Origin of the sequence: Anaerostipes hominis (ex Lee et al. 2021), assembly GCF_002270485.1 — a bacterium.
GTDB lineage: Bacteria > Bacillota > Clostridia > Lachnospirales > Lachnospiraceae > Anaerostipes > Anaerostipes hominis.
Genome location: NZ_NQOG01000002.1, coordinates 230,685 through 287,845, shown reverse-complemented (window position 1 = coordinate 287,845; position 57,161 = coordinate 230,685). Strand labels below are relative to the sequence as shown.

Genomic DNA, 57,161 nt, shown 5'->3' with positions numbered 1-57,161 from the left:
ATAGGTAACGACAAGCATGCCGGGAACTCTGTAGGATGCAACCAGCGCTAGCCCACTAGTTGTATTGTCAGTATCTGCCGTTTCTCCATCTTCGCTTGGAGTGTAACGCGAATCTGCTGCATCCCAATACCAACCATCAATTCTAAAGTTTTGATTGTCTGCCAAATATTCTTTGTCCATATCCTTGGCGTTCGGCAATGTTATTATAGAGTCTTTCTTTAAATAAACATCTGCTGCATAACCGCCTGCGGTATTGTTGCAGATAATATTGCCTTTGCTGTCGGTGGATACCGTACTTGCACTGCTGACATACAGTCCGCCGCCACTACCGGTGTATGCTTTATTGCCGCTGACTTCGCTGTTTTCAAAAGTGATCGTACTTTTCGAAGCTAATATGCCTCCGCCATTGTGAGCCTCATTGCTATTGATCGTGCTGTCAGACAACCTTACATCTTTACTGTATGAGGCATAAACTCCGCCGCCACGCGACGCAATATTATTTTGAATGTTGGACTTTGATATAGTTATTTTTCCAGGATACTTCGTACTATAATTGATAGCATAGGCATATATTCCACCGCCATAAAGCGCGTAGTTCCCTTCAATCACTGCGTTTTTAATCGTCGTTGTGCCGTAATAACTATAAATACCTCCGCCGGAACCATATGTTGTTCCTATCACTGAATCACAGGTATTGTTTCGGATTGCTCCGCCTTCAATGTTTACGGCACCCAAACAACTATAGATACCACCGCCACAATGGACCGCTTTGTTCCCCTCAATCAAACCGTCATACATATTAAAAGTCGCGGTTGTTTTTAATACTGCGACGCCACCGCCGCCATACATATTTGATCCTGTATAAGGTGTTATTGCCTCATTGCCAGTAATGGACCCACCATACATATTGAAGGTAGCTTTAAGTCCATTAGCATCATCAACTCCAACTACACTGACTCCGCCACCCGTGCCGCGTTGATTCTTGCATTCTGTGATCACACCACCATACATATTGAAAGTACTATCACCATATTCAGCAAAGCTAGCGCTTTCAACATTAACTCCTCCTCCCATGGTGCTCTTCTGTGCGTTGTCGTTTCCTTTTATAGTAACGTGGTCGTACATATTGACAGTTCCGCCGAAAATCTCGATCACAGCTTCTCTGCGATTTGTTCCAGTCGCGTCAAGTGTTAATTTATTGGCACTTTCATTGCCAAGATTTAATGTGCCGCCGTTTGTCTGCAATGACCCATATTTATTTTTAAAATAAATGGTATGTCCATTACCAAGTAATGTTACCTCACGACCTTTTTTGAGGCTGACCGAATATGACTCGCCTTCTACAGTAATGTCCTCCTTCAATGAAATGGTATAAGTGCCTTCAGTATTCTCAATCTTTTTGAATGCCTCTTTCAATTCAACCGAATCGCCAACTTCAAAGGATGTACCGGAATCATTCCCCTGCGCAAAAACCACCGTGGGAAGCATTGTCGTCAGCAGTATTGTGAACGCCAGCAAAAATGTCAGCAGTTTTATTCGTTTCATTTCTGTTTTCACCTTTTTTCAAAATAATTATTTATTCGATAAAAGGCACATCCCTCCCGTAAAACTCTGGGCAGAATATGTCTTTACATTCTAAATAATTTAATTTTGGGTATGCCAAAAATAGAGGTTACCTTTGTCTGTCTGAGCGTAGCAATTCATGAGCATGGCTGTTCCCCTTTTTTTTGGTATTTTCAAGATAGCTCTTCTATATTCCTTATTATATTGGAATATCAAGTGAAACACAAGATATTTCAGCCGTCCACATCAGAAAAAGTGTGAATTCTCTACTACTGAATGATTTTCCAATTCCTATCCTTATATAGCACCAATTCAAACTGTGTGATACCTGCGTTGCCTTTGTCTGATTGTCTATGAATTTCACGGCAACCTTGACTTTCATATTGTCCTCATGACTGATATGGTATAAAACCGGGAAGCCAGTATACCAGCCAGATATACCGGGATGCGGTTTGCAAATATGAAATAGAGCAGAGTATGAATAGAGCAGGAGGGAGATGTCACGACAATGCCCGCTGTGAGAGCATGTGGGCCAGAATGAAAACCGAGCTGCTGTATGGCCGTTATGGTACAGAAAAAATGAGTACCGGGGAACTCAAGCCAGTCATCTGGAGATATTTCATCAGCTACTGGAATAATCGGAGGATTTGTTCCGCTAATGGAGGACTCCCTCCTATGATCAAACGACAGCAATACTATAATGCCCGGAAAGAAGCTGCATAAGATATAAAATCCTTGTGAAAAATGTGTCAACTAAACTTAACAAAGTCATGTCTAGTCCAAAGAATTTATCAGGGTATTTCACTCCCAATAATCTACATTGATTATATCCTCCATGTTTCTTTCCTCTACAAGAAAAGTTTACTCTCAACCTTTGTCTTATATATCCATCTAATTCATTGACCTTGTATATGACACGCCCATGAAATTCATATCCTTTTTGCTTTAAGACTACTTCTATTCCTTAACAGGCTTTATTTATATAAAAACATTTATCGCCTATATTACTAAGTCTTACAGCAGGTAATCTTTTTATATTTATTTATTATATCTTTTCTTATAGTTTCTAATATGCATATAAATTGTATTCTTAGAAATACCCATAATACTTTCGACTTTCAAGATAGAATCTTTTAAATTAAATATGCCTTTATCATATAATCTTTCCACAATTGCTTTATTGCGGTTAGAAGGTAAAATTGAAGCATTAGCTATAACACTTCTAGTTTCTTCATCAATAGCGTTTTTAATTAAATCATCTGTATCATTAAAATAGCTTTCATTAACACTTAATCCATTCATAAAACTAGCAGCTGATGGCATAAACGAAGATAAAACATCGAAAAAGGAAGTATTTAAATACATATTTATGCATATTAAACCAATAATTCTATTTTCTTCTCCTCTTATTGCAATGGTAGCTGATTTTAATGGCTCTCCATTTTTATTTTTACTATTATATACAATGTAGTCAGCTTCACCTTTTTTGATGTTGTCATACATTTGTAGAGCTAGATCAGTAATTGGAGCTCCAACTTTTCTTCCTGTGTGTTCGCCATTAATAATATGAATAACTGATGATTCTAGATTACCAAGAGAATGAAGAACTATTTCATAAGAGTTACTTAAATAAGCCGATAGTCCATTGACAAAGTATTTATAAGACTCTAGGATTTGTTTGTCAATTTTAGTCAAATTAATATTTTCCATTACATTTCTTCTTTCATTAAAATTATTTACACTAAAATATTAACATACTTCATCACATAATTAAATAGTTTGATACTCAATTAGCGCCTTTTTGATACGTTCAAGCGCATCAACTACTCTTTGATTATCTTTATAAACACCCAATACAATTCTAAGATGTCCTTCGCCTCCCGCACCATAGTTCACACCATCATTACAAGATACTGCAGCCTCTTTGACAAGATAAGAAACAATATCACTAGATTTACCAATTCTAGAAACATCTACCCATAACAAGAAACCGGATTCAGGTAATAAACAACTTACATTAGGAATAGAGTTAATTATTTCAAAAGCCTTATGTCTTCTATAGTCAAAGGCTTCTTTAAATACATTCATAAATTCTGGATGTTTGATTGCTTCTATTAAGGCCTTTTGTGCTGATGTAGAAGTTGCACCAATAACTCCAACAGCATTAGCGAACATTGTATCCATGATGACATCACTACATACAACATAACCAACTCTAAGACCGCTTAATCCCATTCCTTTAGAAAAAGAGAATACTGTTACCGTTCTTTCAAACATTCCATCCATTGAAGATGGAGTAATCATTTCATTCTCATATGTAAAATCTTCAAATGCTTGGTCACACACAAGAATTAAATCATTTTTAATACATACTTCTCTAATCGCTTCTAAAGATTGTTTATTATAAACAACGGTTGTAGGGTTGTTTGGATGAGTTAAAATGATCATTTTAGTTTTAGAAGTAACTAGTTTTTCTAAATCTTCTTTAACTATTTGATAAGCATTTTCTACTTTAACTTCCATTGGTACAACCTTACCGCCCATAATATCAACAGTAAGATAATTGTTCGGATAAGATGGTGAAGGAATAATTACTTCATCACCATCGTTTATAAAAGGAAGTATACTGAAAAATAGACCGCTATCAGATCCTGGTGTAATTAAAATATTACGATTTGGATCTACTTTAAGGTTGTTTTGTATTAGTATTTTTTCTGCAATCAAATTCTTTAATTCTTGATTACCAATCGGAGCAGTATAGTGAGGCGCTGATTCATCTTTAACAGCTTGAATCCAAGCTTCTTCAATAAATTTTGGCATTGAGCAATCTGGCATAAACGGATCTGCCCATCCCATAAGAGCAATTCCTTGTTTTTCCATTTCTTGATAAGAACTACCTACATCAGCTTTTTCAACGTTTGAGAATAATCCACCACTAGCCGCTTTAAATGCGTGTATCATTTTTTCTTTCATTTTTTTTACCATTCCTTTCGCTTCGCTCAAGGCACAAACAGGTTAATGAAAAAAGTTGTGCCCCTCCATTTTCCGTTATATAATCTTCCTATGGAATAGCAATACACTACAGAGCCCGGACTCTTATCATTGGTAATAAACCATGTTTATTTAGTCGCAGGATGACAGTCAATGCTGCTATTCCTTTTTTAGTTAAGGTGGTGATACTTATGATGAAGCTAAAATACTCCATCTGCTATGGGCTTGATGTCCACAAAAATGTTATCGTTGCAACCATCGTAACCACCGGCAAGAACGGAATTTCCGAGTATAATCAAAAATCTTTTTCCACCATTAACTCGGATATCCAAAGGTTTCACAACTGGCTTATCGAGAATAATTGCTAATATGGACGTATCAAAAAGTGTTGTGGTCACAAGAAAGCCATTATCGCCATTGCACGTATGATGATGGTCTGTATTTTCCACATGGTTTCCGAAAAGAAGCCTTTTACCCCGACTGACTATGAGGAATTGATGAATCCTCAAAATCTACTTTATTTTTCACTCTTATCTCCATATACTAATTAGAGAGTAATATATTACTCTCTAACATTAATTCTATTTTATATTTTTTGAGTTTTATTTAGCAGGTTTCCAGCACACAATAGTTAAAGCTGCTGCCACAACGAATGCTACACAGAAACATACCATTACAAGACCCATGTTCATAAAGGCATTTGAACCACCCATAAACATACCAAAACTAAGGAATGATGGACCACCCATTGCATAAGCTTTTAGTCCTAGAAGTCCAGCAACTCCACCACCAACAGCTCCACCGATGCAACCAAAGAAGAATGGTTTACCACTTGGAACAGTTACACCATATAACACTGGTTCTGTAATACCCGTACAAGCAGCGATACATGCAGAAAATGCATTAGCTTTTTGTTTCTTATCTTTAGATTTAAACCAAATACCAAATGCCGCACCAGCTTGACCAATATTTGCGCTACCAGATGTTGGAGATACTAAGTTGAAACCTTGATTTGAAATCATTTGCGTTAATACTGGAACCATACCATGATGAATACCAAGTATAACCATCATAGAATAAATGCCTCCATAAACAAGTCCGGCAATAGGACCTCCATTAGCAAATAACCAGTTAACACCAGCTGCGATTTGTTCACCAATCCAATATGATGCAGGTCCAATTGTCCATAAAGTTACAACAGTTGACACCAAAATTGTAATAGCAGGAACTAAAATAATCTTTAAAGGACCTTTAATAAATTTATCACTGTATTTTTCTACATATGAAGCCAAGATAATTGCGAAGACAATAGGTAATACGCTCCCGCCATAATTAATAACTTTAAAAGGAATACCTAAAATGCTTGAAGTAGATTGACCATTCGTAATCATAGTTGACCAAGCCGGTGCCATCATAGCTGCACAAATTGTAAGTGCAACATATTGATTCATCTTAAATACTTTAGCAGTAGATGAAGCAAGCAAAAATGGTAAGAATGTAAATACTGCCATAGCAATAGTTACGAAATTTGCAAATGTAGGATCTTTCATTGATGCTCCACAAGCCATGAAAATCATTACAAGAGCACTTAAGAAACCACAACCAGCTAAAGATGGTACGATTGGGTTAAATATTTGTGCTACTGTATCAAAAAATTTTGTCATAATAGAACCTTTTGAGTTCTTTAAATCATCTTTTAGCACTTTTTCTTCGTCTAAGTTTTCATCAGCAGGCGCTTCTTCACTTACTCCTGTTAATTCAATAAATTCACGATAAACACTTGATACTTCAGGTCCAATTACGATTTGGGTTTGAGTAGCACCTTCAACCAAACCTAAAACTCCGTCTAATGCTTTAATTTCTTCTTTATCTACTTTTGTCTTGTCTTTTAGGGTGACTCTAAGACGTGTAGCACAATGGGTAGCGTTTACAATGTTGGGTTTACCACCAAGACCATCAACGATCTTGGCAACAGAAATCTTTGCCATACTTTCTATCCTCCTTATATTATTGTATTGCGATAACTTCTATCTCTATAAGAGCGTTCTTAGGAAGGCTCTTTACAGCCACACATGATCTTGCAGGTTTTGAGACAAAGTATTTTGCATACACTTCATTAAACGCTGCAAAATATTCCATATCACTGATGAAACAAGTGGTCTTTACAACGTTGTTAGCATCCATTCCTGCTTCTTTTAATATTGCATCAATATTTTTAATTACTTGATTTGCTTGTGTAGTGATATCACTTTCTACTAAAGAATTAGTTTCAGGGTTTATTGGCATTACTCCAGATAAATATAAAGTATCTTTTACTTTCACTGCTTGAGAATAAGGTCCAATAGCCTTAGGTGCATTTTCACTAAAAATGTATTCCACGTTAATCACCTCCAAATTAATAAAATCTTTTTTACTAATTCATCATAATGCTAAAATATATTTTTGTCAATACATTTTAGTAAATTATTTTTTATCTAATAAAATTTTCAATAAAATATACTTTACTTTTAATTTTTTTTTGATATAATGAAAGCATAACTTCTCGGAATCTCGCCGAATGAGATTCCAACCGAAAATTTACAACTAAATATCATGCAGGGAAAGAAATTTACGAAAAATAGACATAAACATTAGACATAGTAGGTACTATGCTTTGCTGTCCCTTGGCGGTATGTTAAACAACCTTGGATTGTCATCCGTAAAGATGTGTACAGTCCGGCCGTATTTCGCTGGTGAACAGGGACGTTCGCAGAAGCAGACGCGTTTCCGGTTTGCTTTCGGACACCGGTACTTTGCCCGGTGTTTGGCAGCCTCATACCCTTCTTTGTGCATACGTAAGCCCAGCTTACAGACAGGAACACCGTCATCGTCAATGGTGAAATGCCCGGTATGCCCGGGGTTCAAATCAATGAAAGGCTTGATGTTTTCCCGTCTGCAGTATTCATAAACAGCGTAAGCGTCATGTGCAGAATCCAGGAGGAGCTTCTCAATACGGAATTCCGGAAGGTATGCTTTCATGGTGAAAAAGGAATGGAGAAAGGAAAGCAAGTCATGGCGGGAAGCCCGTTCCAAAAGTGGGAATACTGGAAGATCACTATGGGAATCGGAAGTTACATACATGTAGAGGTGGGAACCGAAGAAATAGTACTCCCGGTGGGAATCCCATCCCCAGTTGCAGTCCGGCTGGGAATAATGACGCTTGCAGCCGCAGGAGGGACAGCCGTTTTCCCTGCATTTACAGGTCCGCTTTTTCCGCTGCTGAGCGGCAGTACGGACTGGAGTACCGTCACCGGGAGTAGGAATCGGTCTGGGAAAGATCCAGATACCAGAACTGCACGATATAATTCCAGGTGCTTTTAGGAATAGCAAAGGGATCGTGGTAAAATTTGAGGAACTCGGATACGAAAGTATCCTGAAAAGTGGGTGATTTTTTTGAAATAGGATCTGAAAGCCTTATAAAATCAGGGCTGAAGATTCCGAGAAGTTATCAAATATAAAAGGAGGAAACAGCGAATGAATACAAAATTTCCAAAAAATTTTTTATGGGGTGGCGCCACTGCTGCTAATCAAGTTGAAGGAGCTTGGGATTTAAATGGCAAAGGTCCAAACCTTGCTGATGCAATGGTTGCTGGTAGTCACAAAGTTGAAAGAAAAATTACACTTGATATTAATGAGGACAAATACTATTATCCAAGCCATGTTGCTATTGATCATTATCATTACTATAAAGAAGATATTAAATTAATGGCAGAGATGGGTTACAAAGTTTATCGTATGTCAATTGGTTGGGCAAGAATATTCCCAAATGGCGATGAAGAAAAACCAAATCAAGAAGGTTTAAAGTTTTATAAAGAAATATTTAAAGAATTAAAGAAATATAATATTGAACCTTTAGTTACAATTTATCATAATGAAATGCCTTTAAATTTAGTTAAAATTGGTGGTTGGTCTAATCGAAAAGTGATAGATTATTATGTTAATTTTGCAAAATTTGTTTTAAATGAATACAAGGATGATGTTACATATTGGATTCCATTTAATGAAATTAATGACTTAACAACTGGTGTTGGAAACTGGAATCATGGTGGTATATTAAACGAGGGTACGGAAACTTTCCAAAATCAAAAAGATGATCCTAACAAACGTTTTGCAGCATTGCACAATCAATTTGTGGCAAGTGCTAAAGCAGTAATTATTGGTAGAGAAATAAACAAGAATTTTAAGTTCGGTACTATGATTTGTCATATTACTGTTTATCCACTTACACCACATCCTGATGATGTATTGCTAACACAACAAGAAGATCAATTAAGAAATTGTTTCAGTGGAGATGTTCAAATCAAAGGCTACTATCCTTATTTTATGAAAAATTATTTTGAAAAGAATAATATTAAATTTGAATGCACTGATGAAGATATTAAATTAATTAAAGAGGGTGTTTGTGATTTCTATACATTTAGTTACTATATGACAAATTGCATCACTATAAACAAAGAGGTTACCCAAGTATCTGGTAATATAATGGGTGGTGCTAAGAATCCTTACTTAAAAGCAACAGAATGGAATTGGCAAATTGATCCAGTAGGACTTAGATATACTTTAAATCATGTTTATGATCGTTATGGTGTTCCTATTATGATTACAGAAAATGGAATTGGTGCTAAAGATGTTTTTGAAAACGGAGAAATTCACGACGATTACCGCATTGACTATTATCGTGAACATATTAAACAAATGGCTTTAGCAATTGAAGATGGCGTTGATCTTGTTGGTTATACACCTTGGACTGCAATTGATGTTGTTAGTTGTTCAACTGGTGAAATGGCTAAACGTTATGGCTTTATTTATGTAGATGTAGATGATAAAGGCAAAGGAACACTCAAGCGCTATAAGAAAGATTCTTTCTATTGGTATAAAGATGTAATTTCATCTAATGGAGAAAAACTATAATGGGACTTTTTGATAAATTTAAGAAAAAAGAATTTGGTATAAATGATGTTATAACTCCATGTTCTGGCGAAATGATTCCAGCAAAGAGTATTAATGACCCAATTTTCAGTCAAGAGATGCTTGGAAAAACAATAGGTATCATCCCAACAGACGGAAATATTTATGCTCCAGTAAGTGGCAAACTTGAAGTTATGTATCCAACTGGTCATGCTTTTGGCATTAGTAGAGAAGATGGAACTAGCCTTTTAGTTCATATTGGAATTGACACAGTCAATTTAAAAGGGCAGGGCTTCAAAGTATTTCATAAACAAGGCGATGATGTAAAAATCGGTGATAAAATTGTTAGTGTTGACTTAAATCTTGTTAAAGAAAAAGGCTATGATACTACTACAATGCTTATTATTACGGAGATTGGCACAAACCAAATAAGTTATATAGATTATCAACAAGTAAATAAATTAAGCGTAATTAACAATTAGTATAAGCGAACACCTCGATTCTTTAAATCTGTAAGTACTGATAACCAAAATTTAGCTGTCTCATTTTCTCCAACCCATATACCTAGAACTTCTTTATAGCCCTCTTCAGTTACTCCTAAAACAATATAGGCTGCTTTTTTTACAACCATGTTTTCTGTTTTTACATATTAAGCTGTTTTTTAGTCACATTGCCTGTCATTTGAAAACAAAGTGCAAATGCCGGTATTAATCCAAGTAAGAATATTATCCTTTCTTTTCTATCGACTCTTCCGTTCATACCTCTTATCACCTGGCCTTTTCTTAAAAGTTTAAAAGGGAATTATCCACTCAAGATAATTCCCTCCGAATTTTTAGAATTAATAAGCCCAAAAATACTATTTACAATAGAGACCGTGTCCAAATTATTATAGCAGATTCTTCTTTTTCAAAATCAGCACCGCGATCACACAAACAGCAACAGAAAACGCACTTATGATAAAAAACCCCATCGTACTTCCCGAAAACGGCATTCCTACGGGATTCACGTTCATTCCATAGAGTCCTGAGATCATCGTCGGAAGCTCCAGCACGATGGTGATGGCTGCAAGAAACTTCATGACCTGGTTTAGATTGTTATCGATAATGGAACCAAACAGCGACATGGTGCTTCTTAATATATTGTGATAAATATAGGTCATCTCCATCGCCTGCTTATTCTCAATGATAACGTCTTCCAGCAGCTCCTGGTCTTCTTCGTAGTGTTTAAGTCCTATATGTTTTCTGAGTTTCTCCAGCACCACCTCATTTGACTTCAGGGAAGTGGTAAAATACACAAGACATTTCTCTAAATCGTAGAGTTGGATTAAGTCCTTATTCCTGGATGTCTCATGCAGAATCTCTTCCACCTGGTTGGCTCTTTTGTCGATCATTCGCAGATAAACCAGAAACAGAGCCGCATTGTTATAAAGGATCTGATATACAAATCTCGTCTTCATATATGTATAAAAATTCGGCACCAGCCCGTCCGTAAACTGCTTTAAAATATTGGTCTCTTCCAGACAGACCGTGAACACGACCTTTTCCGTAATGAAGATGCCGAGAGGAATCGTCTCATAAAGCCGCTTGCCCTCTTCTGCACGTACCACCGGAATGTTGGCCAGTATCATCGTATAATTCTCTTCGTGTTCCAGACGCGAACGTTCTTCCTCATCCAGAGGCGCCCTCAGATCGTCCAGATCGATCTGGTATTTTTCTGCCACCATCTGAAGTTCTGTCCCGTTCGGATCCGTCATCATGACCCAGGATTCGCGTTCGATCTCTGTAATCTCTCTTAATTCTTTTGATCCCTCATAAGTTTTAAATATCCTGATCATGATTCCCCTCCTTTTGACAATACTATTATTATAGCAATTGAAAAAGGAAACGGCAACCATTATTCAAACGGATACTTCATTCCCCACTGTGTTCTCACACTGCTCAGGATCTTCATGACGTCTCTTGAAATCTCCAGATTGTTATCGGAAAACGTACCGCTGACGGTTCCTTCCATGGCTTCCACCTCATATACCAGAGCATCTTCTGTGCTGCCCGCCTCAATGGTTTCTGTAACGCCTGTCTCTGTATTTGTGATGGTTGCCTTTGAAGCCCGCGGATATTCATATACCTCGATATATCCCTTGTCTCCGGTGACAACGCCCCTCTTCGGCTGTTTTGCGCGGATGGTAAGGCAGATCACCGCCATCTGATCAGACTCATTTTTCAAAATGATACCGGACTGTTCATCCACACCGGTCTCTAAGTACTGTACTGTGGTAAGTATCGTATTCGGAGCCTCATCCATAAAAGTTCTTGCAAATGTCGTGGCATACCCTCCGATATCGAGAAGTGCTCCTCCTGCTGCTTCCAGTGCAAAAAATCTGTTTGTGGAATCATATCCTTTGTTGCTTCCGAAGTTTACCTGCACCATCTTTACGGTTCCGATGGCTCCTTTGTCAATTCTGTTCTTCAGCTCTTTAAACAGCGGCATATGGCTGATGGTCATGGCTTCCCTTACTGTCAGATTCTTTTCTTCCGCCAGGGAAACGATCTCTTCCAGCTGATGGTCATTGACCGTGATAGCTTTCTCACATAAAATGTGTTTCCCCGCCGCAATCGCTTTTTTCATATTCCCATAGTGCTGGCTGTGGGGAGTTGCGATATAGATCACATCAATGTTTTTATCCTCAAGCATTTCTTCATATAATCCGTAGACATTTTCAACGCCGTATCTTTCCGCAAACGCTTCTGTCTTTGTCTGTGTCCGGCTGCTGACCCCATAAACCTTTCTTCCCATTTTTTCAAATGCCTGCGCCATTTCGTTGGCAATAACTCCGCACCCTAAAATACCCCATTTTAAATCGCTCATCTGATTCTCCTTTCCGAAATAAAATCATATTTCTTATCTAGATTTTATCATGAAACTTTATTTTGTCAAGCATTGCGTTGCTTTTTCCAATTTTTCATATTACAATGAGGATACCAGAAATGAGAAAGGAGCACGACACTATGGGTAAAATATTGAAAAAATTTGTGAAAGTTGTGACTGCCATCATCTCCATCGGCGGAATTTTATATATCGCCAGAGACCAGATCAAAGCAATCATAGACAAGCTGAAAGAATTAAAGGATCAGGAAAAGGATGAAGATCTCGATGACTGGGATCCAGATGCATTTGACGATGACGATGTTTTCCCGGATTCAGCGGAAGACTGCCGTGATTACTTCTCCATCCACATCACGGACGAAGAAGAAACATCTGAGGAAGAGACTCATTCCCAAGATAACATTTCTAAAGAGGATAAGACTTCTGACACACCAGAAGAAGATGATAAATAAAAAAACTCCTATGCTGATTTTTGGCATAGGAGTTTTTTTATTTACAAGTCCAGCTGCATGATGTAGTCATCCATGATAAATCCATTTCCGATATCGGTTTTTACGGAATCAATCGCTGCAAAGCCTTTTGCTTTGTAAATATCCAGGCTGTTTCGATTATATTTATTGCATGTCAGATAAATAGCTTTTTTGTCCAGTTTCTCTGCAAACTCTATGGCCTTTCTCAATAAAATGCTGGAAAGCCCTTTTCCACGGCTCTTCTCGTGCAGATACAACTTACTCAGAAACAGACGGTTCCCATCCGGCTTCACGCCGCAGAACCCGACTAATTGTCCTTCGTCATATCCGAGAAAATAGGTATAGTGTTCTTCTGCGATCGCTTTTTTTAATGCCTCATAGCTCTGAAACTTTTCTACCATATAGTCGATCTGCTCTTTTGAGATGATCGATACAAAATATTCGTGCCAGATCTCAGAGGCCAATTCCGCCAATGACCGCACCTGTTCTTCCGTCTCACATACTTTAATTTCCATATTGTCACCCGTCCTGTTCTTATTTTATCTTTACTTTCTTTGACTTGGAATAGCCTCCAAAATACTTTTTGCCGTTGATGATCTTATAAGCCCTTACCTTTGCATAGTAAGTCTTCTTTCTCTTGAGTTTCTTGCTCGTATAGGAAACTTTTTTGCCGCTTGTATACTGCTTCACTCTCTTGTACTTGCCTTTTTTTCCGGTTCTTATGTAAATTCTGTAGCCGCTGGCCCCGGAGATCTTTTTATATTTGATCTTCAGCCGCCGTCCGCTTCTTTTTACCGTGACTTTCGGTTTCGCCGGCCTTGTCCCTGATTTTAACGGCGCAGAGTATGCCCCGTAATATCTGTCACCGAACACATTACTGTATGCCCTCACTTTATAATAGTAGGTCTTTCCGGATTTCAGCTTCTTATTTGTATATGAAGTTGATTCTGATGAAAGCTGTTTCAGATATTTGTAACCGGAGTTTTTCTTTGTGGAGCGGTAAATTCTGTAGCCGGACACACCGTTTAATTTATTCCATGAAACTTTGATGGAAGTTGTCTTCCTGGAAGATGTCTTTGTCTTGATCGTCCCGAGAGGTTTCAGGGACACATAATAAGAAAGGGGTATCGTTGAGATCTGTCCCCCTTCGATGCAGCCGCCATGAGAATCAAGAGCCACACCCGGCACCCGGTTTCCATTGGCATCATATGCATCATTATATACGACCAGGAGCTCTGACAGCATTAATGCTATGCGCTTATTTTTAATATCATAACTGCCTGTTACGGCAATATCAGCAAAGTCACTTTTTAATTTACTTTTGGCAACTAAATTCAAGGTATTGGTTCCTCCAACCTTATTGGCTGAACTTGAACCGTAATATTCATATTTGCCGTTAGAAAACGTGAAATAGCCGCTTGGATCAAGAGTAAATTTGAGTACAGGTGCTGTTCCTGCATTTTTGTATGTCACTTTTAATGTTTTTTTGCTCTGGCAATAATCAATGGTCCCTATATTCTTCACTGTCCCGATTCCAAAAAAATAATCATAGCTTCCGCTCCACTGAGACACTGAAATATTGTGTTCATCTCTATACCCGGCTGTATCATATGAAAATGGAATTCTTTTGACAACATCATTTCCTTCTTTTAATAAAACCGCAGTCCTGTTAAGACACGGTGCTATATTTTTATTCGCAAAATTTATGGTAATGCTGACTGTTTTGTTCCTGCTCAGCTCTTTTGAAGAAAGTATGAGCTTTACATCACCGTTATAATTTGTGCTGCTGTCTTCCTCTAATACAGCGCTGAGATTTGTGTAATCTTTCTCTCCTGAATTGTGCAGGACCATCACTTTATCTGACGGCATCACAATGGTCTGATCCAGATTTCTTTCTGCCGATGAAAGTGCATAGCAATCTTCTGCATTAGACCCTTCCCCTGCTTCATATTTTCCGCCGCTGTAACTTTTCACGATAATATTCTCATCCAGATTTGGATATGCCTCTGCAGCCTTTGCCATGCTGATCTGCGAAATGATCAGACACAACGACAATAACATTACAACTGCTTTTTTTATCTTCATCTTTCGCCCTCCTTTCCTTTTATCATACCTTATTGTGCGAAGCACGTCTACCCGCAGGGTATGAAACATGGGATGCCTTGTGGGTATACCATGTTTAAGCAAAAAAGCCACGGTCTCCCATGGCTTTTCATTATCTTCCTGCTTCGATTTTTTCCACCATCTGTTTCAGTTCATCTACACTGAATGTATAGTGTGTATTACAGAAATGACAGTTTACTTCTATATCTTTTCCATCTTTGATCATATCATTAATCTCGTCTTTTCCCACACTGATGACCGCTTTCTCCACCCGCTCTTTGGAACAGTTGCATGAAAACTTCGTCGGCACAGTCTCATAGAACTTGACCCCGAACTCACCCAGCAATTCATTCATCATATCTTCCGGAGTTTTCCCCTCATCCAGATGAGAAGTAACAGACTGAAAATCTGCAATCTTTTTCTCCAGTGAAGAAATCACTTCCTCAGAAGCATACGGCATCATCTGAATAATAAAACCCCCGGCATGGCGGACGGTATTATCCTTATTCATCAAAACACCAAGCGCCACAGAAGTCGGTATCTGTTCACTTGCGGCAAAGTAGTAGGTCAGATCCTCTGCAATCTCCCCGGATACAAGATGGGTCTGTCCCGAATACGGTTCTTTCATGCCGATATCCTTAATGACCGTCAGCACCCCTAAGTCCAGGGCCTTTCCGACATCCAGCTTGCCTTCTTTGCTCGGCGGCAGCATTACGTCCGGATGTACCACATATCCTTTTACATCCGCTTTTGAATCGGCAGTCACCGTAAGACCTCCGATCGGACCGCTGCACTTTATCTGGAGCGTGATCATATCCTGTTCATTCTTGCACATGCTCCCCATCATGGCACCTGCGGTCAGAAGCCGGCCCAGGGCAGCCGTGGCCACCGGGCTTGTATTATGCCTCTGTCTGGCCTCCTCCACAACATCTTTCGTATAGGCAGCAAAAAAACGAACCTGCTCGTCTGCCGCCGTACCTCTTACAATATAATCTTTCATTTGTCCACCTCATGATTTATCGTTGAAATAAAATACAGCCGTTCACTCTCTGTCTCCGGCTCTTTTAAAGTATCTGCATCCATAACCTCCCGGACCTCAAATCCGGCCAGACGCAGTGCCTCTTTTATCTCTTCTGTTCCATATGCCTTCTGAAAATGCATTTCCTCAAACTTATGATAAAGCCCGGATTCACTGCGGATAAAGAGTGTCAGGTCATATTCATTGATGCCGTCTTTTGGATCATAGAAATTCTGCCAGATAAAACTGCACTCCTCCCGGTCTTCCGCAAACGTATTTTCAGCAAGCAGTGTTTCATATTTATAAAGCGTGTTCATGTCAAACAGAAAGACCCCGTTTTCTTTAAGGTTCTCCCGCACACGCACAAATACCTGTATCAGATCTTCCGGCTCTAATATATAATTCAGGCTGTCACAGGTCGATATGACCGCATCCGCAGGATGCAGAAGAGCTAGTTCTCTCATATCCTGACAGATATAGAGGATTTCAGAATCCCCGGAACCGGCAGCAATCTCAAGCATCTCCGGAGAAATGTCCAGCCCGGTCATCCGGTAGCCAAAGCCTTTCAGCAGATTCGTCATCCTGCCGGTGCCGCAGCCCAGGTCCAAGACCTCTGCTCCGTCCTTAACTTTGTATTTTCTCAGATACTGTCTTATATTTTCTCCCCACTGTCTGTAAGGGGTCTGATCCATAAATTCATCATAAACCTGTGCAAAACTCTGGTAACTAGTAAACTCGTCCATTTTGTCCTACTCCTTAAAGAAGCGGCGCCAGGACACGGAGCACACTCTGCATCAGCCGCTTCACCATATTGCCCTGACAGTGATCTTTTGTGATCAGCTCACACTGCTTAAACGTCTTCAGCATATCGATCTTGACTTCCGTCACCGCCAGGCAGTGATACATAAAGACTCCGTTTTCAAAATGCAGGTAAAGGCTCCGGTAATCCATGTTGATCGTTCCTACGGTAGCAATGACGTCATCACTGACAAAACATTTTGCATGGATGAATCCGGGAGTATACTGATACACTTTTACCCCTGCCTCCACCAGCTGGGCATAGTATGACTGTGTCAGCAAAAAGACGGTCGGTTTATCCGGTATTCCCGGTGTGACAATCCGCACATCGACTCCTCTTTTGGAAGCCAGGCAGAGCGCTGTCATCATTTCATTATCAATGATCAGATACGGCGTATAGATATATACGTAATCTGTGGCCGCATTGATGATGTTGAGGTACACATTCTCCCCGACTGTCTCCGTATCCAGAGGATTATCCGCGTAGGGCTGGATAAAACCGTCGTCAACAAACCGTCCCTTATGGTGGCCGTGGGGTACGAACATGCCGTAGCCCTCATCGGTCTTCCGGATCGCATTCCAGACCTGGAGAAACATCACGGTAAAGTTCCACACCGCATCTCCGATGACTTTCAATCCCGCGTCTTTCCAATAACCGAAACGTTCCTTCCGGTTGATATACTCATCTGCCAGATTGAGGCCTCCGGTATATGCCGTATGCCCGTCAATGACCACTACTTTGCGATGGTCCCTGTTGTTCCATGCGGTGGACACCAGAGGAATAATCGGATTAAATGCCACGCAGGAAATGCCGCAGCGTTCCAGTTCTTTATAATACTTATACGGGAGCAGGTCCACACAGCCTACGTCGTCATACATAAACCGGACTTCCACACCGTCGTCCACCCGTTCTTTGAGGATCTCTAAGATCGTATTCCACATATATCCTTCTTCCACAATGAAGAATTCCATGAAAATATAATACTTTGCCTTTTTCAGGTCTTCGATCATCTCTTCAAACATGGACTCGCCGGACGGGTAATACTTTGCCGACGAATTCTGATAGATCGGATAGCCTCCTGACATATCGATATATTTTGCCTGTGCCGCCGCCTGAGGACTCCTCTGTCTCAAGTTATTCATGACGCTCTCGCTCTGAGACAGCAAAAAATCTGTCTCGCCAAGGGAACGCTCCAGTTCCAGCCTCAGCTTTCTGGCCATTTTTTTATTGCCCAGAGTAAGATATAAAAGACCGCCGAATACCGGGAAGATCAGGATGGGAATGGTCCACGCCAGCTTATAGGCCGGGTTCTCTTCTTTATTTACAATATATATCACCACTGCAACGCTGACCAGCTGAAGTCCCCATTCAATAAACTTAGATCGCTCTCCGATCACCTGGGCCATCCAGATCAGCCATGCTATCTGCAGCACAATGATAACGCCTACAATCACAAGGCGTCTCAGAAGGACCTTCAGCATCTTCGATATGCCCTTCTTCATTACTTTTAAAATTCTCATAATTCCTCCTGCTGCCAAATAGATTCCTGACAAGGACTTTCCTAAGAAATGAAAAGAAGACCAGAAAATTCTGGTCTTACTATTCTATAATGATTTAAGGAATTGTGTCAAGAAGGCTTCTGTCCTTTTTAAATCCAGCCGAAATGCTCACATGCCTTTTTGATTCCGTCATTCACATTGGTGTCTGTCACGTAGTCTGCCTTATCTTTCAGGTCCTGGCAGCCGTTCCCCATGGCGATGGAAAACCACTCAGGGCTGAACATATCCAGATCGTTATAATCATCTCCAAATACAACCACATCTTCAAGAGGCCCATTTAAGTGCTCCATCATTTTTATGATCCCCTCTCTTTTATTGTCCGGCTGGAACATCAGGTACTCCGGTTCAAACCGCAGATGTCCGATGAGATCTTTTGTCGTCAGACGGTCTTCCTCTTCTTTCGGAATTGCTACATATATTTTATAGAAATCTTCGACCTTATGTATATCCAGGGTGTCATCAATAATATAGCGGGTCGGCTCTTTTCTCTTGCCCACCTGTCTTAAAAACAAATCGTCGGTCATATAGACATCTTTTGTATCGTCTACGGCAATACACCATCCATATCCGAGTTTCTCTGTCTCCTCAATGATTTTAATGCATCCTTCTCTGTCCAGAGGAATATTCTCCACGAACTGATTGTCAATGACAAACCCGTTTCCTCCATTGCAGACCATATTCTTAAAACCGTTGGCCTTTATAAACAGATCCGCTTTATAGTGGGCTCTTCCTGTTGCGATCGCCACAAAATGTCCGTTTTCCTCCAGCTTTTCAAGTGCCTCCAGCGCACTTGGAACTACCTGGTTGGTAGAGCGGTCCGTCAGTGTTCCGTCGATGTCAAAAAAGCAGTATTTCTTTTTCATAAGTACCCTCCATCTTGATATATTTCTCTTTCAAGTATGCCCCAGCACTCATGGCTTGTCAACGATTTTAGGCGACTTCATGAAACCCGACATCATACATCCTCCGGCGGCTCCTGTCTTTAAAACATCCTTTATATTATATGGAGTGATTCCTCCGATGGCATAGACAGGGATAGACACGGATCGTACAGTTTCTCTTAAAAACTCAAGCCCCCTTGGCGGAACGCCCTTTTTGCAGTCCGTCTGAAAAATATGTCCGGCAATCACAAACTCTGCACCCATCCGTTCTGCCTCCACTGCCTCTTCCGGGGCATGAATAGAGGTACTTACACGAAGGTGCTTTTCAATCTTCCCTGCATTTTCCCGAAATACAGGGTACGGCAGATGGATCTTGTCTGCTCCCAGCCTGCGGGCCGCACTAAAATAACTGTGGAGAGTCAGGGAAGCCCCAGCTTTCCTGCATATTTCCATACACCGGGCTGCCAGTACCCCGTACTCTTCTTCTGGAAGATCTTTTTCCCGCAGAATGATCGTCTTTAACCCTTGTCCCGCAAGGGTCTGCACCGTCTTTAAAAAATCACCGCCGCACAGTTTCCGGTCCGTGACAGCGATCCACTCCTGATTCATGTCAACCTCCGTTTCTAGACTCTCACGTAGTCAGTATAGATTCCCTGCATGCCTCTGCGGTCAAGCATGTTTACGACTTCATCCACACTTCTCGGATCTGAGATCACAAACTGGGCGTCTCCCTTTTCCTCTTCTTCATGGCCTCCGACCCCTGTGCTGACTCCCGCGGAAATTTTCGTCGCTGCCATGCCGACCACATGATCGCGGAATCCGGCCCGTTCCCTCGTGGAAATCGTAATTCCCGCAAACGGCATGAAAATGCGGTGTGCCAGCATCACCTGCAGAAGCTGCTTTTCATGGACGTCTTTTGCATCGTTGGTTTCATTGTTCTTATATGGTCTGAGCCGAGGCACAGAAAAAGAAACTTCCGCCTGGGGATATTTTTTCTGAAGAAGGGACGCATGAATTCCGGAAGCAAATGCGTCTTTTCTGAAATCATCAAGCCCCAACAGGGCTCCGCATCCCACTCCCCTCATACCGCCTTTTAACGCTCTTTCCTGGGCATTCAGACGATAGGAAAATACTTTTTTCGGACCGCTTAAGTGAACCTCATCATAGGTCTTTGTATTATATGTCTCCTGGTAGACACTGACAAAATCCGCACCTTTTTGGTGGATATATTCGTATTCATCCACATCCATTGGATAGACTTCAATGCCGATGGTGGAAAAATATTTCTTTGCCAGCTCTACTGCCTTCCCGATATATTCTACGCTTGACGCTTTTTTAGATTCACCTGTGAGAATCAGGATTTCCTTCAGTCCTGTCCCTGCGATAGCTTTGTATTCCTGTTCAATCTCTTCCATGGTGAGCTTTGCCCGGTGGATCTTATTGGTACAGTTAAAGCCGCAGTACACACAGTGATTGACACAGTAATTGGCAATATAAAGCGGTGTAAACAGACAGACCGTATTCCCGAAATGCTTCATTGTTTCCTTTTTTGCTCTTTTGGCCATTGGCTCCAGAAAATCCATGGCAGCCGGTGAGAGCAGAGCCTTGTAGTCCTCAGCACTCACCGTTTCTTTTGAAAGAGCTGTGATGACATCGTCTTTTGTGTAAACATTGTAGTCATATTCATCATATTCCTTTAACACTTCATCTAATATCTCCATCGCCCTAGTCCTCCAAAAATCCTGTCAGCGGAGATGAGGCATCTCCTCCATGGTCCAGGACCCGTCCCAGTCCGGCAAGGTATGCCTTTCTTCCTGCGTCAACTGCCATTTTAAAAGCCTTTGCCATGGATACCACATCTCCTGCCGTAGCTACAGCCGTATTTGCCAGTACGGCATCGGCTCCCATCTCCATTGCTGCACAGGCCTCGGACGGCTTCCCGATTCCGGCATCCACAATGACCGGAAGATCGGTATCATCAATCAGCATTTGGATAAAATCTTTCGTAAGGAGTCCTTTGTTGCTTCCGATGGGCGCTGCCAGAGGCATGACCGCGGCGGCGCCTGCACTTTCCAGGTCCCTTGCCGTATTCAAATCGGGGCTCACATAGGGAAGAACAGTGAAACCCTCTCTTGAAAGAATCTCCGTGGCTTTGATTGTCTCTGCGTTGTCGGGCATCAGATACTTTGTATCCCGTATCACTTCGATCTTGATAAAATCACCGCATCCCACTTCTCTTGCAAGCCTTGCAATGCGCACAGCCTCCTGGGCATTTCTTGCCCCGGAGGTGTTTGGAAGCAGTGTCACCGTATCCGGTATGTACTCTAAAATATTGCTGGAACCTGCCTCCTTTACCCGCCTGAGCGCCATAGTAACAATCTGGGCTTCGGCCGCATTTACAGCCTCCGCCGTCTTTTCCAGGCTGAACTTTCCGGTTCCAAGCAGAAACCTTGATGTAAATTCCTTTGTTCCGATTTTTAATGTATCACTCATCTTTATACCTCTTCTTCTCCTAAAATCAGCCGTATCGCCATGTTCGCCTCGTGTCCCGCACAGATTGATACTCTGGCCGCAGTCAGTGATTCCTCTGTTGATATCCCATGTGTCCCGTCTCCGCACACATAAAGCCGTTTCATTTTCTTTGCCGTTTTTATCAGATTTGAACTGTAAGATCCGGCCATCCCGCTGCCGGAAATAACGGTATTGTCAGGCAGCTGAGACAATACGCCGTTGACCAGCTCGGCTTTCGCCTTTGGCGAGTCAAATGCCTCGCAGATAATCGGATATGGCCGAAACAGCTCTGCCGCATTTTCCTGCGTCACCCTTCCGTCAAAAAACCCCAGTTCAATCCACGGGTTGACCTGGCGGATCAGTTCACTCATGGCTTCTGTTTTTTTCATGCCAATCTGGGAAATGGTGTATGCCTGCCGGTTTAGGTTGGATGGATCTACCCGGTCAAAATCTGCCAGAAACAGCTTCCTGATCCCCGTTCTTGCAAGCATCAGGGCTATATTAGAGCCAAGACCCCCAAGACCCGCAACGGCCACGGTTCCTTCCCTGAGCCTTTCCCTCACTTTCGGCGTCTGGCGTCTGTCCAGTTCCTGTTCAAATCGTTCTCTCGTCAGCATCTCATCCACCGCCTACGAAACTGACGATCTCCAGTGTATCCGCCTCTGTCAGCATGATAGTTTCATACTCAGCCTTTGGGACGATCTTTCCGTTTCTCTCCACCGCAATGTGCTCAAGCCTGTAACCCTCTTTCAGAAGAAATTCCTTCAGAGTGATCCTGCCCTCGAGGAATCTTTTGTTTCCATTGACACGCATCATAACTCTCCTTTCGTTTCCCGGAGCCACAAACGAAAAAAAGATGAAGCGTAAGCTCCATCTCTGTGTTCTATCGATTGAAAACTCCCTACGCTAGTGCTAACTAACAGGTTCCATGAATCTTCGGGTTATACCCTCTTCTCAGCCGATAACATCGGTTCTCCAGTTTTACTTGTTTATGAAATTATATGGCAGACAGCATTCCTCTGCCTTACCAAAAAATATTATAATCCTGTTATCTGAAAAATTCAAGTATATTTTTTGTCGTTTGCGCCGGCTTTTCTATCATTTGCGTTTTTTCAGCACAGCCACGGTTCCGTATGGTACAAGTAATACATCAGAACATTTGCTTTTATTTCAACCTATTACTGCAGAACTATAAGTTTCCAGCCAGGGAAGCAGCTCCATATCCATCCCGATCCCCCGGAAGGAATACTGGGGCGAATGAATATGAAGATCACACAGCCCCGGAAAAATAAGCTTTCCGCTGTAATCCTCAACTCTGATCCCTGAAAATCGTTCAGGAAGTTCTCTCCATTTTCCCTTCACCTTCCCGTCTCCACAGACCAGATAAGAATCCTCGTGGCTCCGGAACTTCCCTGGTTCAGGCGTATAAATAATGTCTCCTTTTAAAGCAAAGCTATCCATAATCATATCCTCCTGAATCTATCTTCAGATCTTTAAGTGTGACTATAGTATCATAAAAATTGTTCAAACATACAAAAATCTGAAAATCTCCATTTCTACAGATAGGATACGCAAATAATACAATATATTATTATTTAATTTTCACTTTCAAGGTTTTCCTTACACAACCTGACTTTATATAAACCGTGATAGTCCCTTTTCTACTTTTTGTCGTAAGCTTTCCGCCTTTTGAAATAGAAGCATATTTTCTGCTCTTTGATGAAAGAGACCATTTGACGGACTTGGAGGTTCCATAGGCTTTTGCTCTAAACCGGTAACTTTTTCTACGTTTCACTGTCTTTCTATAGGAGGTGATTTTCAGGTAAGGTTTTTTAATCGTCACCTTCACTGTTTTGCTGTAATTTTTTAATTTTGCTGTTACTGTGATCTTTCCTGCTTTTTTTGCAGACAGTTTTCCAGACGCAGAAACGGATGCCAAAGACCGGCGGCTGACGCTCCATGCTACTTTTCCTGATACACCCACTGCCTGAGCCTTTAGTTGAACACTCTTTCCTGTATATACACTGGATGGACAGGAAGTAATTTTAATATATGGTCTTTTAATGACTATCATTTTCTTCGTTGAATACACTCCAACTTTTGCAGTAATATAAACTTTTCCTGCCTTTTTAGCTGTCAGTTTACCAGAAGAAGAAATGGATGCACAGGACGCATTATCTACCTTCCATACAATATTTCCCGAAACTCCTGTTGCCTTTGCTGAGATGTTGGCACTCTGTCCCTCATACATCGATGACGGAGCAGAAGTGATGTTGACATACGGTGTTTTCACTGTGATTTTTGTTTTCAGATATACGGTTCGGCCATAATAGGTTACTTTTGTTGTAAGTTCTGCAGTCCCTGACCGTTTTGCTGTAACCTTCCCATCATCGTCAACTGATGCCACAGAAGGATCAGAAGATTCATAGTAGGCAGCTGCATAATCATCCTCGCCTAAATCTGCGGCAAGCTGAATGCTCTGTCCGCTGTACAGTTCCATCTTTTCCCGAACAGAAGGTTTCCTTACTTCCAGCGGCGTCACTTTAATGTTTTGATAGGAAGCCTGAATATTTTTATCAGACTCTCCGGTTCCACTGAAAGCATAAAGCCCCACATAATCCCCTTCTGCATAATTCTTTTTAATATTCCGGTCTGTTACATTCAGCTTCAGAGAATCATTAATATAAAACTTGAATTTATTCCCTCTTACCTCCAGCTTCAGATGGTATGTTGCCCCAGGGGTCAGTGTATACTTAACACGGCTACCGATATCTCCGGTTCCGCCTCCGAAGGTAAAGATCCTTGTGCTTCCGTTACCTTTATGCTCAGGATCGTCAATGTTAACCACATATCCTTTGTCGGAATCCGGACTTTGTCCACGGAAGAAAAGACCAATCGCATTTCCCTCCTGATAGGTGACATCTGCTTCATAAATATAATCAGAGCCTGTTTTCGTGGAAGAAATCAGAAATCCATTATCTTTATGGTTTGAATTATAGCCATTGGCGTCAAGCGTCCACTGTCCTCCTACCTGATGCCATCCGGACAGGTTGCTGTTTAATTTTTCATCCTCACCGTCTACCTGAATTTCCATCGTTCTGGCAATCCCATTGGAAGTTTTCGCCTTAACGATGACCGTTCCCTGCTTTTCTCCTTTCAGGGTAATACTGCCGGCATCCTGTTTTACGATGGAAACCTTTTTTCCGCTGTTCCCTGCAATGGACCAGGAAACTTTCTGCTCCGCTTTCTGAGGAGTGACCGTCGAATTTAAAGTTGTTGTTTCTCCCAGTTTTACGGAAGAACTTGCTGTTTCCGTATTTAAATATACATTTGCCGGATCTGTACTTCCAGACATTTTATCTGACCAGATACTTTTTAACGGATAAATGGTAATATCAGCTTCTGTCTGTCCGCCCTCTGAAAAAACTTCTGCCCCGGTACTTTTTGCATCTGGGAAAACAGCAAGGCTTCCCACGGTCTCTCCCTCATTTCCATAAACCTCTACAATAGAATCATCTACAAAAATATGAAGTTTAATTTTTCCGTCAGCACTCTTTGATATCTTTGACTTTATATCTCCTTTTATCTGCCCTTGTGGAAGAACTCCGGCTTTATCTCCGTTGATGATCAACGTCTCATCTTGGACATTATATTTTACAACGGTCTCCTGCTTTCCATTTTTACCGGTCCGCAGTTTAAATCCGACTTCTCTGGTTCCGGTCTTCGGTGTAAATTCTGCAATTATTTCATATTCCCCGCCCTGGAATCCTGAGAGAAGATTTTCACTGGAATCTGTTTTTTCCGGGATTACAGCATTCTTAAGTTCCGTTTTTGCCTGTTGCATCCGAAGGGATTCATACTCTTTTACAGGCTTCTGCACTAAACGTACTTTCCCGTCGATTTGTTTCAGCGTTAACTCATTCTGCAGATTAAAAAAGCCATTAAATCCGTACTGCCCGGTTACTTCGCTTACGTTGTTGCAGTATCCGTTTTCCCAGGTACTTGCCCAGTTGATCATAACTGTCCTGCTGTCCGGCATATTGCTGTAAGTCTGTGCCGCATAGGATTGAGGTCCAAAATTCATTTTATAAGTATCATCATTTTTGTAACTGCTAGGATCACTGATATTGTCATTTGTATTGCTATAATCAGAATCCGGCACAAAGGTCCAGTGTTCATTTTGCTGCTTTAAATCACCGATTCTGTAATATCTGCCTCCCTCACTCAGCACCCATTTTGTCTGATCGGTATTGTCTACCTTAAGCGGATACAGATCCGGGCACTCTGTATAAATCCTCGCGCTGTCAGCCGGCTGATCCGCGATTCCTTCATTTGTTTTCTTTCCATAGGTACTTTCCAGTTTCCAGCTTTTTAAGTTTTTTGAAGAATAGATACGCAGCGGTCCTCCTGCCACAACCATCATCCACTGACCGGATTCTTCATGCCAGAATACTTTAGGATCCCGGAAGGCTTTATCCAAAAGCCGATCATCCTCCCACCTAAGTACCGGATTCCCCTGATATTTTGTCCAGGTTCTGCCCTTGTCTTTACTGTATGCCAGACACTGTTCCTGCCCCTTATCTCCATTGTCCTGCGTATAAATGGCTACCAGGCCCTCTTTTCCCTGTCCAAAAAATCCTGTGGTGTTATCCTTGTCTACAACACAGCATCCGGAAAACATAGCTCCTCCGTCTGATTCCGGATATAAGGCTATAGGAAGTTCCTCCCAGTGAACCAGATCCTTTGATACAGCATGGCCCCAGTGCATTGGCCCCCAGATCATATCGTCAGGATAGTACTGGTAAAACAAATGGTATTCGCCTTTATAATAAACCATGCCATTTGGATCATTGCACCATGCTCTCTGAGGTGAAAAATGATATTGAGAACGGTACGGCACACTGTAGACATCATCCGGGTCAGAATTTCTCAAAACATTGACTGCCGTAGTCTCTGTTTTTCCATTAGCGCCCTTGACAACGATATTAAACACATAGGAACCTGTTTTCACATTGACTGTCACAGCCTGTCCGGAACCTGCTGCCTTTCCGTTCACAGTAACTGCTGCGTTTCCGTCAATTTTAGGAATTATAGTAAGACTGTCTGTCTTGTGGCCTACCACCACACTGTAACTACTGAATTCCCGGGAAAATGGCTTGTCCAGACTTCCTCCTTTAATTTCCAGTCCGCTAAGGTACGCATCGCTTCTCACTACTTCTGTTACCGCTGTTTGATCATTATTGTCTGCTGCTTTAAATGTCCAGTCAGACACTTTCTGACTGCTTTCCCTTCGTATTCCTTCTGACGCATAAACCTGCGGGGGGACTGCTGTCTGTAATATCATGCCGAAAGATAGCAAACTGGATATTGCCGCTGCCAGGACTCTGGATTTTTTATGATTCATAACCTGTCTCCTTTCTCAATACTTTATTCGGGTTTAAAACAAAAAGGACAGCCGTTTATCATTCTGCGCTGTCCTTTCCTGCAAGAGATTCACTATTACACTTGTCTGATGATTTTATCAACATTGCTCTTTCCGTTTTTGAAGGCAAATCCTATGACGCCGCTTAAAACAACACTGAGAACAATAAAAATAACGCTGACCACACCGACTGCTGTAAACAATGGTCCTTCCTGGATTTTCAGTGCCCAGTAGGCAACTGCAACTCCAATTGAAGAGAAAATCAATAAATTCCGTATCCAGTTCTTTAAGTTTTTTAACATCCTTGTCTGGTATTCAATTTCTTTTATTTTCTGCTGTTTTGTCTGTGGTGTCATAATAGACTCTCCTTCTAATATTTCAATCCAGGATTAAAGAATCCAACCACTACTCCTGCAAATGCTACGACAACTAAAATCAGCATTGTCACAACCGGAGACACTCTCTTTTTGGACATGAGCCACCAGCAGAAAATAACAAATGCTGCTGTCAGGACATTGGGATATACGGAATCAAGCTGATTCTGAAGATTCAAAAATTCTTTTCCGGCATCATTTACCAGATGGAACGATGTTTTTACACTTACCCAGGTAGCTGCTACGGCTCCAACAACCATAGTTCCAAGCATTACAATTGATTCGCGGATCGCGGTCGCCTGCTCACCTACCAGGATATCGACGGCTTTTCCACCCAATTCATATCCCTTAAAGTAAAGAAATCTCATGCCAAAGGTAATTAACAGATTCCATACAACGATATAGAAGATTGGTCCCACGACAGATCCGCCGCTGGATAATCCAAGGGCAATTCCAAGAAGGATCGGAATTAAAGTACCTACGACCAGAGAATCTCCGATCCCTGCCAAAGGTCCCATCAAACCTGCACGGATACCATTGATGGTTTCTGCATCCACATCCTGGTTTCCATTGGCTTTTGCCTCTTCCAAACCTGCCGTAACTCCGACGATAACGGATCCTACCTGCGGTTCTGTATTAAAGAATGCCGTGTATGTTTCCATAGCCTCTTTCTGTTCTTCTTTTGTATCATATAATTCTTCCACCAGCGGAAGCATTGCACATAAATAACCAAACGTCTGCATGTGCTCCTGCGAAAAGCAGGTTAAGTGTCCATAATACCAGTTACGAAATGATTTTTTTAATGCTTTTTTAGAAAGCTTTTTTTCCGCTGCCATATTATATCTCCTCCTCATCGTCATCGATGGAACCGCCGGCGGCTGCCGCCTTTTTTGCACGGATCCCAACCATTTTTATGTTGTAGTAAATAATTGCAAACATTCCCGCCACTACGGTTACTGATACAAGGTTTAATCCCATTCCTGCTGCCAGAGTAAATCCAAAGAAAAACGGAACAAAATCAACTGCTTTATCTACGACCTGTTTTAACAAAATGGCAATTCCGACACAAGGCAGCATACTTCCTACTGTAAACAAGGTTTTCATTGCAATTCCGTCCATCGGAAGTGCTGTTTTAATTGATTCAACTACCGGTACTCCGAGCTTACACATGATCACTGCCGGGATAAAACTGCAGATAATATGTGAAATCCATGGAAGCACCATATCTACTATGTATAACTTTTTAAATTCTCCTTTTTCTACAGCTTTCCATCCCATATGCTGCCACACCAGGTTAATGGTCGCTGTTCCGTAAAATAATACAGTTCCAAGAGTTCCTACCATAGCTCCGAATGATGTTGCCATGGCGATCCCTTTTGCTGATGCAGGGTCCAGCCCATAAGAATTCAGTGCGAGCATTGCCAGAGGCACTCCTATGTAAGATACGGCACGGACATCTGCGGATACTGTTCCCCCCGGTGTGACCAGTGCGATATAAACAACCTGCATTGCGGCACCGACCAGAACTCCTGCCTGAACATCTCCCAATACAATTCCGCATACAAGACCTGCTACTAACGGACGCCCCAGAGTATAGTTACCGATGGAAGTACCTCCCATACCAGGCATACTTGATAAGCAGGCAAAAATACCTAAAATGACTGCTTGTATCCAATTAATCGTCATGTTTTTTCTCCTCTCTGATTTTACTCAAATCCAAACTGACCTCTAAATTTTTTCCAGGTTCCTATGGATGCTTCTTTGATCAGGGCAAATTCAATCTCATACCCTTTTTGATAAATTGCTTCCAGCGCTTCTGCTTCTTCCTGTGTAATGGACTGGTTATTTCCCAGCTTCGTGGCACCTTCCCGGTCATTACACGGACCGATGATCACTTTTTTCACATCACTAGGTACAAATCCGTCATCCACAAGAATACTTTTCATCTGAATCGGATCTTTTGTAATGAGGAAATACTGATCTTTGCTGTCTAAAACTTTCTGGCATTTCTTTTTCCAGTCCTCATATGTCCAAATGAAAGTTTTCTTTCCCGCCGCACTTTTATAAGCTGCTTTTAATGCGGGTGTATTTGCGGCTTTGTCATTGACCGCTATCAATCCGTCGCACGGATATTCCAGTGCCCATCTTGTAACCGTCTGTCCGTGAATCATCCGGTCATCTACCCTCACAAATGATACTGACATAATAAAACTCCTCCTTAGATATCGTCTTCCTCTTCACTCTCTTCAATTTCAAATTCTTTAATTGCATTTTTGGCTTCTGACAACAGATTTTCTTTCAGCATGTCTGTTTCCATATCGTCTTTCATCATTACCGCAGTCAATGCCATACCAAGGTTCATTCCTCCGAAGACGATGGTATTCTTTAAAAGCCCTGCCTCGGATAATTCATTTACCGCATTGGTGAGAGGTGATCCTCCGATCAGGTCGCCAAGCAGGATCACTTCATCATCCTCTCCGAACGGCTGAATCATCAACCTGAATTTTTGAGCGAACTCATCTGCATCCATGCCGTCAATGAGACCGATACTTAAGACATCCTCCCGCTCCCCTCCGGCCAGCATAGAAAGAACACTTTGAAGTCCTGGTGCAAATGTTCCATGACTGACTAATACTACGTATTTCATCCTCTACTCCTTTCTTCTTTTTGTATCTCTTATTAACAAGCACATTTTACCAATTGGGTAAAAAAAGGACATCTGTAAATTGTCATGAATAACAATCTACAAATGTCACAAATCCGTATGACAATTGTCACACGTGCCGATTTTTCTGTTTTTACTGCAGAAATTTCTGTTCTACTTCTTTTTTCAGCGTCAACAAACTATCATCCAAATCCTCTGTCGAGCTAAGAATCCGTTCCAGCTCATTGCTGATATATTTCTCTGCAGTAAAATAATTTCTGAATTTTGATTTCTGCACAGCCTGATTCATCACTTCATTCAAAAGTTCCCGCTTTACTACAGTATCATCGTCCGTAGCTTTTTTCAAAATTTTCTGGCTTTCTTTAGAATTGGTTACTTTCTTTAAGGCAGACACTCCCTGAGAGTTTTTAAAGATTTCCATCTGTGTTTTCTGATCATAGGTGAACATTTTTAATAGTTCCCAGGAAAGCTGTTCATGCCTTGTTCCCGACCCAATTCCCATCATCAGGCTGTCCACATTGGATACATTGTTTCCCTGAGGTCCTGCCGGCAGTTTGATGCAATCCCAGTCAAAATTAAAATATTTATTGATTCTCCATGGATACGGCTTATAAGTTCGGTATTCTGCAAAACTCATTGGCCGGAATGCTACTTTTCCGGTATCAAAGTCATTGGAGGATGCCTTTTGGTAACCTGATAAATCTCCAATCTTTTTGGCAAAAAAAATCGCCTCTTTTACGTGCTCCTCTGTAAGATAACTTTCTGTTCCTGCCTCATTAAATAATTTACATCCATTGGTATCCATAAAATTCTTCCAACTGTAAGCATAAACTCCAAACTGGTCAATCTTGCCGTCTCCATCTGTGTCTTTCGTCAGTCTTTTGCAAATATTATAAAATTCATCCCAGGTCCAGTTATTATCAGGAATCCGGATCCCCTCTTTATTTAACAGCGTTTTATTGACGAACATGAGCGTTGGGACACTTTCATACGGCAGGGCATACTGGGATTCCTCATACCTTCCTGCGGCATACGGACTTTGATAATAATCACTCTGATGGAAAGTCTGGTCGGCTTTCATATGACTGTCCAGTTTTTCCAGAACTCCTGTGGAAGAAAAAGTTGCAACGTCTTCCGGAAGCACCATAAACACGTCTGGAGTATTTCCCTCCAACACTCTTTCAGAAATCCATTCTGAATAATCTTCTTTTAAAATTCCACTGACATATTGAACTCTTACCCCCGGATGTTCTTTTTCAAAACGTTTGATCGTATCATCGATGATCTGATAGCAGTCATCATTAGGCACATCCCACTGGCTGCCTGCAAACATTCCAAAGGTGAGAACTACATCATCTTCCCCCTGGTAAGAAAAAATGCAGATTGAAGAAATGCTCAGGATCAGTCCTGCCAGAACAATTCTCTTCCACCACTTTACTGTTCTATTCATTATCTTCTCTTTGGAATTTCCTTCCGATCCCATTTTGTACCTCCCAGATTGCAAGCTGTGTGCGGTCTCTCAAATCCAGTTTATTTAAAATACTGCTCAGGTAATTCCGTATAGTTCCCTCCGAGAGACTTAATTTCCCTGAAATTTCTTTATTGGACATTCCGCATCCAACCAGATGGGTAACTTTCCTTTCCGTCTCGTTAAGATCCTCTACATTTTTGGCATCGATCATCATATCAAAATTGCTCTGTGCCATTTTTGAAAACAATTCCACAACCTTAGTTGCCACATCCGGATTGATCATGGAGCCTCCCTGAACCACTGTTTTTATCGCCTCCTCCAGATCATCCATGGAGATCCCTTTCAGCAGATATCCGCTGGCACCGTGTTTCAGTGCACTGAATACGAACTCATCATCATCAAACGTGGTCAGAATAATAATTTTGATCTGGGGATAATTTTCCTTAATTATTTCTGTGCACTGTACCCCATCCATTTCCGGCATCCGCACGTCCATCAGAATAACATCCGGTTTTTCTTTCCGAATGCAGCGGATCACTTCTCTGCCGTCTTTTGCAGTTCCCGTCACCTCAATCCCTTCTTTTGTACTTAACACAATCTCCAAACTCTGTCTGATCAGCTCCTGATCATCTGCAATCAACACTTTAATCATAATTCTCACCCCACCTGATCGGTATTTTTGCCGTAATTGTAAAACCATCGCTGCCATCGTAGGCAACGGTACCATGAAGCAAGCCGATCCGCTCTTCAATATGGATCAGTCCAAACCCGGTTTCAATCTTTTCACACCCTTTTCCATTATCCTGGATTAAAAGAGTCAGCCATTTTTCTTTTTTTGTTATGTAAATACTGATCTTTGTTGCTGCTCCGTGTCTGACCGCATTTGTAATTCCCTCCTGTACAACTCTGTAAATAATATCTTCTTCATCACTGTTAAACTTTAATTTCTCTACGGAGGAAATCAGTGAAATATTTACGTTGGACACCGCCATCGTATCCTGAATCATCTTAAACAGTGCATCCTCCAGGGTCAGATGCTCCAGGGCATCCGGTCTTAACTTATTTACAGAACGCCGGATATCTTTAATTCCCTGTCTGGCAACTTCAGAAATCACAGAAAGCTGTTTTTTTGTCTGTTCCACAGAATGATCGATCATAGCAATGCAGGCATCAATACCTGCAGAAAGCCCCGTCATCGTATGCCCCAGAGTATCGTGGATTTCCCTTGCCACACGGTTTCTTTCTTTTGCTTCCCCCATTTTTTCCTGCATCACGGCATAATCCTTCAGCTGTGCATTCATATCTTTTAATTTCTCATTCGCTGTCCGAAGCTGCAGGTTCAACAGTTCGATTCTTGCATTTTCCTTCATTTGATTCTGCATCAAAATGATCATATACATAACAAACGCAATAATATTTACAGCCGCAAGTACATTCTTTATCCCCATCAGAAATGTGGATATGCCCGAAGGATAAATATCCAGATATTCCTGCAGGGATATCATCGGTATCTGCCCTGATACCAGATTGTAATCTGCAAAAATATAAATAACACTCATAACCACAAGAAAAGTCAGGCGGTTATATTTCTCCTTGATTGAAGTTACGATATCTGCGATCACCAGCAAAATAATTCCATTATAGCTGATATACACATACTGTATGATCGTCAGGCAAAGAAAGATCTCCAGCAGATAAACCAGCACACTTAGCCAATGTTTTGTATAGATTTTTTTTCTTGCCTCAATGATCACCAGCAAAGAAAAAAACGCTATGAATACAATAATCGTTGACTGAACAGGCTCCCTTGGAATATGCGGGATATTCTCCAGAAAATTTCTCGCCATACTCTGATCCTTAATATTTACCGTTGTCTTAAGCACAATGGCAGACAAAAACACCAGAATTATGAAATTCACAGAGCTCATAAATACTTTTAGATAATATAAGTTTTTATTTTTTCTATCCATGACGCTTCCCTACTGCCAGTTATTCACATCGAATCTGTTAATATTTTTATAAGTAATGATTTGGACCGGAATGATAATTTTTTTTGATACTTTTTTCCTGTCCAGAAGCCGATATGCTGAACAGATTGCCTCTTTCCCTATTTGTTTTGGAGACTGTGCAGATGTAGCTGTCATCATATTTTCCTTGATCAGTCCTTTCCCGTCCGGAGAGCCGTCAATTCCATAGACCAATACCTGCTCCCGGATCCCCTTCTGATCCAGAGCCGCCAAAGCCCCGATGGCAGTCGGATCATTCAGCGCCATAACAACATCAAACATCTTTCCATTTTTTATCACTTGATTCACTTTGGGAAGAGTTCTCTCCGTCTGCCCCTCTGTATCTGCCCGCGCCACAACCTGATATTCCTGCCTCCCATGTATGGTGTCCAAAAATCCCCGGATGCGGTCCTGAGCCGATTTTGCTTTCTTATGTTCCAAAAGAAGAATTCTCGCACTTTTTCTGCGTTTCATCAGATCTTTGGCACATAAAACACCTGCATTATAATTATCTGAAACAACGGTACAGGAAACCAGATCCTCATCATAGACAGGTGTATCCACAACGATAACCGGAATCTCTGCCTTCTTTGCAGCCCTTAAAGCCCCTCTGATCCCTTTCCAGTCCACCGGGTTGATGAAGATGGCGTCCACCTTCTGCTGAATCAGATAGTAGATCTGTTCCGTCTGCTTTTTCTGATCCAGTGCAGGATCCAGAGTCATCAGACGGTCGCCTTTCTTTTCCACTGCAGAACGTATCTCGTTATTCAGCACCGGATAAAAGTTATTGTTCATTGTCATGTAGGTAGCTCCAAACGTTCTTGTTTTATTTTTTCCATAAGTTTTTTCATAGGAATAAAAAACTTTAGCATAGAGCAGAACAATAATTCCGATCAATATAAGTATACTGGCGGCATCCAGTCTTTTTCTTGTATCCCGGACTGATTTTTTCTGTTTTTCCTGGTGCATATTTCTCTCCTTACTGCTTTGTCACTGTCCTGTCATCATTCCCGTAGACGATTAATATATCTTAGAAAATTATATCATATAACAGAACGAAAAAACAGTTTTCCCCATTCATTGTATATTTTAAAAATATTCGTCCAGAACTTTCTTCAGCCCCTCCTGGTCATTGGTATCTGCTACGATATCCGCCGAATTTCTGACCTCCTCTGACGCATTTCCCATGGCAGCTCCCAGTCCTGCATAGAGAAGCATATCTATATCGTTGTATCCGTCACCAAAAGCTATAATTTCCTGTCTGGAAATGCCGAAATACTCGTCCAGAAGAGAAACTGCACTGGATTTTGATGCCTGTATAGACATAATCTCTAAATATGTATCTTTAGACCGATATGCCCTGAGTTTAGGAAATTGTTCCTTCAGCATTGTTTCCAGGCAAAGGATCTTTTCCGGCTCTCCCATACAGAGGATTTTATGAACATTCTGAAATACTGCCAGGTCGGTAAAATCTCCTGTTTCCGGATACACTCCCGTTATAACGCTCTCCTGTCTGACCCACGGATCACACTGGTCGGGCACAATCCACCGGTCACCGCTGTAAAGGTTAAAGGAAATATGCATATTTTCTTTTTGAATACTTCTGTAAACCATTTCCGCCATATGAGACTCAATGTTCCTGCCAAACATTGTCTCTCCTTTTTCATCCACAACCAGTGCTCCGCTGTAGCAAACTATCGGCCTCCGGATGCCAAGTTCATCCCGGATTCCAATCATTCCCTTCGGCATTCTGGCTGAAACTAAGATAAAAGGAATTCCTTCCCTGTCAATCTCCTGGATTTTTTGTTTTGTAGCCGGCGAAATGGTGTGTTTTGAATCTAGTAAAGTTCCGTCAATGTCACTGAATACTGCTTTATATTTTCCCATATGCTTTCCTTTCTCTGCTATTTTCCTGCTTTGATGATTCTTGTTTCATTCTCCAAAAGCCTTTGTCTCCAAAAAGAATCCGGATCTCTATCCGTAATTAAAATGTCAATCTTTTTTAGAGGTAATGCCTGATATCTGCTCTTTTTCTGAAATTTTGTGCTGTCTGCCAGAACAATGACTCTCTCTGCTCTGGATGCCGCGATCCGTTTTACATCTGCATCTTCTTTTTCCTCGAAATAAATACCGTCTTCAGAAATGGCTGCGGCTCCCAAAAACGCTGCATCAAAACGGATTTTCATCAGCTGTTCTCTGGCCTCTCCTCCATAGGAAAAACGGTTTTTGCGGTTAATGTTTCCTCCCACCGCACAGACTTCGATATTTTCCTTTTCCACAAGTATGCTTAGATTATCCATAGAATTTGTATAAATGACAGAAGGTTTTATAAGGTTTGCACACAGAAAACAGACAGTGGTGGAGACGTCAAAAAAGCACACCTGTCCTTGCTTTATAAGCTCCGCTGCCGCTTTTCCGATCCTTTTTTTTGAGGCTACATTCAGCTGCTGCCTTCCTTTATATTCCTCAATGATATTATTGATTTGCGGCAGCGCAATTCCTCCATGCGTCCTGATCACCGCGCCCTTTTCTGACAATTTTACAATATCTCTCCTTGCAGTATCCCTGGAAATTCGAAATGCCTCCATGATTTCCTGGCTGGAAAGTACTTCTTTTTCTTCTAGAAGCTTCATGATTTTTGAAAGCCGTTCTTGCTGGTACATTTGGTCCTCCTTTCCTGTACTCAAGCAATTATAAGCGTTTTTTTAAGTATTTTCAAGTATTTCTATTAAATTTTAAAAATACCGCCTGTATTTTATCCCCATATCAGATCAAATACAGACGGTATTATATTTTTTCTTAATCTTCTGCTTCCTGTGCTTTTTGTTTTTTCCTCTTGGTCATCAGGCCGCCGATCCTTCCGGTCTCGCTGGCAGAAAGAGCTTTCCAGCCCTCCTCCTTTACTTTGTCAGCCAGTCCAAGTTCCACAGCGATCTCGTACTTTAACCGCTCATCTTCTGTCATCTCTTCAAATGACTTTTCTATAAAATCTTTTTCTTTGGACATCATGTACTCCTTTCTCTTATCCCCCGGCTTTTGCCGGTCATATATAGGATAACCAAAGAAAGGCCTAGTCATTCATCTGTTCTATGACAATATGTCCTGTCTCGTTCTCACTTACTTTAATCTTATCCTTCACTTTTGAGATGTTTGATGTGCCTGCCAGCAGTGTTGCGGCCAGGGCAAATGTTAAACTCTTTTTCATCAATTCTTCTACTGAAAGCGTTGCTTTCTCTGACATGGTCATCACTCCTTTGCTTCATGTCTGATTCGTTCTTTGCTTTCCATGTTTTATGATAGCAGAGAATTGTGATTTCCCTATGCCCAGTTTCTTAAATTTATCTGATAGGATGTTAAATAATTATAAACTGATGGCTTTCCTAAGAGGAACCGAGTAAATGTAACATTCTTTTACCTTTTTTTTCTCCATCTGTTCCAGCGCTTTTTTGTAGTACTGAAGCTGCGGCCTGTACCTTGAGACAAGGACCTCCTCTTCCCCGGGACTTATGCGGTCTGTCTTATAATCCACCAGGACAAGTTCCCCTTCTTCTTCAAAATACAGGTCGATGATCCCCTGGACGACCACATAATCCCGGCTTTTAGCTTCCGGTTCCATCTCACTGAACTTTATTCCCATGACAAACTGAGCTTCCTTGTACTGTTCTTTTCGTCCTGCAGCTTTCTTGATCCGCAGTCCCAGATCTGAGTTAAGAAAAGCCAGGATATCTTCCCGCGGAATCAGCTTTTCCATCCCTTTCTCAATCTTTCCTTGACTGCTCCACCGACTGATTTGTTCTTCCAAAAGCTTCGGTGTATAGTCCAAAGAAAAATCCATAAGTTCCAGTACTTTGTGGACTGCGGTGCCTCTGGAGGCCGGAGAAGCTTCTTTCTTCTCCCCCAAAAACTTTGGATACAGCGGCTCTTTTTGCGGTTCCGGCTTGTATGACTCCTCAGGTTCTGCCGCCTGAGACATTCTTTTGATCTCTGAGACAGAATATTTAAGCCTGCCGTCCCTTTCTTTGTCATACGGATACCGGTATGCAAAGGCCTCTCTCATGTCCTGTGCCTCTTTTGACCCTGCCATGGATTCCAGCTCATCCGTTAATAACCCCCTGTCTCTGTAAGATGTAAAAACTTCCTCTGCGCTTGAGAGCGCTACATCCTCCTCCGAGAGAAAACGGATCTCAAACGGACTTTCCTCCATATTTCCGGCAGCCATGAGAAGCCACTCCAGATAAGACCTGGCGCTCAGCAGATCCACATAGGAGACCGTCCCTTTGCTGCCAGGCTGATGGCGGTTTCCCTGTACTCCCGTCATGATAAGTTTTTCTTTCGCCCTTGTGAGTGCCACATATAAAACGCGCAGTTCTTCCCCAAGCGAATCCTTCACCAGCTGTCTTGAGACCATACCCTTCATGATAGTCCGCTCCTTTGTTCTCTGCCTGATATTCACAAGGTCCGGTCCTATAAAATAATCCGGATGAAACAAAAGGCTCCCGCTCGTATCTCTTAAATTAAATTTTTTATGTGTTTTGGCAAGAAAAACGATCGGATATTCCAGTCCCTTGCTCTTATGGATACTTGTAATCGTAACCAGATTTTCATTTCCGCCCAGTGTATTTGCCTCACCGAAATCCATTTGATATTCTCTGCACTGTTCCATATACCGGATAAAATGGAATACCCCTTTATAGCGGCTGGCCTCATAGGTTTTCGCCTGCTCTGCCAGCATCAGAAGATTTCCCTGGCGTTTCGCACCCTGAGGCATAGCCCCGACATAATGATAATATCCCGTAAGGTCAAATGCCAGCCAGAGCAGTTCGTGAAGGGACAGAAAGGTTTTCGCTTCCCTTAGCCTTTTTAGCACCGACAGTGCAGTGTCCACTTTCTCATCTTTTCCTTCTGTCTCACTAAGGCAGTCATACATATACTTTTTCTTTCCGCCAAGTTTCAGTTTCGCCAAGTCCTCCCCCGTCATGCCGATCATGGGAGACCGGAGAAAAGCAGCCATCTCGATGTCTGCATACAGATTATCCACCACAGTCAGAAGGCTTAGGACAGTGCGAACTTCTACCGTGTCAAAATATCCGCTCTGGCTGCTTGATACGACCGGGATGCCGGCATCCATTAACACCTCCTGGATCTTCTCGGCATTTCCTTTCACAGACCTCAGGAGAATGACAATATCTCTGTATTCTGCCTTCCGGTAAACTTCATTGCCTTCCTCATCATAATCCAGCACCATCTGAGGTTCAGGCCCGTCCACCATCTTCCGTATCCGGTCTGCAATCATTCTGGCCTCCAGCACGTCTTTGTCCTCCTCAGAGGCATCGTTCCAATCTCTGCTGACTAACAGAAGTTCCGCATTTCCGCCTGCACCGTTTGTCTCCTTATAGGGGAAACTTGGTACCAGAGCCACATCCTTTGTATATTCGATATTCCCAAGGGATGCGTGCATGATCTGATAAAAAATATCGTTGACTGTAAAAAGCACTTCCCTGCGGCTGCGGAAATTATTTCTCAGTTCGATGAGCTTTGAATTTTTCCCGTCCTTTTTAAATCCGTGATATTTCTCTATGAACAGCTCCGGCCTCGCAAGACGAAAACTGTAAATGCTCTGTTTGACATCCCCCACCATAAAAATATTGTGTTCTCCCAGGCTCTGTCCGGACACACTCCTTAAAATCGCATCCTGGAGAAAGTTACTGTCCTGATACTCATCGATATAGATCTCATGGAAATATTCTGCCTTTTCTTTGGCGATCTCGCTGACGATTGGAGTCCCGTCCTCCGAAAAGCCCTCGGTTAAAAGTTCCAGCGCCAGATGTTCCAGATCGCTGAAATCTAAAAGGTTGTCCAGCTTTTTGCGCTCCATGAAGCGGTGATAAAACTTCTCTGTCAGGCCGATGAATCCTTCCATAGGCTGCCGCACTCTGCGGATCTGCCGGAGGATCTCGCTTTCCGGCTTGTAAAAATAGCTGCTTCTGATGGAGTCGATCAGGTCATATGCCTTTTTTCTCAAATCCTTGCAGTACTCCTGAAGGTCTTTGTCAATGATATCGTCCTTTTTCTTTCTTCCGTTTAGACGCGGCTTTGTGAAGGTCAAAAACAGTTCTCCGAAGTCCTTATATGTCTGTGCGCTGCGGATCTTTTCCATGGCTTCCAGATCTGCCTTGAGGGTCGGCAGGTAAAAATACGGTCCCCGCGTCTCAGACGCCGCCTCTTTTGCCTTCCTCATCATAGAACAGGCGGATTCCGCCACCGCCTTCGCATCTTTCAGGATCTCCTTCATCCAGACTGCCCGGTGAAGTTCTTTCTTCGTGCGAATCTGAAATCCCTGTCTTGCATGTGAAAGCCAGCCCAGCGGATCGATATGACTCCTGGAACTCTCATAGAGCCCGAGGACGTAGTCTCTGATGCGCTCATCGTTTTTTCCCGGGATGTAGCTTTCAATGAATTCCACGAAAGCATCACTCTGTTCGGTGTATGCCTCCTCCAGAACATCGTCCAGCACTTCCAGCTTCATAAGGTCCATCTGCCCCTGGTCTCCGATTGCAAAATTCGGATCCAGATCGAGTTTGTAGTAGTAATCTCTGATAAGATTGAGACAAAAGCTGTGGATCGTCGTGATCTGTGCCTTGTGGATCAGGGAGAGCTGCCGGATGAGATGTTCATTTGCCGGGTCCTCCTCCACTTTCTTTTCTATGGCTCTGCGGATCCTCTCCTTCATTTCATTGGCCGCCGCGTGAGTGTAGGTCACCACCAACAGCCGGTCCACATCCACCGGTTCCTCTTTTGACGATATCTTTTCGATGATCCGTTCCACAAGCACAGCCGTCTTTCCGGAGCCTGCCGCGGCAGACACCAAAAGGCTGCAGTCTCTCTCCGCTATGACCTGCTGCTGTTCTTCAGTCCAAGGCATCGTCTGCCCCCTTTCCCTCTGCTAATAGCTGCTTTGCCTCAGTGAGGCCGATCTTCTCAAGTTTCCTGAATTTCGTCAGCTTTGGCTCATACGCACATATACTTTTGAATGCACAGTAATCGCACGGCATTGACTGATATTCATACGGACGGATGGAAATGTCCCCGTCCATCATAGCCTCTCCGAGCTGCTTCATTTTTTCTTCCACCTTCTGGCCCAGATTTTTAAATTCATTTGTAGAGAGCAGAGCGGACCCTTTTTTGTACCCTGTTTTCGTCCTTGTGACCGGAAGGGTTACAATCCCGTACTCATCCTCCTGCTCCAGATGCTCCACAAGTCCGAAGTCTTCATTGACAACTCCCCTGAGCTGAAGATTTTTGAGAACTTCCATCTCAGGCTCCCCGTCTGTTTTCGGTGCTATGACCGGATCGTCCACGTGAAAATAAAACATGCCTGCCGGGATCATCCGCTTTTCCGGATGCTTTTTCCCTTCCAGTTCTAAAATGGCATTCATATAAACGACCAGCTGTACCTGCAGACCATTTAAGATTTTAGTAAAATCAAACTGCATATTGCCGGATTTATAATCAATGATCTTTAAATAAAGATTTTCCTCATCCTCATAGCAGTCCACCCGGTCGATCACCCCGGTAAACTTCATCTTCGTCCCATCCTTCAGGGAAAGATTTGCACAGGAGAGGCCGTCTTCCGCTGAAAATCCCAGTTCATATTCATACGGGGTGAATTCTCCCCTTTTTATCTGCTGTTCCACGGCCCAGACAGCCCGTTTTGCCATCCTCTTGATCCGCTCCTTTGTATATTGATTCCGGCTGCTGCTCTCAAAAATCTCCTTCTTATCCGGATCTTCATCCAAAGCACGCTCTACCATGGAATCCACAAATTGGTCCCGTTCCCGGTCATCTTCCCAGTCCCAGCTTCCTTCCTGCCCGACAAACTGCAGGGTCCGGTGAAATACCTGTCCCATATCCATAGGCAGGATCTCATGTACCAGCCGTTCCCGAAGCCGCAGTCCGTACTGAAGAAAATGGGCAAAGGCACAGCCTGAAAACTTTTCTACACGGGTCACGCTGTTTTCCAGTTCCTTACCGTAGAGAAGCGTTGTCAGATGTCTGTCCAGGTTCTTTTCCTCATTGTTGTAGAAATATGCATCCAGATACAAGGAAGCCAGCTTCAGTTCATTTAAGACTTCATATAATGCGGCCATCTCCTGATCCGGCTTTTCCTCACCGAGTTCCTGAAGTTTTTCAACAAACCGTTCTTTTGCCTCGCTGACCGAATAAACGGCTGTCTCTTCCAAATCGCGGTCTCTTTTCAGCCCTGGAAACAGCTTTTCGATCCTTCCGATCAGATAAGAAGGGGCTTTGCTCTCCCCGGAGGAATTCATAGAAGCATAAGTCAGATACAGCTTTTCATTCGGCTTTGCCATGGCCAGATACAAATAGTACTGCTCCATATATGCCTGGTTTGCCGCCCCGGGGGCAAGGGAAATCCCGGCTTTTAAAAGTTCTTCTCTCTGAGAATCCGTCACGAGGCCTCCGCCCTTCGACGGTTTCGGCACTACTCCCTCATTGATGCCGGCAAAGAACAGGACTTTAACGCCTTCCACCCTCGTCCGCTCGATATCTCCGACGATCACCTGATCCAGTCCCGGCGGAATCACACCCACCGTCATCTCTGAGAGCCCGGTCTCCAAGACCGCACAAAATTCATCAAAAGAAAGCGCTTCCTCTCCGAGAATCTCCGCCATCTGGTCCATGATGTTTAAAACTTCTCCGTAGATCTGATCGTAGGTTTTGGCCATAGCCAGGGCTCCGGCCGCTTCAAATTCCTCTTTTTTTCTCTCCATCTGTCCCTGGATATCCAGAGTGAGAAAGAACCCGTGAAGGTGCGTAAGTCTCTCCAAAACAGTGATTCCGCGCTTCTTGATCCCTTCCTTGAACGGACCGGTCTCTCTCATAAATGTTTCTCTGGATTGGTTGATCTGTTTCATCTCTTCCTTCGTAAACGCCCGGCTTTTAAAAGGCCTGTTCCACCGGGCATATCCCCGGATGCCGGAAGCGATCACAAAATTCTCAAGGAGATCAGTCTCCTCCGGCTCAAGGGCAGAAAACCCTGATTTTAAATACCGGAATACCATATCATAAGAAAAATCCATCTGGATCATTTTCAGCGCAGAAAGAATGGTCTCCACGCATGGATTATTCCTGAGCGCTCTGTTCCCGTCAATAAAATAGGGGATGCCGGAATCCTCAAAGCATTTTTCAAGTTCCGGCTGATAAGTCTCTATGTCTCCGGTCAGCACGACCAGATCTTTGTACCGGTATCCTTCCTTCCTGACCAGATGTTCGATACGGCCCAGTATGTACCGGCTCTCCTCCTTTGGATTTTTAAGACAGCAGACTTTGATGTCCTTTGTCTCACCCCTGTACACATGAAAAGGATACCGAAACAGGTTCTGCTCCAGATGGCGCAGTTCCTCCGATCCCGCAGTATTCGGGTGCAGGATCACATCCGGCAATATAGGGACTCCCTGCCTTACCGCTATCTCTTTTAATTGGGAAATTTCTTTTTTGGGCATGGCAAACAGCTCATAATCCCTGTATGGCCCTCCGGCACGTTTCTCGTCAATGGTAAACGCCGCCACGATTTTTTTGGCATACGGCAGCAGTTTCTTGAGTACCTTATTTTGTATGGGTGTAAATCCGGTAAACCCGTCAATATAGATCGTGGCACCTTTTAGCTTTTCGGATTCCGTGATCTTTTGAGCCAGTACGTCCAACAGCTGTTCCGATACCAGATAACGGTCCTTCATGTACTCTTCAAACTTTTCCAGGACCAGGACGATATCTTTCATCTTCAATGTCAGGCTGTCCCTGTTCTCAAAAGACTCCACAGCCTCCTTAAGCTTTTCCAGGGATACATCATACTGATAGGTTTCCGCAAAGAAAGACTTCATCTCATCGATAAAGCCCTGCTTTTCCATACCGGAGCCGAACACGAGAAGATCCTTTCGGCACTCCCCCATGACCTTTCTTATGACCATGGATTTTCCCTCGTCATTGAGCAGTTCTTTGGGAATATAGGAAAGCTCCTCAAACACTCTGTAAGAGAGACGGTAGAATCCAACCACGTCGATGTTCATAGTCCCGTGGTTCGGATGCCTGGTGATCAGCTCCCGCTGGGCATTCAGCGTCGACTGGTCCGGGACGAGAAAAAAGAAATTTTCATCCCGATTCTCCATAGACTCTTTTATCATCTGTTCATATATATAATCCGTTTTTCCTGTGCGGCCTGCGCCCAGGACACACTGTAATGCCATCGGCTTCCTCCTGTCATGTCATTTTCTTTTTCGGCTTCTATTATACATGAAAACCACCGGCCGCTCTACATGGAAAAAATTTTTTCCGTACAGTTCTATTCTGCCTGTCCGGGCCATATACTATAATAGAATCTTTTTAGGAGGACCCTATGTCAGCAAAAACGAAAATCGTCGTATTTAAGGCGAAAGAACTAATCTACACCGGCATCTTTGTCTTGCTTGGAATCTTGCTTATCCTGCTTTTGATTTTTATGTTTGCTCCATCCAAGGAACATAAGAAAAGCACGGAGACTATGGAGTACATAGAAGGGGTATATTCCTCTCCTCTCACACTGGGAGAAAATGAGCTGGAAGTGGAAGTCACTGTTAAGGACAACAAAGTCAATCATGTTGCTTTAAAGCATTTAGATAAAAGTGTAAAAACCATGTACCCTCTGATCGAACCGGCTTTGGGTGAGATCAATAAACAGCTTCCAAAAGTAAAATCTGTGGACGACATCCAGTTTAATGATGAAAGCCAGTATACCAACACCATCTTGAAACAGTCCATCAAAAATGCCCTGAAACAGGCACAGAAATAAAATTTTGTATAAAAAAGCACAGCCATCGGAACCTTAAAAACTCTTTTGGCTGTGTTTTTCAGTGCCGGAACCTTATCATCTACAGTTCTTCGGCTTTAAAAGTTGTATATCCTTCATAGCAGTAGCTGTAATCAATGCCTTTCATATAGACTTCACGGGCAAGATCAGCAGAATTATCAATTCCTGATTTATTTTCAAGTGCCATACTGCACCTCCAAAAGTTAATGACTTCAGCTACTTAATTATAGCACTTCATCAAAAAGAAACAACTCTATTTGTCAGCCCTTTAAATACCGGCCCTTTTCCTGCCATTGCTGTGTTCCCTCGACAAGGTCAAATACAATGATACCCTCTTCCCCCGCTTCTGATGCCTCATTAGGGTCCTCCCCGGAACCCAGGCGGATCTCTTCGATCTGGACAGCTGCCGCAAAAAGACCGTTGCAGTCAAGCAGCTGAGCCTCTTTTCCTGTCTCATGCTGTCCTTTTACGAAGGATACAGACATCAGAAACCGGCCGTTTTCTTTATAGATTCCCTCCACATAGGACAGGCTTTCTGCCTCTTCGTGAAGCCGGAAGACTCTCACTTTCCCTTCTTCGTATTCTCTGGTTGTATGAACTTTGAATCTGTCTAAAAATCCCATCTCAGTCCCCTGTCTTTTTTAAGTTGATTATAATACAACCAGGAAAAAACTCAACGTCCGATTTGATTTATTTCAAGAAATTCTTCAAACTCTTCCATATTGCCTCCCAACTCCTGAATCAGCGGGATTATAAATGCAAGCCCCGTCTTTCTTCCATGCAGAGCTTCTGAGATCCTCGGATAGGCGATCCCCATTTTCTCCGCAAGCTTCCTCTGTGTCAATTCCTGACGGATCATCTCAATCTTTACCCATTTTTCAAATTCCTTATACGACTTTATCATTAGCCTCTCCTTTCCCTCATCCGACTGTAAGAAACTTACATAAATTATATCTCTATACGTAGAGATAGTCAAGAAAACGGTACAATTTTCCACAGTATTTTCGTTACAACTTCGTTTACACTAAATTTCATCTATGCTACAATAGACGAGTAAATTTGTTACACGCCAGAGAGGGAAAATACATGAAGTTTGCAGAAAATTTAAATGAATATCTGGACAGCCATGATATTTCCAACTATCGTATTTATAAAGACACAGGTCTGTCTGACAGTCTGATCGGATACTGGAGAAAAGGCCAAAAGCAGCCAACTCTGGAGAATCTGGTCATTCTCTGTGATTATCTGAACGTTTCTATTGATTACCTTGTCGGCAACATCTCTACCAAAGAAGAAAAACTGCTCCACTACTACCGCTGCCTGTCCCCGGAAAAGAAGGACGAAATAGATACCTACATGAATAATTCTGCCATTGACACATAGAATGAAGTGTGGTAGATTATCATTATTAATAATCCAAATGCTTTGATGAGGAATAGTAGGATATAGAAGGCATTCAGAGAGCCGCTGGCTGGTGAAAAGCGGCTGCCCGGTATATGTGAACTCGCCTCTGAGCAGCATGCTGAACAGCTAGTAGGCATCGCCGGTTCCAACCGTTATATTGGGAAGATATCAGTTGTTTCAACTCGTATCGGTAGTGAGTGCACGCGGTTATGGCGTGAATTAGAGTGGTACCACGGAGTGTCTATGACCCTTCGTCTCTATCCAGAAATGGACGGAGACGAAGGTTTTTTTTCGCCGTATCGCACGAGTGCAGTCTTATTTTTATTCTCAATAATGAAAGGAGATTTAATATCTATGAATTCAGAAAAATATAAACGCCAATACTTTATGCCTCCAAAAGAGTGTCTTGACTGGGCCAGAAAAGAGTACATAACAAAAGCTCCGGACTGGTGCAGCGTGGATCTTAGGGATGGAAACCAGGCACTGATCATCCCGATGAGCCTGGATGAAAAAGTAGAGTTTTTCAAATACCTGGTAAAGGTCGGATTCAAGGAGATCGAGGTAGGATTCCCCGCCGCATCCGAGACAGAATATACTTTCCTGCGCACCCTGATCGAACAGGACCTGATCCCTGATGACGTCACGATCCAGGTGCTGACACAGGCCCGGGAACATATTATCAAACGCACCTTTGAAGCTTTAAAAGGAGCGAAGCGTGCGATCGTTCACGTATATAATTCTACTTCTCTTGCCCAGAGGGAACAGGTTTTCAAAAAATCCAAGGAAGAGATTTTAAAAATTGCCACAGACGGCGCCAAACTCCTGAAAAAGCTGGCAGACGAGACAGAAGGGAACTTCCAGTTCGAATACTCTCCGGAGAGTTTCACCGGAACCGAAGTAGAATATGCATTGGAAGTGTGCAATGCGGTCCTGGATATCTGGAAGCCGTCTCCGGACTGGAAGGTTATCATAAATCTTCCGGTCACCGTTCAGCTTTCCATGCCGCACGTATACGCCAGCCAGATTGAATATATGAGCAAACACATAAAATACCGTGACAGTGTAGTACTGTCCATTCACCCTCACAATGACCGCGGATGCGGTGTGGCGGATACGGAACTTGCCCTCCTGGCAGGAGCGGACCGGGTGGAGGGAACGCTGTTTGGAAATGGTGAGAGGACCGGAAATGTCGATATTGTAACCGTCGCTCTCAATATGTACTCTCACGGCGTGGACCCTAACCTGGACTTTTCCAACCTTCCTGAGCTTACAAAAAATTATGAGTGCCTGACCCGCATGAATGTCTATGAGCGCCAGCCCTATTCCGGAAAACTGGTATTCGCAGCATTCTCAGGCTCTCATCAGGACGCCATCGCCAAAGGAATGCACTGGATCGACGACCACCATCCGGATTACTGGTCTGTTCCTTATCTTCCGATCGACCCGAAAGATATCGGCAGGGAATACGAAAGCGATGTGATCCGCATCAACAGCCAGTCAGGAAAAGGCGGTATCGGCTATGTGCTGGAAGAAAACTTTGGTTTCCATATCCCGGGCAAGATGAGGGAGGACGTGGGCTATACGGTCAAAGACGTATCCGACAAGCAGCACAGGGAACTGGTTCCGAAAGATATTCTGGATGTATTTAAGACAGTGTATGTAAACATATCATCCCCTATCGCTTTAAAAGAATGTCACTTTATCCAGAAAGACGGGGGTATTGAGGCCGAAATCTCACTTGAAAAATCCGGTGTGGATAAACTTTACCACGGCAGGGGAAATGGACGTCTGGATGCAGTGAGCAACGCGCTTCAGCGTCACAGTGATCTGGATTACTCTATTGTCAGCTACCAGGAACACGCACTAAACGTAGGTTCTAATTCAAAGGCTTGCTCTTATGTAGCCATTCAGCAGCCAAACGGCACTGTGGTATGGGGTGCGGGAATCCATGAGGATATCATTACGGCTTCTGTTCTCGCATTGATCAGCGCTGTAAACAGAATACAATAAGATGTCTGTAAAATAAATATTGAGCCGCGGGCAAACACCCGCGGCTCTTTTTCACTTCTTTTCATTGGCCACAATGATTCATTGTTTTAAAGTTTCTTTTTATCTGTCACCGTATATTCGGTGCCTGTGTCTTGTGTCTCTGCCATGCCGCCTGACAGGTCATTAAGCTTCTTCTCAATCTGTCCGCATCTGGCTTCCGGTACCAAGTACTCCAAAGTTACCTTTTCTGTGTAATCCGTTTTTATGATTGGAATGTCTTCGGTCTCAAGGAAATACTGGATCTTTCCTGCAGCTGAATAATCACACCCGGTCCTGAACCTGCGCCCAAGACCCATGGTCACGATCCCTGCGTCCTCCACGGCTTCCTGGGCAGCCTTCGTATATGCCCTCACGAGTCCCCCGGTTCCGAGCAGTGTACCTCCAAAATACCGGGTTACAACGATGACAATATTCAGAAGCTGATTGCCGGTAATCACTTCGAGAATCGGTTTTCCCGCCGTGCCGCTGGGCTCTCCGTCGTCATTGGCTCTCTCAAGAGGTCTCTCAATGCCTGCACAAAATGCACTGCAGTGATGCCTGGCGTCCCTGTATCTGCGCTTTTCATCCTCTATCACTGCCAGAGCCTCTTCCTCCGAGGAAACCGGCACGGCGATCCCGATGAACCTTGACTTTTTTTCTATCACCAAAGACTGTCCTGTTTTCTGGATCGTATCATAGTATTCCTTCAATTTTCTCCTCCAACTCCATCACCGCATCCAAACTCTCAAAAAAAGAAATCGGTGTCACTTCATATTTGATCAGCAGCCGAATGACATGTTCTGCTTCCTGCCTGTTCAAAAAGGCCTCTCTTACCTCTTCTGTCTCAAGCACATCCGGCTCCCCGGTCGTTCTCTCCAGCGCAGCGCCGTAGCTTCCTCTGGCAGAATCATTCAGCATATAATAGGATACTACAAATTCGCCCCCATTTCCATCTTTCAAATAATTCGTTCCTAATTTCTCCTTCTTCATCTTTTGTTCCTCCTCATTTGTAAAAAAATCTATAACTCTCCTTAAACGTGATTTCAATAAGATACCCTTCATACGGGTGTGTTATTTACTTGTTATTTCTTATTTGTTATAATGCTAAACATAGGAGGGCTTACATGAACTTTAACAAGCAAAAAACAAAGCAAAAAAAGGATATCCTTTCTTCACCGAAATTACGGCGCAGTTCACACCTTACGCTTTTTTTCTATAAATATGCACTGGTTGTCATCATCGCACTGATCGTCACGGCCGCTGGTCTGTCCATAGGTTTCATCCGCGGAATTTTAAACAATACCCCGAATGTTTCTTTGGACTCGATCCACTCCAAAGGTTTTATCACGATGATTTACGATAAAGACGGCAATGTGACAAGAAAGTTATCTACCAGTGATTCAAACCGTGTCTATGTATCACTGGACAAGATCCCGGCAAATCTTCAAAATGCTTTTATCTCCATAGAGGATGTGCGGTTTTATAATCACAACGGTATCGACATGCGGGGCATTGCCAGATCCTTCTTCCTGGGCCTCAAAGAAAAGTCTCTGGACCAGGGCGGGAGTACCATCACTCAGCAGCTTGTAAAAAACAATATCCTCGGAATACAGCCTGAAAAAACTACGATCGAACGCATAGAGCGCAAGATCAAAGAACAGTCCCTGGCTCTGGAATTAGAAAAAATCACTTCGAAACAAAAGATCCTGGAAGAATATTTAAATGCGATCAATCTGGGGGAAGGCACATTAGGAGTGCAGACTGCATCCCAAAAATATTTTAATAAAGATGTATCAGATTTGACTTTATCAGAGTGCACCGTACTGGCCGGCATCACAAAGAACCCAACAAGGATGAACCCGATCACACACCCTAACAGCAATGCTGCCCGGAGAATGACGATTCTGAAAATCATGCTGGAAGAACATTATATCACAAAAAGTGAATATTCGGAAGCGGTGAATGATAATGTTTATGAAAGAATCCAAAAGATCAATGCAAGGCAGCAGAAAAACTATACTGCCAACTCTTATTTCGATGATGCACTGATCCTTCAGGTGGTCCGTGATCTGAAAGAAAAACTTGGATATGATGAGACAAAAGCCTACAATGCCATTTACAGCGGAGGTTTAAAAATATATTCTACTCAGGACTCCAAGATCCAGAGGATCGCAGATAAAGTGACCAATGACCCGGATAATTATCCGGCGGGTACAAAAGTGGCTCTGTCTTATTCACTGACAGGCACAGACAAAAATGGTAAGGAAGTCAGTTATTCGGAGAACGATGTGCTGAGTTATATGAAAAAGCATAAGCTTGGCACCAGTCTCATATTCGCAGATAAATCATCTGCCGAGAATATGGCCCGTAAATTCACCAAATCCTTAAAAAAGAACGGGGTCAGCGTGATCAACGAGCAGGTTTCCACAGTGATCCAGCCCCAGATTTCCATGACCATCATAGACCAGCGCACCGGACAGGTGGAAGCCCTTGTGGGCGGCCGCGGAGTCAAATCCGAAAACCTGTCTTTAAACCGCGCTACCGGTACAACAAGACAGCCCGGATCGACGTTCAAAGTACTTTCCACATTTCTTCCGGCGCTGGATACGAAAAATATGACATTAGCTACTGTTTACGATGATGCGCCGTATGAATATCTCGATACGGGGCGCCCGGTCCGCAATTATTACAAAGGCTACCGCGGTTTTTCCACAATACGGGAAGCAGTCACCAATTCTATGAATATTGTGTCTGCCAAAACCATGGCTGATGTAACACCTGAAGTCGCCTATGAGTATTTACAGAAGCTTGGCTTTACCACCTTAGTTGATAATAAAACTACGGCAGACGGCAAAACCTTTTCCGATGTCAACCAGTCCATGGCCCTGGGCGGCCTGACTTACGGAGTGACCAACCTGGAGCTCACCGGTGCTTTTTCTGCCGTGGCCAACGGAGGCACATACCACCGGCCTTCTTTATACACGAAAGTTGTGGATCAGTCCGGAAAAGTACTCTTAAACTCATCTTCTTCCGGCACCCTCGTTATGAAGGAATCGACTGCTTTCCTTCTCACCGACGCCATGAAGGATGTCATCAAGAAAGGAACCGGTAAACCCGCCGCACTTTCCTCAGGAATGCCTGCAGCAGGAAAGACCGGTACTACGACCAGCGATTACGACTACTGGTTCTCCGGATATACCCCATATCACACTGCCTCTGTGTGGATGGGATATGACAGGAATACATCATTTTCTTCTGGCAGCCAGCACGAAAAAATTTGGAAACTTGTCATGGACCAGATTGTAAAAGAGAAAAACGAACCGATCAAAGAGTTTTCAAAACCAAACAGTATTGTCAAAGCCCGGATATGCACAAAGTCAGGAAAACTGGCTGTCAAAGGCACATGTGATCATGATCCCAGAGGCAGTATGATAAAGACAGAGTACTTTGCCCTGGGAACCAAGCCCACCAAACCCTGTGACATCCATGTGGCCATAGAAATATGCAAAAAATCCGGATATCCGGCCAACAGTGCCTGTCCGGAAGGCCAGCTTCTGCGGAAAATCTATATCACAAGGCCAAAGGGCAGCAAGGGAATCACAGACGATACACAATATCAGATCCCAGACCTGTATGTAAAATATATGTGCGGCCTGCATACTCCGGAATAATTAAGTTACCGAACCAATCCCTGATCCAAACAAAGATAAGAGCGTTTCTGACAGCAGAATCTGCAGTCAGGAACGCTCTTTTATATATATAAAAAGCAATCCCGCAGCAATGGCGGCACCACTTAGTATCAAGTTACCTGCCATACGGCTATTTTTTTATCTTTGGCTGGAAAATCAGGGACGCCAGATAGGAGAAGATCAGAGCTGCGGATGTTCCCACGGCTGCAGCTGTAAATCCGCCTTCAAACAGTCCGAGGAATCCGTGCTGGTCGATGGCTTCTTTCATTCCTTTCCACAGAGTAAAGCCAAATCCCGAGAGGGGTACCGTTGCACCGCAGCCAGCAAAATCAGCTATTTTTTCATAGATTCCAAGTGCTCCGAGCACTGCTCCTGAAATAACCAGTATAACCATGATCCTTCCCGGCTGGAGCTTGGTATTGTCCATTAAAATTTGTACAAGAATACAGATAACGCCTCCGACAATAAATGCTTTTACATATTCCATCTATACTTCCTCTCTTTCCAACAAAACTCCGTGCGCAATACCCGGCACTGTCTCACCTTCATTGAAGCTCGTCTTTGATAGCAAAGCTCCAGTAGGTACAAACAAGACTCTGTTCCATCCGCCGTTTATCATCTTTCTTGTGATCATAGAGGACAGGACTACGGCACTGCACGCACATCCCGATCCCCCTGCGTGGGTATCCTGAGTCTCATCCTGATAAACTTCGATACCGCAGTCTCCGTGTACTTTAGAAATATCATAACCATTGTCCTTCAGAAGTTTAATGAGAATTTCTTTTCCCACCTCTCCCAGATCGCCGGTATAGATCGCATCGTAGTCATCCGGTGTCATGGCAAAATCATTAAAGTGCTGATAAATGACTTCTGCAGCCGCAGGCGCCATGCAGGCTCCCATGTTCATCGAATCTTTCACGCCGTAATCTACGATTTTACCGGTTGTGATGCCCCGGACTTTGATCGGACTTTTTTCTTTGGAGATTACGAATCCCCCGGCTCCGGTCACGGTCCATGTGGAGGACAGAGGCCTCTGGCTCCCGTATTCCAATGGGAAACGGAACTGCTTTTCCGCACTTCCGATATGACTGGAGGCAAGGGCCAATGCATAGTCTGCATATCCCGCTGCCACCGTCATAGACGCAAGAGATATGGATTCTCCTGCGGTAGAACATGCTCCGTACAGGCCAAAGAGAGGGAGCTCCAGGTCCTTGATCCCGAAGGATGTCGCCATGATCTGCTCCAAGAGATCTCCGGCAAATGCATAGCGTACCTGATTTTTTGTGATCTCTGCTTTTTGTATCGCAAGCAGGGCTGCCTGCCGCATGAATCTTCCTTCTGCCAGCTCCCATGTCTCCTCGCCGAACAGCGGATCGTCGATGATCTGGTCAAATGCCTGTCCGAGAGGCCCTTCTCCTTCTTTTTCCCCAACTACGGAGGACCAGCCTTTGAGATAAGGCGGATGTTCGAATTCCAGACTCTGCTTTCCCTTCATAACTTTCATCACATAACCCCCAATCGGACTAATATCATATAAATAACTCCCAAAATAAAGGAGGATAAGATTCCGTACAGAATGACCGGACCGGCGATGGTAAAGATTTTAACTCCGATCCCGAACACCTGCCCCTCTTTTTGATACTCGATAGCCGGAGAGGCTACAGAATTTGCAAATCCAGTGATCGGAACCAGTCCTCCCGCTCCTCCGAATTTTGTGATCTTTGAATACAGATTAAATCCTGTGAGAAGTACGCTTAAAAGTACAAGGGTTACTGTGACAGCCAGGAGAGCATCTTTCTCTCCCAGATGCAGCCAGTGCATCACTGCCTGTTTGATCCCTTCTCCGATCGTACAGATCGCTCCTCCCACAAAAAATGCACGGACACAGTTCATAAGACAGCTGCTTGCCGGCGTTACCTGTTCTACATATTCGTTATATTGATCTTTTGTCGGTTCATTGTGCATGACAGAATAAGCTCCTTTCGTTTGTGTAAGTATTTATGTCACAAGTAATAAGTTTATACGGATGAGCTTTTTTGCTCATCCGTTTCTGCGGCAGTCGCCGCAGAAAACCCTGGTTAAAATTTATATTCCGGCAGTATTCGCATGGAGATTGTTCTCTTATCTAAATATATTATTATCTGCACTTTCTGTGGCTCGTTGCTAACGCAAAAATTGCATCCAGCAGCCTGCTATTTTACCCAGGGCTATGGAATAGATGACGAATGGTATTCCGTCCCTCAGTTTCATTCTTCTTGAGAAGACCGGCAGGCTTTTGAGCATTTCGGCCAGTGCTCCAATGAGGCAGCCAGTGAAGATTCCTCCGAACAGTCCAAATAAGATCAGCAGCGGATATCCCAGCGGTATGTGCCACCGGTAGATAAAAACTGCTGTTCCCAGGACTCCGCCCAGGGTAATGCATGTTTCATACAACATGGCATGTGATATCGTTTTGGAAAGGCCTGCGAGTCTAGGCACAACTCCAATCATGCTTAAGAATGCCAGGAAGCTTCCCGCGATGAGTGCTCCTGCGGACAAGCCGTATATCACAAGGAGTAAGTTACGAAGAAACATCCTGCTCCTCCTTTTTCCGTCCGGCGTCGATCATCAGCGTGTCATTTACATCCCGCTCGTAAAGTCTCATCTGGACTTCAAACGGGGTCGGATCATCGGTAAGCTTGATTTTTCCCGCATGATTAAAGAAGATTACGATTCCTATCGCAAGTCCCGCTGTATAGGCCAGATGAAGAATCGTCGGTCCTTTTGGCGGCGTTCCCATGACCAGCTGATATACGGTTGCAAACAAATCGTCAATAGCCACATCCGTGTTATAGCTCATGATCGAGAAACTGGCTCCGAAAAATGCGACCAGGCATACACCTGCAATCTTTAAGTAGTGGGCCCATTTCTTTTCCTTTGTCACTTCTTTTAAATATACGATAAAATCTTCCGGGCCCATATTGACCACTTCTGCAGTTTTGTCGATTTCTTTGATCACTTCCACTGCTTTTAAGATGGAAATAATCTCCCGTTCGTTTCCGCGCTTTTTAAAATGAAAAAGCTTTGCTTCCTTCACCTTTTGTTCCATGTCTTTGTCGGTACAGTAAATGGATGCCACATCTTTTATCTTTACATCCGGATTATGAATACATACACTGTCTTCCGCTTTGATATATACGGTCATGATGTTCCATCCTTTCCAAAACTAACGTCCCATCTTTTCTCTGCTCCTGATTCGTGTCACAGAAAAGAATCACGGATAAGACTGCAAGGAGAATGATCAATGCGATCACCATCCACTGTTTTCTTTGCTTCATAAATATCACCTCTTCATTCTTATGAGATAAATTAGTTGTAGTATCTGTCTTTTTTTCAATTTCATTCATGGATTCTGTTCTTGCAGGAAAGGTATCCAGATGGTATCATTTAAGAAGTGCATGTTTCATAAGGAAAGGAAGGATTGTATGGAAGAAAACGGTCTGACTTTATATAAATTAATGATTTTATTTTTAATAAAAAAAGTGGATTTTCCGCTGAGCAACTCACAGATCTCGGAGTTTATTCTGGACAAAGGGTATACGACCTATTTTAAACTCCAGCAGGCTTTTCACGAACTGGAAGACGAAGACATGCTGCGGACAGAACTGGTAAGAAACGCAAGCCATTATTTTCTGACAGAAGAGGGGAAAGAAGCGATTGATATGTTTGAATACCAGCTCTCCGAGCCTATACGAAATGACATTCTAACATTTTTGGCGACCAAAGAATACCAGCTGAGAGAGGAAACCAATCTGGAAGCCGACTATTTCCCTGCAAAACGCGATGAATATACCGTAAGGCTCAGGATCAAAGAAAAAGACAGCATGCTGCTGGAAGTCAACTTAAACGTAGTATCCAGAGAGCAGGCCATCTATATCTGCGATCACTGGAAGTCTAATCACTCGGATATTTATGCTTATCTGATCAACCGCCTGCTTTTTCAGGACCAGAGCCAGGAGGCAGAAAAAAAGACCGATTCTTAAACAGAACCGGTCCTTTTTATATTCATTCATCTGAAACATGATGTTCCTGTTCCGGAAGAAGCACTTGTTCAATAAAGTCCCATATTTCATCTCTTCCCTGCTTTGAGAGCGAAGAAAACGGAAAGACCGGCGTCTCCTTATTGAGCCTGAGTTCCTGACGGATCTCCTTTACATGCTTAGGAAGCTGGCTCCGTTTGAGCTTGTCGCTCTTTGTAGCAATAATGACCGGATGATAGCCGTTATGTACGATCCAGTCATACATCATCACATCATTCTTTGACGGCTTGTGTCTGATATCGATGAGAAGGAACACCAGCTTCAGCTGCTTTGACGTGTGAAGGTACCGTTCAATCATCGCACCCCACTGCTCTTTTACCGACTCCGTGACCTTTGCATATCCATATCCGGGCAGATCTACATAGTACAGTTCTTCGTTGATATTATAATAATTAATGGTCTGAGTTTTCCCCGGCTGAGCGGAAACCCTTGCATATGACTTCCGGTTCATCAGTGCGTTGATGAGGGAGGACTTGCCCACATTGGACTTGCCTGCAAATGCTACTTCCGGAAACTCATTGTCCGGAAGTTTGCTGGTGATCCCACAGACCGTTTCCAGATTAACTGATTTAATGATCATGGTATTCTCCTTATCTTATGAGTAATTGTGCCAGATAAACTGCAAATAATACAAGCATCACAAACCCGCTGCCTCTGGCAAGCTTCCGGTCTTTTGAAGACAGAATCCACAAAACCGCCGCTGATAAAATCGCAGCCAGTGCATCCGGAATAAAGCTTGTATCAAACGGAACCGGATGAATGACCGCCACGGTCCCTACGACAAACAAGATATTAAAGATATTGCTTCCCACAATATTTCCCACTGCAATGTCTGCTTTTCCTTTAAATGCCGCTGTAACTGAGGTGACCAGCTCCGGCAGAGAAGTGCCGAATGCCACAACTGTCAGGCCAATGATCCGGTCAGAGACATTCAGGGCCTTGGCTATCGAAGTCGCCGCATCTACTGTCACATCGCTTCCCAGTACGATGGCAATCAGCCCGCCGATCGTAAAAACAAGCATTTTGAGCAGGGACGCATTCACTTGTTCTATCTCTTCTTCAATGCCTTCTTTTTTTGTCAGCCTAAACAGATATACAAAAAAACCGATAAACAGCACCCATAGTATCACTCCGTCCAGGCGTGAAAGACTGCCTCCGGCGATTCCCATAGCTGTGAGGACTACAGTGATAACAATTACAAAGGGCATTTCCACCTTTACGGTTCCTTCTTTGATGGCAACTGCACTGACCACTGCGGTAAGCCCGAGAATCAGCAGAATATTCATGATATTGCTTCCAAGAATGTTTCCGACGGTGATTCCAACATTTCCTTTAAACGCTGCCGAAATACTCACTGCCGCCTCAGGAGCGCTGGTCCCGCAGGCGACGATCGTAAGCCCGATCACGATCTGCGGAATTCCAAACTTTGCAGCAATC

The 57,161-nt window shown here is 43.0% G+C and carries 59 protein-coding genes, 3 pseudogenes, 1 riboswitch and 1 other annotated feature (2 of these 64 cut by a window edge); of the genes and pseudogenes, 11 read left to right on the top strand and 51 right to left on the bottom strand.

Annotation, left to right across the window (positions count from 1 at the left end; genetic code table 11):
* Window positions 1-1,545, bottom strand: partial view of an immunoglobulin-like domain-containing protein gene (locus tag CI597_RS03895; protein ID WP_024728004.1) — the 5' portion only. Its footprint begins 693 nt before the window's first position; the window shows 1,545 of its 2,238 coding nt (coding positions 1-1,545); its start codon is at window positions 1,543-1,545; its stop codon lies beyond the left edge, outside the window.
* A 287-nt stretch (window positions 1,546-1,832) separates the two neighbouring features.
* Window positions 1,833-1,951: pseudogene (locus CI597_RS17700) on the bottom strand (conjugal transfer protein); the annotation flags it as partial.
* Between the two features lie 26 nt (window positions 1,952-1,977).
* Between CI597_RS17700 and CI597_RS03885 the strand changes: the two are divergent.
* Window positions 1,978-2,286 (top strand): annotated as a pseudogene (locus CI597_RS03885) (integrase core domain-containing protein); the annotation flags it as partial.
* A 315-nt stretch (window positions 2,287-2,601) separates the two neighbouring features.
* Here the strand turns inward: CI597_RS03885 and CI597_RS03880 are convergent.
* Both CI597_RS03880 and CI597_RS03875 read right to left on the bottom strand, forming a co-directional pair.
* On the bottom strand, window positions 2,602-3,273 hold the full coding sequence (locus tag CI597_RS03880; RefSeq protein ID WP_024728007.1) for a helix-turn-helix transcriptional regulator: 672 nt from the start codon (window positions 3,271-3,273) through the stop codon (window positions 2,602-2,604).
* 60 nt (window positions 3,274-3,333) lie between these two features.
* On the bottom strand, window positions 3,334-4,536 hold the full coding sequence (locus tag CI597_RS03875) for a pyridoxal phosphate-dependent aminotransferase (protein ID WP_034549798.1): 1,203 nt from the start codon (window positions 4,534-4,536) through the stop codon (window positions 3,334-3,336).
* Between the two features lie 209 nt (window positions 4,537-4,745).
* Here CI597_RS03875 and CI597_RS03870 point away from each other — a divergent pair, with 209 nt between their 5' ends.
* The gene (locus tag CI597_RS03870) at window positions 4,746-4,922 is read left to right on the top strand and encodes a hypothetical protein (protein WP_235824535.1); all 177 of its coding nucleotides are present in this window, start codon (window positions 4,746-4,748) and stop codon (window positions 4,920-4,922) included.
* A gap of 234 nt (window positions 4,923-5,156) precedes the next feature.
* Here CI597_RS03870 and CI597_RS03860 read toward each other — a convergent pair whose 3' ends face one another.
* From CI597_RS03860 to CI597_RS17695, 3 genes are all read right to left on the bottom strand, one after another.
* Complete coding sequence (locus CI597_RS03860; RefSeq protein WP_024728010.1) at window positions 5,157-6,542, bottom strand: PTS transporter subunit EIIC; 1,386 nt, start codon at window positions 6,540-6,542, stop codon at window positions 5,157-5,159.
* Between the two features lie 19 nt (window positions 6,543-6,561).
* A complete protein-coding gene (locus CI597_RS03855; protein WP_024728011.1) occupies window positions 6,562-6,933 on the bottom strand; it encodes a RidA family protein in 372 nt (123 codons plus the stop codon).
* Window positions 6,934-7,200: 267 nt separating this feature from the next.
* Complete coding sequence (locus CI597_RS17695) at window positions 7,201-7,572, bottom strand: hypothetical protein (protein ID WP_143266058.1); 372 nt, start codon at window positions 7,570-7,572, stop codon at window positions 7,201-7,203.
* A gap of 12 nt (window positions 7,573-7,584) precedes the next feature.
* Between CI597_RS17695 and CI597_RS03850 the strand changes: the two genes are divergently transcribed.
* The 3 genes from CI597_RS03850 to CI597_RS03840 all read left to right on the top strand — a co-directional run bounded on the left by CI597_RS03850 (window position 7,585) and on the right by CI597_RS03840 (window position 9,983).
* Window positions 7,585-7,914: a hypothetical protein gene (locus CI597_RS03850; protein WP_186992389.1), complete on the top strand. Its 330-nt coding sequence runs from the start codon at window positions 7,585-7,587 to the stop codon at window positions 7,912-7,914.
* Window positions 7,915-8,067: 153 nt separating this feature from the next.
* A complete protein-coding gene (locus CI597_RS03845; RefSeq protein ID WP_024728013.1) occupies window positions 8,068-9,504 on the top strand; it encodes a glycoside hydrolase family 1 protein in 1,437 nt (478 codons plus the stop codon).
* Window positions 9,504-9,983: a PTS sugar transporter subunit IIA gene (locus CI597_RS03840; protein WP_024728014.1), complete on the top strand. Its 480-nt coding sequence runs from the start codon at window positions 9,504-9,506 to the stop codon at window positions 9,981-9,983. Before CI597_RS03845 ends, CI597_RS03840 begins: the two co-directional genes overlap by 1 nt.
* A gap of 5 nt (window positions 9,984-9,988) precedes the next feature.
* Here the strand turns inward: CI597_RS03840 and CI597_RS03835 are convergent.
* The 3 genes and pseudogenes from CI597_RS03835 to CI597_RS03825 form a co-directional block, all read right to left on the bottom strand.
* A pseudogene (locus tag CI597_RS03835) lies at window positions 9,989-10,147 on the bottom strand (transposase); the annotation flags it as partial.
* A 240-nt stretch (window positions 10,148-10,387) separates the two neighbouring features.
* Window positions 10,388-11,335: a magnesium transporter CorA family protein gene (locus CI597_RS03830; RefSeq protein WP_024728015.1), complete on the bottom strand. Its 948-nt coding sequence runs from the start codon at window positions 11,333-11,335 to the stop codon at window positions 10,388-10,390.
* 59 nt (window positions 11,336-11,394) lie between these two features.
* The gene (locus CI597_RS03825; RefSeq protein WP_024728016.1) at window positions 11,395-12,366 is read right to left on the bottom strand and encodes a Gfo/Idh/MocA family protein; all 972 of its coding nucleotides are present in this window, start codon (window positions 12,364-12,366) and stop codon (window positions 11,395-11,397) included.
* Between the two features lie 140 nt (window positions 12,367-12,506).
* Between CI597_RS03825 and CI597_RS03820 the strand changes: the two genes are divergently transcribed.
* On the top strand, window positions 12,507-12,836 hold the full coding sequence (locus CI597_RS03820; protein ID WP_235824534.1) for a DNA-directed RNA polymerase subunit delta: 330 nt from the start codon (window positions 12,507-12,509) through the stop codon (window positions 12,834-12,836).
* A gap of 41 nt (window positions 12,837-12,877) precedes the next feature.
* On the opposite strand, the gene CI597_RS03815 is transcribed toward CI597_RS03820, so the two are convergent.
* The 28 genes from CI597_RS03815 to CI597_RS03685 form a co-directional block, all read right to left on the bottom strand.
* Window positions 12,878-13,369, bottom strand: coding sequence for a GNAT family N-acetyltransferase (locus tag CI597_RS03815; RefSeq protein ID WP_024728018.1), 492 nt, complete (start codon window positions 13,367-13,369; stop codon window positions 12,878-12,880).
* A gap of 19 nt (window positions 13,370-13,388) precedes the next feature.
* Window positions 13,389-14,939 carry a fibronectin type III domain-containing protein gene (locus CI597_RS03810; RefSeq protein WP_024728019.1) on the bottom strand — a complete coding sequence of 517 codons (1,551 nt, stop codon included), beginning with the start codon at window positions 14,937-14,939 and terminating at the stop codon, window positions 13,389-13,391.
* A gap of 130 nt (window positions 14,940-15,069) precedes the next feature.
* Window positions 15,070-15,957 (bottom strand): Hsp33 family molecular chaperone HslO, encoded by an 888-nt coding sequence (gene hslO, locus CI597_RS03805; RefSeq protein ID WP_024728020.1) that lies wholly within the window; start codon window positions 15,955-15,957, stop codon window positions 15,070-15,072.
* Window positions 15,954-16,718, bottom strand: a complete 765-nt coding sequence (locus CI597_RS03800; RefSeq protein WP_024728021.1) for a class I SAM-dependent DNA methyltransferase — start codon at window positions 16,716-16,718, stop codon at window positions 15,954-15,956. The genes hslO and CI597_RS03800 overlap by 4 nt, the downstream gene beginning before the upstream one ends.
* A gap of 13 nt (window positions 16,719-16,731) precedes the next feature.
* Window positions 16,732-18,294, bottom strand: a complete 1,563-nt coding sequence (gene cls / locus CI597_RS03795; protein WP_034549622.1) for a cardiolipin synthase — start codon at window positions 18,292-18,294, stop codon at window positions 16,732-16,734.
* Between the two features lie 128 nt (window positions 18,295-18,422).
* The gene (locus tag CI597_RS03790; RefSeq protein ID WP_024728023.1) at window positions 18,423-19,196 is read right to left on the bottom strand and encodes an HAD hydrolase family protein; all 774 of its coding nucleotides are present in this window, start codon (window positions 19,194-19,196) and stop codon (window positions 18,423-18,425) included.
* A gap of 48 nt (window positions 19,197-19,244) precedes the next feature.
* A complete protein-coding gene (locus CI597_RS03785; RefSeq protein WP_024728024.1) occupies window positions 19,245-19,823 on the bottom strand; it encodes a thiamine phosphate synthase in 579 nt (192 codons plus the stop codon).
* A gap of 14 nt (window positions 19,824-19,837) precedes the next feature.
* Window positions 19,838-20,935, bottom strand: coding sequence for a 2-iminoacetate synthase ThiH (thiH, locus tag CI597_RS03780; protein WP_024728025.1), 1,098 nt, complete (start codon window positions 20,933-20,935; stop codon window positions 19,838-19,840).
* Between the two features lie 4 nt (window positions 20,936-20,939).
* Window positions 20,940-21,707, bottom strand: coding sequence for a thiazole synthase (locus tag CI597_RS03775; protein ID WP_034549625.1), 768 nt, complete (start codon window positions 21,705-21,707; stop codon window positions 20,940-20,942).
* A 2-nt stretch (window positions 21,708-21,709) separates the two neighbouring features.
* Window positions 21,710-22,351 (bottom strand): sulfur carrier protein ThiS adenylyltransferase ThiF, encoded by a 642-nt coding sequence (thiF, locus tag CI597_RS03770; protein ID WP_024728027.1) that lies wholly within the window; start codon window positions 22,349-22,351, stop codon window positions 21,710-21,712.
* Window positions 22,344-22,541 (bottom strand): sulfur carrier protein ThiS, encoded by a 198-nt coding sequence (thiS, locus tag CI597_RS03765; protein WP_024728028.1) that lies wholly within the window; start codon window positions 22,539-22,541, stop codon window positions 22,344-22,346. The genes thiF and thiS overlap by 8 nt, the downstream gene beginning before the upstream one ends.
* Window positions 22,542-22,606: 65 nt before the next feature.
* Window positions 22,607-22,713: riboswitch (TPP riboswitch) on the bottom strand.
* A 182-nt stretch (window positions 22,714-22,895) separates the two neighbouring features.
* On the bottom strand, window positions 22,896-23,186 hold the full coding sequence (locus tag CI597_RS03760) for a hypothetical protein (RefSeq protein WP_024728029.1): 291 nt from the start codon (window positions 23,184-23,186) through the stop codon (window positions 22,896-22,898).
* Window positions 23,187-23,316: 130 nt separating this feature from the next.
* Window positions 23,317-27,129 (bottom strand): GH32 C-terminal domain-containing protein, encoded by a 3,813-nt coding sequence (locus tag CI597_RS03755; protein WP_024728030.1) that lies wholly within the window; start codon window positions 27,127-27,129, stop codon window positions 23,317-23,319.
* Between the two features lie 95 nt (window positions 27,130-27,224).
* A complete protein-coding gene (locus CI597_RS03750) occupies window positions 27,225-27,503 on the bottom strand; it encodes a hypothetical protein (protein ID WP_024728031.1) in 279 nt (92 codons plus the stop codon).
* A 14-nt stretch (window positions 27,504-27,517) separates the two neighbouring features.
* Window positions 27,518-28,357, bottom strand: a complete 840-nt coding sequence (locus CI597_RS03745; RefSeq protein ID WP_024728032.1) for a PTS system mannose/fructose/sorbose family transporter subunit IID — start codon at window positions 28,355-28,357, stop codon at window positions 27,518-27,520.
* Between the two features lies 1 nt (window position 28,358).
* Complete coding sequence (locus tag CI597_RS03740) at window positions 28,359-29,207, bottom strand: PTS mannose/fructose/sorbose/N-acetylgalactosamine transporter subunit IIC (protein ID WP_024728033.1); 849 nt, start codon at window positions 29,205-29,207, stop codon at window positions 28,359-28,361.
* Between the two features lie 20 nt (window positions 29,208-29,227).
* The gene (locus CI597_RS03735) at window positions 29,228-29,725 is read right to left on the bottom strand and encodes a PTS system mannose/fructose/N-acetylgalactosamine-transporter subunit IIB (RefSeq protein WP_024728034.1); all 498 of its coding nucleotides are present in this window, start codon (window positions 29,723-29,725) and stop codon (window positions 29,228-29,230) included.
* A 14-nt stretch (window positions 29,726-29,739) separates the two neighbouring features.
* Complete coding sequence (locus tag CI597_RS03730; protein ID WP_024728035.1) at window positions 29,740-30,168, bottom strand: PTS sugar transporter subunit IIA; 429 nt, start codon at window positions 30,166-30,168, stop codon at window positions 29,740-29,742.
* A 151-nt stretch (window positions 30,169-30,319) separates the two neighbouring features.
* Window positions 30,320-31,636 carry an ABC transporter substrate-binding protein gene (locus CI597_RS03725; protein ID WP_034549812.1) on the bottom strand — a complete coding sequence of 439 codons (1,317 nt, stop codon included), beginning with the start codon at window positions 31,634-31,636 and terminating at the stop codon, window positions 30,320-30,322.
* Complete coding sequence (locus CI597_RS03720; RefSeq protein ID WP_024728037.1) at window positions 31,629-32,309, bottom strand: response regulator transcription factor; 681 nt, start codon at window positions 32,307-32,309, stop codon at window positions 31,629-31,631. Before CI597_RS03720 ends, CI597_RS03725 begins: the two co-directional genes overlap by 8 nt.
* Entirely contained in the window at window positions 32,302-33,627 is a 1,326-nt protein-coding gene (locus CI597_RS03715; protein WP_024728038.1) for a sensor histidine kinase, read from the bottom strand. The genes CI597_RS03720 and CI597_RS03715 overlap by 8 nt, the downstream gene beginning before the upstream one ends.
* Window positions 33,628-33,636: 9 nt before the next feature.
* Window positions 33,637-34,632: a sugar ABC transporter substrate-binding protein gene (locus CI597_RS03710; protein ID WP_024728039.1), complete on the bottom strand. Its 996-nt coding sequence runs from the start codon at window positions 34,630-34,632 to the stop codon at window positions 33,637-33,639.
* Between the two features lie 120 nt (window positions 34,633-34,752).
* Entirely contained in the window at window positions 34,753-35,550 is a 798-nt protein-coding gene (locus tag CI597_RS03705; protein WP_024728040.1) for a Cof-type HAD-IIB family hydrolase, read from the bottom strand.
* Between the two features lie 17 nt (window positions 35,551-35,567).
* A complete protein-coding gene (locus tag CI597_RS03700; RefSeq protein WP_024728041.1) occupies window positions 35,568-36,326 on the bottom strand; it encodes a DeoR/GlpR family DNA-binding transcription regulator in 759 nt (252 codons plus the stop codon).
* A gap of 136 nt (window positions 36,327-36,462) precedes the next feature.
* Window positions 36,463-36,669: a small, acid-soluble spore protein, alpha/beta type gene (locus tag CI597_RS03695; protein WP_024728042.1), complete on the bottom strand. Its 207-nt coding sequence runs from the start codon at window positions 36,667-36,669 to the stop codon at window positions 36,463-36,465.
* A 64-nt stretch (window positions 36,670-36,733) separates the two neighbouring features.
* A complete protein-coding gene (locus CI597_RS17910; RefSeq protein WP_009288762.1) occupies window positions 36,734-36,904 on the bottom strand; it encodes a hypothetical protein in 171 nt (56 codons plus the stop codon).
* A 120-nt stretch (window positions 36,905-37,024) separates the two neighbouring features.
* Window positions 37,025-40,585 (bottom strand): helicase-exonuclease AddAB subunit AddA, encoded by a 3,561-nt coding sequence (addA, locus tag CI597_RS03690; protein WP_024728043.1) that lies wholly within the window; start codon window positions 40,583-40,585, stop codon window positions 37,025-37,027.
* Complete coding sequence (locus CI597_RS03685) at window positions 40,572-43,925, bottom strand: PD-(D/E)XK nuclease family protein (protein WP_024728044.1); 3,354 nt, start codon at window positions 43,923-43,925, stop codon at window positions 40,572-40,574. Before CI597_RS03685 ends, addA begins: the two co-directional genes overlap by 14 nt.
* A gap of 149 nt (window positions 43,926-44,074) precedes the next feature.
* Between CI597_RS03685 and CI597_RS03680 the strand changes: the two genes are divergently transcribed.
* On the top strand, window positions 44,075-44,506 hold the full coding sequence (locus CI597_RS03680) for a hypothetical protein (protein ID WP_024728045.1): 432 nt from the start codon (window positions 44,075-44,077) through the stop codon (window positions 44,504-44,506).
* A 79-nt stretch (window positions 44,507-44,585) separates the two neighbouring features.
* Here CI597_RS03680 and CI597_RS19095 read toward each other — a convergent pair whose 3' ends face one another.
* The 3 genes from CI597_RS19095 to CI597_RS03670 form a co-directional block, all read right to left on the bottom strand.
* Window positions 44,586-44,711, bottom strand: a complete 126-nt coding sequence (locus CI597_RS19095) for a hypothetical protein (protein WP_330606957.1) — start codon at window positions 44,709-44,711, stop codon at window positions 44,586-44,588.
* A gap of 73 nt (window positions 44,712-44,784) precedes the next feature.
* Entirely contained in the window at window positions 44,785-45,147 is a 363-nt protein-coding gene (locus CI597_RS03675) for a hypothetical protein (protein WP_024728046.1), read from the bottom strand.
* 50 nt (window positions 45,148-45,197) lie between these two features.
* Window positions 45,198-45,428, bottom strand: coding sequence for a helix-turn-helix domain-containing protein (locus CI597_RS03670; protein WP_024728047.1), 231 nt, complete (start codon window positions 45,426-45,428; stop codon window positions 45,198-45,200).
* Between the two features lie 182 nt (window positions 45,429-45,610).
* Here CI597_RS03670 and CI597_RS03665 point away from each other — a divergent pair, with 182 nt between their 5' ends.
* On the top strand, window positions 45,611-45,907 hold the full coding sequence (locus CI597_RS03665; RefSeq protein WP_024728048.1) for a helix-turn-helix domain-containing protein: 297 nt from the start codon (window positions 45,611-45,613) through the stop codon (window positions 45,905-45,907).
* 33 nt (window positions 45,908-45,940) lie between these two features.
* Window positions 45,941-46,190 (top strand) — a binding site (T-box leader).
* A 92-nt stretch (window positions 46,191-46,282) separates the two neighbouring features.
* Window positions 46,283-47,938, top strand: a complete 1,656-nt coding sequence (locus tag CI597_RS03660) for a 2-isopropylmalate synthase (protein ID WP_024728049.1) — start codon at window positions 46,283-46,285, stop codon at window positions 47,936-47,938.
* 86 nt (window positions 47,939-48,024) lie between these two features.
* Here the strand turns inward: CI597_RS03660 and CI597_RS03655 are convergent, their stop codons facing one another.
* Window positions 48,025-48,666 (bottom strand): YigZ family protein, encoded by a 642-nt coding sequence (locus tag CI597_RS03655; RefSeq protein WP_024728050.1) that lies wholly within the window; start codon window positions 48,664-48,666, stop codon window positions 48,025-48,027.
* A complete protein-coding gene (locus CI597_RS03650) occupies window positions 48,650-48,946 on the bottom strand; it encodes a DUF6514 family protein (protein ID WP_024728051.1) in 297 nt (98 codons plus the stop codon). Before CI597_RS03650 ends, CI597_RS03655 begins: the two co-directional genes overlap by 17 nt.
* Before the next feature lie 134 nt (window positions 48,947-49,080).
* On the opposite strand from CI597_RS03650, the gene CI597_RS03645 reads away from it, so the two are divergent.
* Window positions 49,081-51,627: a transglycosylase domain-containing protein gene (locus CI597_RS03645; RefSeq protein ID WP_024728052.1), complete on the top strand. Its 2,547-nt coding sequence runs from the start codon at window positions 49,081-49,083 to the stop codon at window positions 51,625-51,627.
* Between the two features lie 148 nt (window positions 51,628-51,775).
* Here CI597_RS03645 and spoVAE read toward each other — a convergent pair whose 3' ends face one another.
* The 6 genes from spoVAE to CI597_RS03615 all read right to left on the bottom strand — a co-directional run bounded on the left by spoVAE (window position 51,776) and on the right by CI597_RS03615 (window position 54,962).
* A complete protein-coding gene (gene spoVAE, locus CI597_RS03640) occupies window positions 51,776-52,132 on the bottom strand; it encodes a stage V sporulation protein AE (protein WP_024728053.1) in 357 nt (118 codons plus the stop codon).
* The gene (gene spoVAD / locus CI597_RS03635) at window positions 52,133-53,149 is read right to left on the bottom strand and encodes a stage V sporulation protein AD (RefSeq protein WP_024728054.1); all 1,017 of its coding nucleotides are present in this window, start codon (window positions 53,147-53,149) and stop codon (window positions 52,133-52,135) included.
* Window positions 53,149-53,610, bottom strand: a complete 462-nt coding sequence (gene spoVAC, locus CI597_RS03630; RefSeq protein ID WP_024728055.1) for a stage V sporulation protein AC — start codon at window positions 53,608-53,610, stop codon at window positions 53,149-53,151. Before spoVAC ends, spoVAD begins: the two co-directional genes overlap by 1 nt.
* 198 nt (window positions 53,611-53,808) lie before the next feature.
* Entirely contained in the window at window positions 53,809-54,219 is a 411-nt protein-coding gene (locus tag CI597_RS03625) for a stage V sporulation protein AB (protein ID WP_024728056.1), read from the bottom strand.
* A complete protein-coding gene (locus tag CI597_RS03620; RefSeq protein WP_024728057.1) occupies window positions 54,206-54,829 on the bottom strand; it encodes a stage V sporulation protein AA in 624 nt (207 codons plus the stop codon). The genes CI597_RS03625 and CI597_RS03620 overlap by 14 nt, the downstream gene beginning before the upstream one ends.
* Window positions 54,786-54,962: a hypothetical protein gene (locus CI597_RS03615; RefSeq protein WP_022260861.1), complete on the bottom strand. Its 177-nt coding sequence runs from the start codon at window positions 54,960-54,962 to the stop codon at window positions 54,786-54,788. Before CI597_RS03615 ends, CI597_RS03620 begins: the two co-directional genes overlap by 44 nt.
* 147 nt (window positions 54,963-55,109) lie before the next feature.
* Between CI597_RS03615 and CI597_RS03610 the strand changes: the two genes are divergently transcribed.
* Window positions 55,110-55,667, top strand: a complete 558-nt coding sequence (locus tag CI597_RS03610; RefSeq protein ID WP_009288777.1) for a DUF4364 family protein — start codon at window positions 55,110-55,112, stop codon at window positions 55,665-55,667.
* Window positions 55,668-55,689: 22 nt separating this feature from the next.
* Here the strand turns inward: CI597_RS03610 and yihA are convergent, their stop codons facing one another.
* Together yihA and CI597_RS03600 are read right to left on the bottom strand one after the other, a co-directional pair.
* Window positions 55,690-56,304, bottom strand: coding sequence for a ribosome biogenesis GTP-binding protein YihA/YsxC (gene yihA, locus CI597_RS03605; protein WP_009288778.1), 615 nt, complete (start codon window positions 56,302-56,304; stop codon window positions 55,690-55,692).
* A gap of 10 nt (window positions 56,305-56,314) precedes the next feature.
* Window positions 56,315-57,161 carry the 3' portion of a calcium/sodium antiporter gene (locus CI597_RS03600; RefSeq protein WP_009288779.1) on the bottom strand. The gene runs 89 nt beyond the window's last position, so only the last 847 of its 936 coding nucleotides appear in the window; its start codon lies beyond the right edge, outside the window; the stop codon is at window positions 56,315-56,317.

Bases quoted from the DNA above. Each gene is read 5' to 3' on its own strand.
- CI597_RS03880 (WP_024728007.1), bottom strand. From the start codon at position 3,273: ATGGAAAATATTAATTTGACTAAAATTGACAAACAAATCCTAGAGTCT.
- CI597_RS03875 (WP_034549798.1), bottom strand. From the start codon at position 4,536: ATGAAAGAAAAAATGATACACGCATTTAAAGCGGCTAGTGGTGGATTA.
- CI597_RS03870 (WP_235824535.1), top strand. From the start codon at position 4,746: ATGATGAAGCTAAAATACTCCATCTGCTATGGGCTTGATGTCCACAAA.
- CI597_RS03860 (WP_024728010.1), bottom strand. From the start codon at position 6,542: ATGGCAAAGATTTCTGTTGCCAAGATCGTTGATGGTCTTGGTGGTAAA.
- CI597_RS17695 (WP_143266058.1), bottom strand. From the start codon at position 7,572: ATGAAAGCATACCTTCCGGAATTCCGTATTGAGAAGCTCCTCCTGGAT.
- CI597_RS03850 (WP_186992389.1), top strand. From the start codon at position 7,585: ATGGAGAAAGGAAAGCAAGTCATGGCGGGAAGCCCGTTCCAAAAGTGG.
- CI597_RS03845 (WP_024728013.1), top strand. From the start codon at position 8,068: ATGAATACAAAATTTCCAAAAAATTTTTTATGGGGTGGCGCCACTGCT.
- CI597_RS03840 (WP_024728014.1), top strand. From the start codon at position 9,504: ATGGGACTTTTTGATAAATTTAAGAAAAAAGAATTTGGTATAAATGAT.
- CI597_RS03830 (WP_024728015.1), bottom strand. From the start codon at position 11,335: ATGATCAGGATATTTAAAACTTATGAGGGATCAAAAGAATTAAGAGAG.
- CI597_RS03825 (WP_024728016.1), bottom strand. From the start codon at position 12,366: ATGAGCGATTTAAAATGGGGTATTTTAGGGTGCGGAGTTATTGCCAAC.
- CI597_RS03820 (WP_235824534.1), top strand. From the start codon at position 12,507: ATGGGTAAAATATTGAAAAAATTTGTGAAAGTTGTGACTGCCATCATC.
- CI597_RS03815 (WP_024728018.1), bottom strand. From the start codon at position 13,369: ATGGAAATTAAAGTATGTGAGACGGAAGAACAGGTGCGGTCATTGGCG.
- CI597_RS03810 (WP_024728019.1), bottom strand. From the start codon at position 14,939: ATGAAGATAAAAAAAGCAGTTGTAATGTTATTGTCGTTGTGTCTGATC.
- hslO (WP_024728020.1), bottom strand. From the start codon at position 15,957: ATGAAAGATTATATTGTAAGAGGTACGGCGGCAGACGAGCAGGTTCGT.
- CI597_RS03800 (WP_024728021.1), bottom strand. From the start codon at position 16,718: ATGGACGAGTTTACTAGTTACCAGAGTTTTGCACAGGTTTATGATGAA.
- cls (WP_034549622.1), bottom strand. From the start codon at position 18,294: ATGAGAATTTTAAAAGTAATGAAGAAGGGCATATCGAAGATGCTGAAG.
- CI597_RS03790 (WP_024728023.1), bottom strand. From the start codon at position 19,196: ATGAAAAAGAAATACTGCTTTTTTGACATCGACGGAACACTGACGGAC.
- CI597_RS03785 (WP_024728024.1), bottom strand. From the start codon at position 19,823: ATGAATCAGGAGTGGATCGCTGTCACGGACCGGAAACTGTGCGGCGGT.
- thiH (WP_024728025.1), bottom strand. From the start codon at position 20,935: ATGGAGATATTAGATGAAGTGTTAAAGGAATATGATGAATATGACTAC.
- CI597_RS03775 (WP_034549625.1), bottom strand. From the start codon at position 21,707: ATGAGTGATACATTAAAAATCGGAACAAAGGAATTTACATCAAGGTTT.
- thiS (WP_024728028.1), bottom strand. From the start codon at position 22,541: ATGATGCGTGTCAATGGAAACAAAAGATTCCTCGAGGGCAGGATCACT.
- CI597_RS03760 (WP_024728029.1), bottom strand. From the start codon at position 23,186: ATGGATAGCTTTGCTTTAAAAGGAGACATTATTTATACGCCTGAACCA.
- CI597_RS03755 (WP_024728030.1), bottom strand. From the start codon at position 27,129: ATGAATCATAAAAAATCCAGAGTCCTGGCAGCGGCAATATCCAGTTTG.
- CI597_RS03750 (WP_024728031.1), bottom strand. From the start codon at position 27,503: ATGACACCACAGACAAAACAGCAGAAAATAAAAGAAATTGAATACCAG.
- CI597_RS03745 (WP_024728032.1), bottom strand. From the start codon at position 28,357: ATGGCAGCGGAAAAAAAGCTTTCTAAAAAAGCATTAAAAAAATCATTT.
- CI597_RS03740 (WP_024728033.1), bottom strand. From the start codon at position 29,207: ATGACGATTAATTGGATACAAGCAGTCATTTTAGGTATTTTTGCCTGC.
- CI597_RS03735 (WP_024728034.1), bottom strand. From the start codon at position 29,725: ATGTCAGTATCATTTGTGAGGGTAGATGACCGGATGATTCACGGACAG.
- CI597_RS03730 (WP_024728035.1), bottom strand. From the start codon at position 30,168: ATGAAATACGTAGTATTAGTCAGTCATGGAACATTTGCACCAGGACTT.
- CI597_RS03725 (WP_034549812.1), bottom strand. From the start codon at position 31,636: ATGAATAGAACAGTAAAGTGGTGGAAGAGAATTGTTCTGGCAGGACTG.
- CI597_RS03720 (WP_024728037.1), bottom strand. From the start codon at position 32,309: ATGATTAAAGTGTTGATTGCAGATGATCAGGAGCTGATCAGACAGAGT.
- CI597_RS03715 (WP_024728038.1), bottom strand. From the start codon at position 33,627: ATGGATAGAAAAAATAAAAACTTATATTATCTAAAAGTATTTATGAGC.
- CI597_RS03710 (WP_024728039.1), bottom strand. From the start codon at position 34,632: ATGCACCAGGAAAAACAGAAAAAATCAGTCCGGGATACAAGAAAAAGA.
- CI597_RS03705 (WP_024728040.1), bottom strand. From the start codon at position 35,550: ATGGGAAAATATAAAGCAGTATTCAGTGACATTGACGGAACTTTACTA.
- CI597_RS03700 (WP_024728041.1), bottom strand. From the start codon at position 36,326: ATGTACCAGCAAGAACGGCTTTCAAAAATCATGAAGCTTCTAGAAGAA.
- CI597_RS03695 (WP_024728042.1), bottom strand. From the start codon at position 36,669: ATGTCCAAAGAAAAAGATTTTATAGAAAAGTCATTTGAAGAGATGACA.
- CI597_RS17910 (WP_009288762.1), bottom strand. From the start codon at position 36,904: ATGTCAGAGAAAGCAACGCTTTCAGTAGAAGAATTGATGAAAAAGAGT.
- addA (WP_024728043.1), bottom strand. From the start codon at position 40,585: ATGCCTTGGACTGAAGAACAGCAGCAGGTCATAGCGGAGAGAGACTGC.
- CI597_RS03685 (WP_024728044.1), bottom strand. From the start codon at position 43,925: ATGGCATTACAGTGTGTCCTGGGCGCAGGCCGCACAGGAAAAACGGAT.
- CI597_RS03680 (WP_024728045.1), top strand. From the start codon at position 44,075: ATGTCAGCAAAAACGAAAATCGTCGTATTTAAGGCGAAAGAACTAATC.
- CI597_RS19095 (WP_330606957.1), bottom strand. From the start codon at position 44,711: ATGGCACTTGAAAATAAATCAGGAATTGATAATTCTGCTGATCTTGCC.
- CI597_RS03675 (WP_024728046.1), bottom strand. From the start codon at position 45,147: ATGGGATTTTTAGACAGATTCAAAGTTCATACAACCAGAGAATACGAA.
- CI597_RS03670 (WP_024728047.1), bottom strand. From the start codon at position 45,428: ATGATAAAGTCGTATAAGGAATTTGAAAAATGGGTAAAGATTGAGATG.
- CI597_RS03665 (WP_024728048.1), top strand. From the start codon at position 45,611: ATGAAGTTTGCAGAAAATTTAAATGAATATCTGGACAGCCATGATATT.
- CI597_RS03660 (WP_024728049.1), top strand. From the start codon at position 46,283: ATGAATTCAGAAAAATATAAACGCCAATACTTTATGCCTCCAAAAGAG.
- CI597_RS03650 (WP_024728051.1), bottom strand. From the start codon at position 48,946: ATGAAGAAGGAGAAATTAGGAACGAATTATTTGAAAGATGGAAATGGG.
- CI597_RS03645 (WP_024728052.1), top strand. From the start codon at position 49,081: ATGAACTTTAACAAGCAAAAAACAAAGCAAAAAAAGGATATCCTTTCT.
- spoVAE (WP_024728053.1), bottom strand. From the start codon at position 52,132: ATGGAATATGTAAAAGCATTTATTGTCGGAGGCGTTATCTGTATTCTT.
- spoVAD (WP_024728054.1), bottom strand. From the start codon at position 53,149: ATGAAAGTTATGAAGGGAAAGCAGAGTCTGGAATTCGAACATCCGCCT.
- spoVAC (WP_024728055.1), bottom strand. From the start codon at position 53,610: ATGCACAATGAACCGACAAAAGATCAATATAACGAATATGTAGAACAG.
- CI597_RS03625 (WP_024728056.1), bottom strand. From the start codon at position 54,219: ATGTTTCTTCGTAACTTACTCCTTGTGATATACGGCTTGTCCGCAGGA.
- CI597_RS03620 (WP_024728057.1), bottom strand. From the start codon at position 54,829: ATGACCGTATATATCAAAGCGGAAGACAGTGTATGTATTCATAATCCG.
- CI597_RS03615 (WP_022260861.1), bottom strand. From the start codon at position 54,962: ATGAAGCAAAGAAAACAGTGGATGGTGATCGCATTGATCATTCTCCTT.
- CI597_RS03610 (WP_009288777.1), top strand. From the start codon at position 55,110: ATGGAAGAAAACGGTCTGACTTTATATAAATTAATGATTTTATTTTTA.
- yihA (WP_009288778.1), bottom strand. From the start codon at position 56,304: ATGATCATTAAATCAGTTAATCTGGAAACGGTCTGTGGGATCACCAGC.